The sequence below is a fragment of the Neobacillus sp. NRS-1170 genome (assembly GCF_050468025.1).
Window position 1 is genome coordinate 57,672 of sequence record NZ_JBITPF010000003.1, and the last position, 57,671, is coordinate 115,342.

Sequence of the window (57,671 nt, forward strand, 5' to 3'; positions counted from 1 at the left end):
ATATATTGATGAAGAATTGAGACAAAGAAAGGCCAATGATAACAGCACGATTTTTCAAATTCCACTGGGAACGATAGAGGATCAACAGTGCCGAATATATTTAAATGCCTTGACTACCTTAAATGGTGCACCGACAATCGGCTTGAAAGAGGATATTTTAGGATTCCCTGTCATCGGGGTACGATCGAATGGCCGATGGTACACAAGGGCAGGTTTAAATACGGCATTGGCATTACGTTATTCATTACAACAGGCGCTGTTGGATGCGCAGAACGACTTGAATGGTAACGAGAGGGAAATGGAGTCAGCTGTTTTTCTGAAAGAAAAGAAATTTAAGCTCGATATCCCCTCATATGCAGAAATAACACAATTGGAGTTATTGCAATCTTCTTTACAGGTGTTGAACAGAAAGAACAAACAGCTATTCATCTATGATCTTGCGTTCGAGTCTTTTTTAAAACAAGAATTGGCAGGAGTGTATGGTGTACAGGTCCGAGAGGGGGAATCCTGATGGCTGCCCAGATTCTTATTGAGGGACAGGGATTATTAGCGGATTTTGTCTCTGATCGATTGTCCGTCAGCTATCTCGTTAAGCGTCAAAGCCTATTAGAAGAAATCCCCGAAGACACAGAATTCGCCCTTGTACTAAACGATGCCTGGAATCCATTGGATCATAAAAATGCAGAAGAAAGATTCAGGGAAACAGGAATACCCTGGCTTCGAGGATTCATTTCCTTTGGGGAGGGAATTATCGGTCCAATCGTTCGTCCCGAAAGACCAGGATGTTCTCGTTGTGCTGACATCCGGCGTATATTAGCTGGACCTGACCGCCGTGAGATGTGGGGATTTCAGATGAGCAGGGTTAGCGGAGAAGGTGGAATGCAGGATGCTTGGGCATCAAGAACGGGTCTATCGCATATCGCCGCGTTGATATGTAACCAAGTACAAAAGGTTTTTCAAGGGGAACCCAGCCATTTGGAAGAAAGAGTTTTCATTATGAATCTGAGGACGTTAACAAACTCTCTTCATCCATTCTTGCCAGATCCATTATGCCCCATCTGCAGTCCATTACCTGATGACACACCGGAATTGGCTCAAATCAAGTTGGAATCTAGTCCTAAAATAAATAGTAGGGGTTATCGCACACGTTCGATGGAGGAATTGAAACCGTTCCTCGTCAAGGATTACCTCGATTATCGCAGTGGGGTGATGAATGGTAAAATGCAGGATTTCTCCCTGCCGTTCGCGGATGTATTGATAAACCTGCCGCTGTTTGAAGGGGATGAGGGAGTAGCGGGAAGGTCTAATTCTTATGAAATGAGCGAGCAGACTGCTATTTTGGAAGGCTTGGAACGATATTGCGGGCTTGAGCCGCGAGGAAAAAGAAAGATCGTTCGCGACAGCTATCACAATCTAGAAAAAATAGCATTAAATCCAGCAAGGGTAGGTTTACATGAAAAAGAACAATATAGAAAGCCTCATTTTCCGTTTAAAGCATTTCATCCTGATACCCCGATGAATTGGGTTTGGGGCTATTCGTTCTTACAAGAGCGACCTATTTTGGTACCGGAGTTACTAGCCTATTACAGTTTGGGTTATGGGGAGTGTTTCGTTTATGAAACCTCCAACGGATGTGCATTAGGGGGGAGTTTAGAGGAAGCGATTTTCCATGGGATCATGGAAGTCGTTGAGCGGGATTCCTTCTTGTTAACCTGGTATGCCAAACTTCCTCTTCCGCGCATTGACCTTCTTTCTGCCAACGATAAGGAATTACGGCTGATGGTCGACCGAGTACATGAAGTGACAGGATATGAACTTCATTTTTACAATTCAACAATGGAGCATGGAATTCCAAGCGTATGGGCACTAGCAAAAAACAGAAAATCCAAAGGGCTAAACCTGATTTGTGCAGCCGGAGCGAACCCTGATCCTGTAAGCGCCGTAAAAAGCACGATTTACGAGCTTGCAGGAATGATGGGTAAACATGACGAAAAATTGGAACAAGATCGACCGAAATATAAAGATATGCTGCAAAATCCGTTCGCAGTACGTACGATGGAGGACCATGGTCTGCTGTACGGTCTTCCTGAAGCTGAAGAACGGCTGGATTTTCTATTAGATGATAAGCGTCCATTCCGCACGTTTGCTGAAGAATTCAAGCAGCCTCCGGCCAATTCTGATTTGAAGGATGATCTATTGGATATTTTAAACAGATTCCGCCGCTTAAACCTCGAAGTCATTGTGGTTAATCAAACAACTCCAGTGATAGAACGGAACGGATTATTCTGTGTCAAGGTTTTAATTCCAGGAATGTTACCAATGACGTTTGGTCATCACCTTACCCGTGTGAAAGGGCTGGAGAGGGTACTCAAGGTACCGAAGGAGCTAGGATTTAAGAAGACACCGTTATCATACGAACAACTAAATCCATATCCCCATCCATTTCCGTAATTGAAGAGTAGGAGGTTTAAGTTTGGAGCTCGATACATTTCTACACAATTTGCATTTTGACCAGGAAAAAATCTTTCCGCCTGATTGGCAGGTGGACTGGGAAGATGGACCCCTGCCTTATAAACTGTATCGCGGCTTACCGGTGATTCCTCTCAACACTGAAAAACCTTTATCCCTCAAGCGAGGAGATACCCATCAAAAACCAAGTCTGGAGGAGCTTGGCCATTTCTTATGGTATGTATATGGCCTAACACAATATTCACAAACCGCAATAAACCTTGGAACGGATGAAAATGATGTAATGGTTGCCCAATCAAAAAGGAGATATGTTCCCTCCGGAGGAGCGTTGTATCCGAGTGAATTATATGTTTATGTAAATCTGGAGGGAGCTCCAAATGGAGTTTACCATTACGATGCGGCCCATCACCGTCTTGTTTTGCTGCGAGAAGGAAACTACGATTCCTACTTATCTAGAAGTCTTGGTAACGGTTATGATATATCAAGCAGTTTTTGCACCGTTTTTGTCTCGACGATGTTTTGGAAGAATTTCTATAAATACAATAACTTTTCTTATAGACTCCAAGGGTTAGATGCAGGAGTGTTAATAGGTCAAACGCTGGAAGTGGCAGAACAGATTGGGTTTTCCTCTCGCGTATGCTATCAATTTCTTGATCTGGCCATCAATCATTTACTTGGATTATCTGAACAGGAAGAAAGTGTATATGCGGTTATTCCATTAGCCCTACATCAACCTATCCATTATGTTGACCATGAGAATAATAGAGACATTGTTTTTGCGACTGAATTATGCAGGGAAATTCCCATGTTGAAACATGTTTATTTTAACAAATCAAAGCGAGTCCTTGATTATCCAATGCTGAGAAAACTTACTGAGGCATCGAGGATGGAAACGACTGAGTCATTTGTGAAAATCATGAAAAATAAAAGTGAAAAGCTTTCCTTAAGTGCTGAGATGTTATTTTTGCCCTTAACAGACCACTTATCGTACGATTTCGCATCCGTTTGCAGGGAGCGCCATTCACTTGATAGCGATTTTGTTTTGGGAAATGTAAGTCAAATTCAACTTTCGACTTTGTTAAAAGAGACATTTTCCTTCTCGTATCAAAATGACCTCGATGAAACAGAAGGACAGATTGAGACTCGTTTTTCACTGTATGGCAGTTTTTATAACGTCGAGGGCGTACCAAATGGTACCTACTCCTATGACAATAGTTCTCATGCCCTTCGGAGAATTAATCAGGGTGATTACCGGCAACTTTTACATTTTGGATTAACAATGCCCAATGTGAATCTGTTTCAAGTTCCTTTATGTATGCATGTCGTAGGAGACAAGGATTACAACAAAGAGAAGTTAGGGTATAGAGGATATCGTATTCAACAGTTGGAGGCGGGCATTCTTGTGCAGCGGCTGCTCTTGGTGTCGGGTGCCTTAGGGATGGGGGGCCATCCATTGCTGGGTTTCGATGTGAACCAATGTGATGAACTTTACAGGATCAATTCGAAAGGAAAAACCAGCTTGATTAAAATCCCTGTTGGAACCTACCGTCCCCGCGCCTGGTTAAAGGGAAGTTTGCGAAGCTAGGTTTTATTGCAAATATAAACTATTTTGAAACCATCCAATTTTGGATGGTTTTAGTTTTGTTTCAATACCTGAATGGATATTTTTTAAGAAAAAACCATTTACCAACAATAACGCAACTAGTTTATAATATAAGGATGTCCAAATTGGATAGTAGGAGTCTATTTCTATGAAACTAAGAAGATTTAAGCAGGTGAATACCATCGATATCATTGAAACACGGGTGAGAGGTTTTATTGGAGACATTCAGCATCCTAAACAAAAAAAGAAAATAAATATTAACGATTTAGAACTTCAGTTGCGCAAGCTTTTAGATGATTATTATGAGATGGATGGTTATACATTGTTTTATCGTGCCATTGAAATAATGCAAATGGAAGGACAACTTATCCCTATTCAAAATAATCAATACAATGGAAGAACCCCAGCACTTGCCTTATATTACTGGGTTAATATAAAAGTTCAGGAAAACAAATGGGATCGTCTTGAGATGATGAAATTAGGTGATCAGTTTGATTTTTCCTTTTATGAACGGCATCCCGAATGGCAAACGATAGATGAATGGGTACGAATCCAGAATGTATATGCATTTCTCCAATCCAGTCAGGAACGGGAAATCGTGTCAGTCGAAGAAAGAAGCCTGGAGCTCTTTGGCCATGAAAAATTCTTACTCGACGGTGATAGTTTTCCTGATGGAAAAGGACTTTTAGATAGAATTGGAATATCAGAAGAGCAGCTTAAAATGGTAAACTACGGGGAGCCTTTTGTATTTTGGATGAAACAAGGGAAGGAAATAAAAGATATTCAGCGAGTACTGATTGTCGAGAATCTATCTTTCTTTCATACTTCCATTAAGTTATTGGAAGCGGGTCAACTAGATTATGAACCTGAACTGATTATTTATGGTGAAGGGACTAAAATTGAACGGAGCTTTTCCTTTTTCTTTCGAATGTTTCCGCCAAAATCCTATCTTTTCTATTACGCAGGAGATCTTGATGCCGCGGGATACGGGATCATCATTCGGCTTATCGAAATATACCCGGACTGCTGTATTCAGCCAGCCTTAAAAATTTATCGCAAAATGCTTGAATGTCTAGAACAAAGGAATGACCAAAAACAAGGCCAAACACAAAACATCCAATACCGTGATTTATTCTTTCAATGGTTTACGGAAGAGGAGCAAGAGCTATTAGGGCAATTATGGCAGGAAAATAAGCGGATCCCACAAGAGGTGTTAACAATAGAAACATGGAGGAGATGGACGTGAACGAATCATGGGAAGGCTTCGGCAAGCGTTTGCAACGATTAAATCCTCTGTTTGAGCTGGGGAGGGGAATGGAAGTGGGTGAGCTGAAACCTCATATCCAAACCATTCTCATGCAAGTGCTCCTCACAATTTTTTATAGAGAATTAAATGATGATGATAATAGACGTAAATCAGACATCAAATATATCGTTGAAGACTCGATTAAGCAAATGAAGCTTTTAGCAGACGATAAGCAAATTGAACGGATTACAAGCGGGCTTTTATATCAGGGAAAAGAAGAGTATAGTAAACCCTTTGAAGCCTTATATTATGATGAAATAAAACAATCCTGGGAGACGCAAACATTTCGGTATGTCACAATGGATGAATTATATACGAATTTAGAAATTGGCGGATCCATTGTTTATAAACTCACAGATGTCGCTCAGGAAATGATTTTTATGAGCAGGGAAATGGCTGAGGAATTCTCAATCACGATTGAACAACTCTATAGTATGCAGCTGATTAAAAATGGTAATTTTAGAAAAGCTACTCGAAACCTCGATCACCTCATTTCACGCGTAAACCGCTTAATGGCAAATGAATTCACGTTTCAAAAGGAAATGATCAACAATCCCAAAATCTTATTGATAGAAGAGGAATGGCAAAGGGCTGACAATCGTGTTGAAATTGAAAAACAATTTGAAGAGGAAAAAAATCACTTCCGTACCATTACTAGTATGATAGAAAAGACAAAACGAAGAAACGAAGAAGATGATTATATTCAGAAAGAATTGATTCTTCTGCAAGAAAAAATAGGCCATACAAGGCAATTGCATGATCGTTTTGCAAAGCTAGTCATTCAAAATATTTCATTTGAGATGAAATTAAAAGCGGAAAACCCTTCATTGTTTTGGGAAAACAGCCTGGTTTCATTTCGAGAACATTTTTATGAAAATTGGTTCATGAAGGAAGGCGTTCATAGTTTTGAAACTATAGAAACAGTACTTTCTCCTTTATTTTCACCGAAGAATGAATTTATTTTGCCATTGGATTGGATTTGGGGTGAACAAGAATTCGATGAAAAACAACTAACGGATGCAGTAATGGAAGATGAGGCAGAAGAAAGCATTACTCGTCTGCGAGTGACAAACTGGGATTCTGTTATTAAAGCATGGAGTTATGTTTTTCAATTTTTACAAACAAACGGAGAGTTTTCGTTAGCTGATCTAGCAGAGTTGCCATTAGAAGTGCAGGATTTATGGTTTGAAGAATCTGAAACAATTGATTTGTGGATGATGTTCGATAAAAAGCCACTGAAGGTTCAAGTGCTGCATCGAAAGGAAGAAACCTTAAGCGATGAAAGGGAAATTCTTCTTTATAAACTAATGAAGGAATATCCGCAATTTCAAGTGTTTGAAGGCTCGAAGATCTATACAGTGTTTGATCATCGGGCGGAGCCCTTCCTATGGTATCAAATGAAAATGACTCCTTTTAAAATATATGTACAGGAGGAGAAACAATGAATGCAGAAAGTATCAAAAGAGCATCAGCTGTCTATTTTTCACTATTAAAAGATAAAGTCATCGACGAAGACAGTGAACACTTCCAGACCTATTTTGATCCAGAAGTAAGACAGACAGTTCTTTTATTAGCCGACGAATCAGGTACATATATCATTGAATCGCCTAAACGCATTCACTTAGTTGTCCAGCCAACCGGATCCGTCTTTGCTACGAATTTTACCCATTTGAAAGAAAAGCATCGGCAAGTGGAAACGAAAAAACACTTCCATCTTATTAGTGTTGTCATTATGTCTTTTTTAGCAGCCATAGACCGAAACCAGGCTGCAAAAATCCGTACGCAGCGGGAAGGGATTAGCTATTACACATTAGAACGGCAAGTCAACGACTTAATGATGAAATGGGAGAGCATTCTTAAAGCTATACCTTCCTTCGGAGAAGAAGAACGAATTGATATGAAAGAAGTTGTGACCACATGGAAATACATGGAGGTTGACACGGACGATTATGGGATTAAAAAAGGCAATAGACGAACCCGAATCGGTTTAATTGCCGGCGCTATGCGCTTACTAGAGACAGAGGGGTTGATCGTCATTCTGGATCGGGACGATATAGCTAAGGTGATTCCAAAACAAGAGCTGTTTGAGCGAATTGAATACCTGTATCACGATTATGATCGGTATGAACTATTAAAAAAATTGATGACGGCGGAGGAGGATATGCATGCCGAAAATCCATCGAATTAGAATTGTCGGCCTGAAGTATGATGGCATGCAAAAGTCATACAAAGATACCACTTTTAATTTCCATAATGATGAGACATCAACAAATGGCCTCATTGCGATGATGAATGGGGGTGGAAAAGGTGTGTTCCTTCAGACCATCTTCCAAATCCTCAAACCTGGAACTTCATGGGGAAAACAGAACAATCGTTATTATCAGCAGTTTTTCTTTAACAATAAAGAGCAATTTATTCCATATACCTTTCATGTTCTTATTCAATGGGAATTGGACGGTGCTGACCAGCGGCATCTAGTAACGGGAGGAATGTTCTCAGCTGAGCAGCGGGTCTCATTGAGTGAAGAAAGTGGAAATGAAAGTAAAACATTGGAACAGGAAGCAAAAATCCTCCCTAATATTACATTTTATACAAGAGAATTTGAACGGAAAGAAGAGGCAGCTCTTGAACATATTCCACTCTATGAAAATGATGAGGTTGCTGAAACCGAAAGCTTGAAGGACTATTTAAAATGGAATGGATATGACGTTTACCGAGACACGAAGAAGCACTATCGCATCCTAGATACATATGGAATTAATCGTAAAGACTGGGATATTATGAAGGACATTAACAAGGATGAAGGCGGAGTTGGCAAATACTTCGAGGGAGCTGAGGATGATCATTCTCTTTTCCAAAAACGAATCATACCTACTGTTAGTCAAGTCTTACATCGGACCGAACATCAAAAGAACGATCTTGTTGAGATTTTTAAGAGCCAGGCAAGTATTGCTAAGGATCTGCCAGTTCTCTTAAAAAGGGAGCAAGCCCATAAAGAGTTTTTAGAAGACATTGTCCCATTTGAAGAGCACTTAGCTAAAGGAGCGGAACATAAAGAAATTGTTCATGCCAGTATACAGGCAGGCAGGCAACTGCTTGGTGCCTTAGAGCATTTGAAGCAATCGGAAGAGGAAACGCTGCTTACCTTAGAGAAAGACATGGAGAAATTAACTGTAAGACAAGCGGATTTACGTTACCAAAATGATAATTTAGAGTTTGCAAAAGCTCACAGAGAGGTCATGAATTGGGATAAGAAATTAGTGGAAGAAAGGGAGAAACATACCTCCATCCAAGCGATCGTTAAAGAGAAACAGGAACGAAAAGAACAATTGGTCTTTCAGTTATTATTAAAAGAGTGGAGTGAAAATGAACAAACGATTCGCTCCCTTTCTCAGCAGATAGCGACATTGGAACAAAATAGCGGCTTAGAGCAAGTAAATCAAAGAATGGATGAAATCAAGCAAGAAGCTAAAAAGCAATGGGAGCAATCCTATCTATCGATACAAGAAGCTGTTAAGCAGTATTTGGGGTTTCAAAAGTTCTTAAAGAAAAAAGGAACAGAGTTAGCTCAACAGGATAAACAAAAGACAAAAGAGATTGCTCAGCTAAGTACGGAAATTGATTTTCTGTATACACAAATGCATACTTTTGAGTCTAAGGAAGTGGCACTTATCCAAGAATTTGGCGACCGCTTAACCTATGACTTAAGGGGATTGATCGAGAGTCTTTTTAAACAAATTGAAGACAAAAAGGCTAGATTAGTAGAGTTGCAAGCAAAAGATAAAGAATCTAGTGAGAAGCAAAATCAGCTTGCCACTTCGCATGGTACGCTCGTCCAATCCATTCAGTTTTCAGAAGAAAAATGTGAAGATTTAAACAAAGCAAATGAAGAGCAAAAGCAAAAAGAGGCAAAACTATTAGAAAAGCTTCTTGGTTTAATAGATGATGTCACAGCGCGGTTTACTCACTCGCTCTTATCGAAATATGCAATACAAATAGAAGAAATACTAGGTAATAACCGAGGACAAGCTGAACAGATTAAAAAAGAATTATGGGTAACACAACTCGACCATTCCTTAAACGATGAGCCCTTCTGGATCGCAAATAAAGACGTGAAAGAATTAAAGGAATGGATAGATGAGAAGACTGGAATTGATGTGTTTTATGGAACCCAATTTCTCCAATCCTTACGTCCAGAGGAAATGGCGCATACCCTTCATACGTATCCGCTCCTTCCATACGGGTTGGTCGTAAGCGGGCAGCAATGGCAAAAGATTAATCAGCAGGTTCTTACCGGTAGGATGTTTAAAAGTCCTGTTCCGATTTTCTTGCGTGAGGAAATGAACAGCGAACATCACCAGCCATCGTTTGTGATTATTAATGGAACCGAGAAAGAGCTATTAAGTGATAAAAATCAATTCACTAGCTGGAAAATAAAGATTGCTAAACAAATAGAAGAAAAGAAAGATGCTCTCGATGAAATTGAAAAAACAGAAGCCTCCTTACGTCGTATTTTAAAAGAAATCGATCGTTTTTTATCAAGTGATCTTTCAATTGATATCGAAAAAGCTCTATATCAGGAACAAAACTCACTTCTGTCTCTGAAAACGAAATTACAGGAAATCAAAGCGCAAGAAGAAAAAGAAAAGGAATTACAGCTGGGGTTAAAAGAACAGCTTGAAAAGACAAAAGGCAGGATAGAAAAGCTTACAAGAAATGTAGAAACCTTGGAGGAGTTTGATCAAGACAAGACTCTTTATCAAGAAAATAAACGGGTAAAACTAGAAAAAGAGAAACAACAGGAAGCCTTGACCATTCAGCAGCAAGAAATAGGAAAAGAGCACCAAAAGACAGTTGAACTGCAAAACCAGTGGAATCAAACGTATGTAGAATGGAAGCTTACAACCGAACAAAATATAAAGGAGATTAAGTTCTTTATTGAAGAAGCGGTTTATCCTGCTGATGAAAAAGCAGACCAATGCGAAGATGTCCCTCGGTTATCACCACATTTTTTACAAGAGATAAATGGTAGTATCGAAGAGCTAAAACAGCTCCAAAAATCAAAAGAAGAACAGGCCAGAGAATTACTTGTTCTTCAAGCAAAAAAAGAAACCGAACAAAAGCAGCAAAAGAAATTAGAGAAAAAACTCAATGCTTATAATCAGGATTGGAATAAAGCTCCAGAACCAGATGAACCCATGAGTATATTAGAAAATATGCTGCAAACAGCACAGAAGGAAGTAAAGACAGCAGAAAAAGAAGAACGGGAACAAGGAACAGCTGTAACAGTGGCGGAAACATCCTTAAAGCACGCGATTGAACAGCGTGATAAGTCAGGAAAGAAAGTCGAAAAGCATGGAAAACAACCTGAACAATGGGCAGATATTGATTTAGAAGTAAAGGAAGTAGAAATTAAAGACCAAACGAAATTAACGAAAGAGGAAGTAAAGCAGGCAGAGAAACATCATAAAGAAACGGAAACCAATATTGCAGGCTTCGAAGGTGATTTGTTAACCTTATCCGTTATCCTAAAAGAGGAAGCCGCAGCATTTACGAATAATGATTTAGAACAAATTAAGAGTCTAGGTAAAGCATGTATCATATCCTGGTGCGAAGACCATCAAGCTATTCAGGAAAAAGGTCAAGAGAAGCATGCGAAAATCGATCAATCATTGCGTAATTTAAAGCTCACGATTGAAGGCAAAGATTGGGAGATTCGTTTTAAAAATGAAGTTTTAACAACACTAGACCATATGGATACAAGGCATTATGCGCATATCCAGACCATCGTTAAAAACATGAAACGTTTTTCACAAAGTGGATTGGAACAATTAGAACGCGACAAGGAAAGAGCGGAAAAGGCTCAAAACTTCTGGGCCAGCCGTGCCAGCATGAAAGTGATGAGCATATCAGAGGCCATTCGTTCCATGATTGCGAAGATGAAGCTGAAAAATGAACGAGGTTCTTTTCCGCTCGTCCAGCTCAAAGAAGACATTTTACCTAAAAAGGCTGAAGATATCGAACCACTGCTGAAGCAGCACTTTGTAGCTGCCATTAATAAAATTACCAAACAATTTGATATGATTGATGATCATAATCGAGCACTAGATGAAGAAATTAAACAACTGATTAGTGATGAGCAAATATTATTTGTATCACTTCGAAATCGATATCCAGAGCTGCTCGTCTATAATATGCGGACAGATAATGCCTTTATGTACGGGAAACCGCAAAAAGAGCATTATTCAACCTGGCAGACAATTAATCAAGGTTCTAAGACGAAATCCGATGGAAGTGGAGGACAGAAGTTATCAGCCCGAATGGTTATGATGATGATGTTATTATCGGTTAAAAGCGAAACAGATCAAAGCTGGGTTCCTTTAGTCTGTGATAATCCGTTCGGACAAGCTGCATCGGCACATGTCCTTGACCCGATCTTCGCAGTTGCCGAAAAACTGAAGTTCCAATTCATCGTCGTCACTCCGCCCGAACTTGTGAAAACGGAAATCAGTCAAAGATTTGATGCCTATTATAAATTGGACTTTATTCGTGAAAAAGGAAAAGAAATTGTTTCAGACACGATTGTTCCAGCATTTCGGATTTACCAGGGAGAGGGAGTAGCACAATAAAATAACACAATGAAATCGACTTTGGGATCCCCAATTAAGCAAATAAAGGGTTCCGTTTTCGGGTGCATTCTTGCCTTTTTGGCTTTTTTTATAGAAGTAAGAGGCAGATTTGTTCAACAAACTCATTATTAAGTGCATTTAAATAAAAATAAAAAAACCCATTCCTTGGTGATTCGTTAAGAATGGTTTAACACCGCCAAATCTATTGTCAGTTGTTTTAAGTTTACTTTAAAAACTCTATGATTTTTTGGAAATTCTTTGTGTTTTCAGTGATAAATTCCTTTAATGTATCTAAATTAAATGTCAGTAGATGATTTTGCTTTAATATATAAACGGAAAAATCAAGGGAAAGTCACTGACTTTCCCTTGATCATTCATTTTATCCTTCATCCCAGACGGGATTAGGACTATTATTAAACTAATATACTTTCTTGAATTTCAATTGAGCTGTTCATGAACATTTCCATATCGTCTTTTGTATTTGAAATGCCGCCTACACCAAAATTCTCAATTAAGAAGTTCGTCACGTTTGGTGATAAGAAAGCTGGTAATGTTGGTCCAACGTGAATATTTTTCACACCTAAGTAAAGTAAAGATAAGAAAACGATAACCGCTTTTTGCTCATACCATGCGATATTGTAAGATAACGGTAATTCATTTACACTTTCTAATCCGAATGCATCTTTCAGCTTCAATGCAGTCATGACTAGAGAGTAGGAATCGTTACATTGACCGGCATCAAGTACCCTTGGAATTCCGTTGATATCACCTAAATCTAGCTTATTGTATCGATATTTTGCACAACCGGCTGTTAAAATGATAGTATCTTTTGGAAGCTCTTCGGCAAACTCTTTATAATAGGTTCTGCTCTTATGGCGACCATCACAGCCAGCCATTACAAAGAATCGTTTTATATCACCCTTTTTCACAGCTTCTACAACTTGATCAGCTACTTGAGCCACTTGATTATGCGCAAATCCTCCAACAATTTCACCGTTTTCAATTTCTACTGGTGGTTGGCATTTCTTTGCATGCTCAATAATAACGGAGAAATCTTTTGTACCATCTTCATTTTTAGGAATATAGGTTACACCCGGGGCAGCAGTTGACCCAGTTGTATACATTCTTCCTTTATAAGATTCCTTTGGTGGAACAATACAGTTTGTTGTCATAAAAATAGGACCGTTAAAGCTCTCGAATTCACGAGTTTGTTCCCACCACGCATTTCCATAGTTACCGACAAAGTTATCATATTTTTTGAATGCTGGATAATAGTGTGCTGGAAGCATTTCACTATGTGTATACACATCTACTCCCGTGCCTTCCGTTTGTTTTAATAACTCTTCCATATCTTTCAGGTCATGACCGCTAACTAAAATTCCCGGATTTTGACGTACACCAATGTTTACTTTCGTCATTTCAGGATGACCATACGTTGATGTATTTGCTGTATCTAAAAGCTCCATGGCATGAACGCCGTACTTTCCACATTCCATTGAAAGTTCAATCAATTGTTCCATACTTACTGAATCATCTGTGATCTTTGCAAGTGCTTTTTGCATAAAGGCATCTAGCTCTTCATTTTCATAGTTAAGATTTGCTGCATGCTCTAAATATGCAGCCATTCCTTTCAAACCGTAGGTCACTAACTCTCTTAATGAACGAATATCTTCATCACTTGTAGCTAAAATACTAACTTCATGAGAAGCAGATTTCATTTCAAGCTGATTATTTGTTTCACCATACCAAGTGACAAAATCGCTATTGTTGTCTAAAGTGCACCCTGCATTTCTGATTGCCGCTTTAATTTCTTCCCGGAGTTTTAATCCTTCTCTTACAGTATTAAAAAATTCATTTTTATCCCAATTTGCATTTGTAATTGTCATAAAAAGACCATTTATGATAAACTGATCTGTTTTCTTTTGATTAATCCCGACTTCACGAGCCATTGTATTCACAATCGCGACTCCCTTAATCGTGTAAATCAATAAATCTTGCATATTTGCTAAATCATCTTTTTTTCCACATACTCCAACAACTGTACAACCTGTTCCTTTTGAGGTTTCTTGACATTGGAAACAAAACATACTCATTTATAATTTCCTCCAGTGAATGATTTTCGATTTCTAATTTTTCTTCTATAAACACTTTCTCTTATTTAGTGTGAATTATTGAATAAGTATCATAAGCGATTAAAAATATAATCAACTTGTTTACGTTGTTATTATAAATTCCTTAATTTTAAATTTGGAGTTCTTTATGAATCTGTTCACAAACAAGTCAAAAAGATTTGAATACTTCATGACAAAAAGGACAAGTGGATGGGGTTTGAAATAAAAACCTAGTTGAATACAATATTTGGTTTAAATTGAACTATCAGTAAGATTTAGGACCTTATTTAAAAAAAATTTGAGCTTGTGAAAATTTTTCTTCTTGTACTAACGGAGCAGGCTAGTTGAAGAAAGGAAAATTTAGGATAATTGTCGAATAAGGATTTTAAGAAAGATATATTGCTTTTGGGGGATAAATTTATGACAATCCCATTTTTGTACATAGGTTGGTTTTTAATGCCAATTCTGTCGGTTGTATTTTGTCTTAACCTAGTTTCTGTAATTAAGAAAGTTAAAAAAGATGAGAAAACGACTACTAATACTTTATGGATGACAATATCATTTACATTTATCGTATGGAGTATTGCGATTGTAGCTTCTGAAGGTATTTATTAGACAAACGGTTCGTCGCTATAGATGGGATGGCTGCGGTAATCCTGTTTTTTTATTGAGCTACTATGAAAATAAACTTCTCTAACTCCGAAAAAAGACAAAGCTAAAGAAGACCCTGCTTAATTGTTAAAAAAAAGAGAAGAGCGTTAATTAGTAAGTCTATGGATTAGAGTTGACTGGATTAAGGTCAGTATCAGTATTGACATTTCCTAACCATTTTCATTCTCTGTGGTGCAGCACTGATTTTGTGCTGCATGGATGGCTAACGGGTGCTTGAGTTTAAGAAAGGGTTGCTGCGGCGATCCTTTTTTCTTGTTGCACTAACGATGCAGATTAATTTAAGAAATACACCTATGATATTATTAAGTAAATATCGTTTAATGCAGGTGATACTATGTTTTGGATTTGGGCAATTCCTGATAAATACCCTAACAAAAGAATTGGTGAATACATTAAGGGTTCTAGTACAGATAGATTCGTTTTTAGACAAGGTAAAGTGATTAGCGAAGCTGTCATTTCACCAAAAATCGTTTTTGAATGTTCGGAAAAATATTTATCAGATGTACTACCTAACAGTGGTCAATTAATAGTCGTTTCAACAAAGGTTTTAGATATATTGCAGGATGTTTGCCCTCAAGATATACAGGTATTTGATGCAAATGTTTTTGTAGGAGAAAAGAAAATTCCTAATTATTATTTAATAAATATTGTTAATGCTGTAGAGGTGATTAACAAAGAGGCATCAGAATTTACAACTATTAAAGGAACCAATGCAATACTTGGTTTCGAAAAAATAGTTTATAAAGTAGACGGTTTGGGACAATTTAATTTAGTTAGAAATGCTGACTATCATTCTCATATTTTAGTTTCAGATTATATAAAGAAAAGATTTGAAAAGGAAAAAATAAAGGGGGTGCAATTCAACTAACGGGTGCAAGAGTTGAAGAATGGGATGGCTGCGGCGATCCCATTTTCTTTTTGTGCTAACGAAGCAGGTTAGCTGAAGAAGGATTATTATAAATAAAACAGCATATATATATTGTGGCATCAAATGTCAATACGAAAAACAAGTGGAAATGGAGGGAATTTAATATGACACACCCAGCATTAAAAATGTACAACTACCACGTATGGGCAAATGGAGTTATAATTGATCGTTTAAAAGAACTTCCAAAGGAAGTTTATTATAAGGAAATTCAAAGTGGTTTTTCTTCGGTATCAAAGGTATTGTCTCACATTTATCTCACAGATTATGCATGGTTTGACATTATCTCAGGTAAAAGTATGAATGATGCAATGGCGGTCACGAATCAATTAAGAGAACAGGTGGAAACGAAAAGTATTGAGGAAATGAAAAAAATATTTCAAGACTTATCCGAACGAAACAAAGCACTTCTGAACAGTCAAGAAGATATTGAAAAGTTGATTGTGGTGGATAATCCATATGCTGGGTTGCTTGAAACTTCTATTTCTGAATCGGTACTACACGTTGTCACTCACGGATCATATCACCGTGGCAATATAGCTACTATGTTGCGACAAATGGGGCACACCTCCGTTATGCAAGATTTTGGACTTTACCTATATTCAAAATAGAAGAGAGTAACTCAAGCACCATCCACTTTAAATGGACCAGTTCTTCAACTAACGGGTGCAAGAGTTAAACAAGGTGTTGCAGTGGCAGCATCTTTTTTCTAATTAAGCAAAAGAAGCAGGTTAGCGAGTATCCGTCAGATAATCGTATTAAACTGAGGGAGTAGAAGAAATGATAAGATACAGTAAATGTGTTTATTTCTGAAAGAGAGTACCTATAAAGAAAACTTTGATGTTTGGCATCAAAGTTTTCATCTAAAAATTATTTTTTACTAATGTTTGTTTCATATATTAGCATAGAGGATTGATCATCATCAGGAACAGCGTACATTTTCATTCCTTGTGCTGTATTTTCAAGGAATACTGGATTGCGCGTGACAACATGTCCCTGAGGAGAAAACAGAGAAATTGGCAGTTCATGAACCATATCCATTGTTTTCATATCCAGTAGGGCTAGTCCGCCCAATTCATATTTGGCAGTTGATGATCCTGGTTGTGGCAATTCCGTAATACCACTGCATATCAGATTGTCTTTGCCTGCATTCTCGCAGTCCTGATAATCGATAAAGTGGCTGGGATTATTTGTTTTTTGAACAACATTTCCTTTTTCATTAAACTCATAAAAGGTTCTTGAACCCCAACTCACAGCTTTTAAAGTTCCGTTTTTTTCATCGCGAACGATTCCTCCAATGTGGTCATTCGCACGAAATACTTCTTGGGACTCCATCGTTTCCGGATTCACTTTATAAATGATAGACTTGCTATTTGGGCGATATTCTGCAACAGGAACCCAGATTGATTTACCATCAAAAGCAATTCCTCCAGGATGATACACATCCCCTTCACCAAGCTTTAAATCTTTTAGGAGTTTTCCTTCTTTGTTAAAAAGAAATAGGTGTCCGACTCCTTTACCTGGTGTACGATCATAACCATCTTTCGGCTGGTCGTATTTAACAGGTTTTTCAAGAATTTCTACAGAAGACATGTAGTACAAGTCTCCGACTTTCGTCATTCCTTGTGGATGATAGGTGTTAAATTTCAGATCAACTTTTTCTTTCTGTTCCCAAATATTATTGCGAGTAAGTTGTTGGAATTTTTCTGTGAGTTGTTTTCCTTCTGAACCAGAAAAAAACGTGTTAGGATTTGCAAAAACTGTTGTTCCGGTTCCAATAACAAGCGTGGTAGCCAGTGCAAGAATTACTTTTTTCATCATTTCATCCTCCTGATTTTTAAGGGATAAAATAATTTAAAATTATTCAGGCAGTAAAAAAATTGATTAATCAACTGGATGTTAACCTTTATTTAAAAGATATGTTTATCAGTTAAACAATTGAAGGCTAAAGTTACCTCTATCAAACAATAGGTTATACTGTTGCACTTTAAAGTTAGATCATAACAAATCCAGTTGATGTCCTTGCCCAAAGTCATCTTAAATTTCCCCTTTTTTATGATGCTTTATGTATCTTACTATAGTAATGTTAAGTGAGAGTAATTGGTGTGTTAGGTATTTGTAAAGATTCCTATACTAACGAGGATTTATTGCTGCGGGAGCCTTTTTCTTCTTCGACTACTATGAAAATAAACTTCTCTAACTCCGAAAAAAGACAAAGCTAAAGAAGACCCTGCTCAATTGTTAAAAAAAAGAGAAGAGCGTTAATTAGTAAGTCTATGGATTAGAGTTGACTGGATTAAGGTCAGTATCAGTATTGACACTTCCTAACCATTTTCATTCTCTGTGGTGCAGCACTGATTTTGTGCTGCATGGATGGCTAACGGGGCTGGTTAGTTTAAGAAATTTTGGGGGATTGTGGTATTTATAAAATTCTGAAAATGTATAATTAATAAAACGAATTGGAAATTAAAGTAAAAACACCAAAAGGATGTGATATTTATCAAGAAATTAATTATAGGACTTAATATCGTGGTGGTTGCTCTTTTTATTTCATTAATTTCAAACGATTTCACATTATTGTATAAAATAACTGGGGCTATCGGAATAATCTCACTGATATTAAGTGCCTTGTTATCTGGAGCATTCGTGGATGGGGATAGGTTGGGTAGAAATCTAAAATCTGAATTAAAAGAGGATAGAAATCAAAGATTTTCATTAACTAATTCTATATTATTAATAGGTTTACCGAATTTATTAATTTCGGTGGTTTCCTATTTTCTAATGAAATAAATCAAAAATAGTAATCAAATCGTTAAACTAACATGTGCTTGAGTTGAATATGAATAGAGGAAAATTCTTTAATTTTTTGTATTACCAAGGAAGGAGTAACGTTCAATGGGAATGTCATACGAAGATTGTAAAAACGTTATTAGAAATATGGAAGAAAGACTTAATTATCACAAGATGATATCCAAGTACACGAAACAAACAGTAAAGTTAAAAAAACAACAAGATTACATAAAGTACTGGGAATCATCTATACAACAAGCAAAAAAAGACTATAGTTCTGTATATGATAATATTTGAAATATTTGAAAAGTTCTTCAACTAACGGGTGCAATAGTTGCAGATCAAACTGTCATTTGGAAGGTTTTCTTATTGCATTAAGGGCAGGTAGTTTCGGAAAGAAAACGTTTAGTTATAAAGATAATAGTAGATTATTAAACTCCTATGTGGTGAAGTTGTTGGCTATAAAACAAGGAGAAATAAATCTGTTACAATGAGGTGTATATTGAAAACTTATCGATTACCCATTTTCATTTTACTTATGGGCCTTATATACCTATTTGCCATTCCCAGCAAGCCAGAAGCAATCAAAATGCTATTTAAATTAATTCCAATGTGGCTAATTCTTTTCTATGCGTATAAACAAATACCTGATAAAAAATCACGCCCTCATTGGATTATATGGAGCGGATTATTTATCTGTATGCTAGGTGATGGGTTAATTAGATGGTTCGTTATCGGCTTAACAGCCTTCCTAGTGGGTCATCTGTTTTATACAGCAGGGTTTTCCCGTTATTGGCGTTTTACAAAGCTTTCACTTTTTATGATTCTACCTATTGGATTATACGGCTTTGTTATGGGATATCACGTAATCGCTGCATTGCTTCGGAATCATAATGATACCTTAGTAGTTCCCGTACTTATGTATATTGTGATTATATCCCTGATGAGTTGGAGTGGATTTTTGTCCCATAATATATGGGCAATAATAGGAAGTATTTTATTTGTCCTCTCAGACTCAATTCTGTCATGGAATATGTTTGTTTCAGAGATTCCCCATTCTGATATCCTGATTATGACAACCTATTATACTGCGCAATTTTTAATTGCACACGCTTGCGTTTCTTTCCTGGTTTTGTCAGCTATTCTTCGGATAAAAAATAGGCGAGGTCTATTGACTCGCCTTTTGTATTTTATAATGGAGTTAATTTATTATTCTTTTAATGCTTCGATTTGGATGGAAATGGTAATTTTATCTCCTATTAGAAAACCAAATGGATTTATAGTTGAAGTTAAAGATAAACCGTAATCGTTTCTATAAATTTGTCCCTTACTACTAAATATCACCTTTTCATTTTCACAAGAATTCTTTCCAGATCTATTAATAGAAATATTGAAAGTTTCAAAACGTGAAAGTCCTCGAACAGTTAATAAACCATAAACATCATACTTATCTGTATCCTTTTTCACAATATTTTTTGATTTAAATGTGATTGTAGGAAATTGCTCATAATCAAATAAATTCGTCCTAAGGTGAGCATCTAGAATAGTATTATGAGTTTTAATACTAGACACATCTATATTGAAATGAATAGTTGCTGTTGTTAAATCAACTAGGTCAGCCTCAATTGAAGCATTAAATTTACGAAATGCTCCGTAAACCGTAGAAACTATCATTTTGTTTACTGAAAAATTAACATTACTATTGGCAGGGTTAACGTTCCAATTTGCTTTTGTCATTTTATTCCTCTAATTTCATCTGAGAATTGATAAAAATAAATAAAACATGGTAATAATTACAAGAATATCATATCCCATTTTGATGTGCATTACTTTAATTCTAAGGAGTAATATTCTCATTGAATTAATTAGTAGTTTAGAGAACGAAAATGAGGGACGCTCTTTATTAAAAAAGGCAAGCCAGTTTATGGAGGCTTACCGGGACGGGATGGGCATCATCACCCAGAAGGGATTTGACTCAAAAATGAATGATGGAAATTTCTGGTGATTCAAAAATTGGAAACGATTGGATCGGATTGATAATCATTATGGTAGCTTTTCTTTTTGTACAACGTGAAGGATAGCGAAAGTTGCAAAGTATTAATGACAGATTTACGCGAAGTGTAAATCTGACCATATAGGGCAATATATGTTAGGGGATTGTGCTGGAAAGCACTTGCCTATTCTAAATAAGGAGTGAAATAAGTGGCTGATAAAAACGGACGTAATCGTGTCGATAATGATGCTGGCGAAGCGGTAGGAACTGGTGTCGGTGCTGTTGCGGGTGCTGCTTTGGGTTCTGTTCTTGGTCCAATTGGGACCGTTGCGGGAGCTGTTGCAGGAGGAGCGATGGGTAACAAGGTCGGCGAGGGTGCCGATGAGACTAATGACAGTGGTGCGAACCGAGAAGATTAGTCTTTAACCAAAGAGGCACTGAATGAATTGGATTCCCAAAAAGGGAGTCCTTTTTTTATTGTACTAACGGAACAGGTTAATTCAACAAGTGGACCATCAACAACTCATGTGGAATACATGAGTTTTCCAGCTACAGCGGGGTATTATAAAAGGTGAGGTGAAGAATTCGAGTCGGGTTCTGATTTTTTATTTAATTTGACAGGTATTGCCCAAGCTGTATTACTTGAAGCCAATCATGTCTTTATATATAAAATTAGAATAGGAAATAAATTAGAAAAGGTGAGAACATGAGTCAATTATCCGAGTTGTTATCCAAACAACATAATCAAAATATCGAGGAATTAAAAGAATGGCTTCGGATTCCAAGCATCAGTTCCTTATCGGAGCATAAAGAGGACATTCAAAAAGCAGCTTCATGGATTGCCAATGAATTAGAAAGCATTGGAATGGAACATGTTGAAATTGTCCAGACAAAAGGTCATCCGATTATCTATGGAGACTGGCTTCATCAGGAAAACGCCCCAACAGTCTTAGTGTACGGCCATTATGACGTACAACCCGTTGACCCTGTTCATTTATGGGAAACGCCTCCGTTTGAACCAACGATCCGTGATGAAAAGATTTATGCCAGAGGGGCAACCGATGACAAAGGTCAGACATTCTTACATATCAAAGCAGTCGAAACACTATTGAAATTAGAAGGTAAATTACCGGTAAACGTGAAATTTTGCATCGAAGGAGAAGAAGAAATCGGAAGTCCTCATCTTCCGCCGTATTTATCCGAAAATAAAGAGAAATTATCCTGTGATGTAGTCGTTATTTCTGACTCTGATATGTGGGACAGAGGCGTCCCTGCCATCACCTATTCTTTAAGAGGTCTTTGTGCACTGGAATTTTCCCTTCATACCGCTAATTCTGATTTGCACTCGGGCATGTTCGGCGGGGGAGTTCAGAATGCCAACCATTTATTGGTACAGCTGCTTTCAACCCTTCATGATGCAAACGGAAAAGTAAATGTTGATCATTTCTATGATGATGTCGTGGAACTCACCGATTTTGAAAAGGAACAGATTAAAGCCTTAGGATTTGATGAAGAAAAATTGAAAAAATCTTTAGGATTAACAGATTTAACGGGAGGGGAAAACAATTTTCCTTACCCTGAAAAAATCAGTTCCCGGCCAACGTTAGAAATAAACGGATTATGGGGCGGATTTCAGGGAGAAGGAACAAAAACCGTCATCCCGAACGAAGCTCATGCCAAAATCACCTGCCGTCTAGTTCACAATCAAAACCCTGAAAAAATTCAGGAATTGATTAAAAAGCATCTTGAGGAACATGCACCAAAGGGATGTACGGTGAAAGTGTCTCTTGGCGATACGGGGAATCCATTCTTAACGCCAATCGACAGTCCGATGATTCAAACAGCGGCTGAAGCTTATGAAACCGTTTATGGGAAATCGCCGGTTTACAAAAGAGAAGGTGGTTCGATTCCGATTGTATCGGATTTTAACCTATCCCTAAATGCTCCTGTTGTCTTAATGGGATTCGGTTTGCCAGATGAAAATCTTCATGCTCCAAACGAACATTTTAATTTGGAAAACTTTGATAAAGGGATCTTAACTATTTGTACCTTTTTAGAACTTCTTAAAAAGTAAAATAGTGCCTATCACAACTACAATATTCAGGTAGTGACAGGCACTTGTATTTAGCTTCCAAACATCCGGTAAATCAAATAGAAACTAGCCAACCAGTGGATGTAACTAGAAATGGAGAATATGAATAAGTTAAATTTGTAAGGGTGCGCCGTTTTTGGTGCACCCTTTTTTATATAATTCATTTTGTAAGGAAAAATCATAAATAAATGAGGGGGATAATTTATGAAGAGATATACCTATATACTATTTGTGCTAATGATCGCTTTTGTTGCTGGGTGTTCATCTGAAAAACCATCAAACAAAACCAAGGAAAAAGAAGAAAAGCCGAACGAACAAGTAGACGTGGACAAAGGTCTTTTGAGTGTAAAAATTACCTTGCCAGTTTCCATGTTTGAAGGTCAAGATATAGACCAAGTAATCGCAGATGCTAAAAAAGAAGGGATAGAAGTAACAAAAAATCAAGATGGTTCCCTAACTTATAAAATGTCAAAAGCCCAACATAAGAAAATGATGAAAGAAATGAAAGAAAACATCACCAAAACTGTTGAAGAAACAAAAAACAGTAAAGACTACGCCTCTATAAAAGATATAACATATAACGATGATATCTCGGAGTTTACTGTTGAAGTGGATAAAGAAGCTTATGAAAACAGTATGGATGGTTTTGTAGCTTTGGGATTGGGGATGTCCGGCATGATGTATCAGCTATTCAATGGTGTGGACCCAAATCATTATAAAGTAACGATTTATATAAAAGACCAAGCTTCTCAAAAAGTGTTTGATCAAATCGTTTACCCTGATGCCTTAAAAGAAAAAAGTGACCAACAATAATATTTTTTAAAATTATTTTGAATTAATAATCGAATTATAGGGAGTGGAAACCATGAAAAAAAAGGGAAAAAGAATATTAGGCTTACTATTAACAACATTATTAACCATTATGGTTCTTGGAGCGTGTGGACAGGATACGAAAGATATCACAGTAAAAGACGATGCAGGAAAAAATGAAACAGCCCAAAAACAGGATGAAACGCAGAAAGAGGAAAAAGCACCCTCTAAATTAGGCTCTCGTACCAATCCAGTACCATTTCAGAAAACGGCCACGATCGATGATGAATTATACAATGATCAAGGTGATGCTTTCCCAATTAAATTTGATTTAACGATTGAAGAAGTTATCCGTGGAGATGCTGCCTATCAAAAACTAAAAGCTATGAATGAATTCAATGAACCTGCACCACAAGGCTATGAATGGATGTTAGTGAAAGCAAAAGTAAAGTTTGTTAAATCTGAAACCCAAGACTTATCATTTAACATTGATGGTATTATGAATTTTGAAATGGTAAGTGAAAGTGGAGATATTTATAGTGGTGATATTTATGGAACTACCGAACCGGCATTTAGTTTCGAAATGTATGTCGGAAATGAAAAAGAAGGATATATTGCCAATTTAGTGAAAACAGGCGAAAAAGCACAACTTCGTTATGAAGAAATGATTGGAGGTCAAGTTTTCTTTAATTTACAATAACAATCCTATAATAAAAATGACTCAGTAACCTAAAGCAGATGGAGATCACTTTAAATATTGGGGGTTTACCAGAGAATTAGCTCAGTTCACCGTGAACTGAGTTTTTTCTATAAAGCTAAATACGTAGTATGTAGTTTATTATTCTATCATTTCCATTTTATCATCTGGTTCTATGTAGTTCTGCTAACTAGAATGATAGTGTAGTTACTTATTTATTAATCCATAGATTACCAATGATGTATAATGTAGTATAATTTTAGTGAATATTATACCTTTTTGAAGGTGTTTTTTGATGTGTGTCTTCTCTAGATAAACGAAAAATGGAGATAATGAATATTGAAATCACTGAAACGAATGCTCTATGAATTAACAATGGATAAAGACTTTGTCGCTTTAAAATGCCTGATTGACCGTCCGAATGTCTTCCATGTCGTTGGGGTTAACTGAGCGGACAATTGGAAGTTTTGCGCGTGATAAGACCCGACTAGAGTAGTAAGAGAGTTGGGAGGGGTTTTTTCATCCATTTCTGAGGACCCTGAAGTAATTGTAGTGATTAGAGTAAATTCTTTTCTGAAGGGCCAAGTGCATATAAAGAGTAACACGTTCCTACATTTAAGGTAAGTAAGAGGGGAGAATCTATGTTTATGAAAACTGTCAACCATTTAATTGATCATGAACATATAAATTGGGTTCGATTGGAAATGTTATTGCGTGAAACGATTCAAGGAATCCCAAATGATACATTGAAGATCAGGAAATTTTCCGAAGGATATTCAAATCATACCTACTTGCTGACATTTGGGGACTGGGAAGCTGTGTTAAGGAGGCCGCCATTCGGTGAACTTCCAGCGAAGGCCCATGATATCAAGAGAGAATATACGATTCTATCCAGATTGCATGGAGTCTACCCTCTCGCTCCAAAACCATATTTTTATAAAGAGGACCCTTCCATTATGGAGAGACATTTTTATCTAATGGAAAAAAAGCAAGGGGTAGTAATCAATCAAAGTATTCCTGAGATCTATGGTTCCTCTGAGCTGATTGGCCCTTCCATTTCAAACAGTATTATTAATAGCCTAGTAGAGCTTCAACAGGTGGATTATAAAAAAGTGAATTTAATGGATATCGGGAAGCCGGAAGGATTTTTAGAAAGGCAGGTTCATAGCTGGATCAAACGCTACAGTCTCGTCAAGACGGATGAAATGGCAGGAGTAGCTGAATTGGAGGCCTGGCTGATCAAGCAGCGGCCGGAAACGGTCGATTCGACGATTGTTCATAACGACTTTAAACTCAACAACCTTGTCTTGGATCCGCATGACCCAGGTGTGATCAAAGGAGTTCTTGACTGGGAAATGGCCACCATTGGCGACCCGATGAGTGATTTCGGTGCCCTGTTAACATACTGGGGGGAAGCAAGCGATCCCGACATGGGCATTTCAGTGGTTACAAACCAGCCAGGCTTTTTCTCAAGAAGGGAAATGGCCGAACGATATGCGCAGGTGAGCGGTCGTGATATCACAGATATTCAATATTATGTGGCATTTAGCTTTTACAAGCTTGCCATTATCCTGCAACAGCTTTACTACCGCTGGAAAAAAGGTGAGACAGACGACGTTCGGTTTTCGAAGATGAATATACCCATTGCCAATTTATTTGATTTGGCCAATTTAACAAGGACAAATAAAATATTGTGAAAATGCCATAGGGACGGTTCTCATGGTTCAAAGGGTTTTGGTGAAATCAGAACATAACCGTCCCTTTGGTGTACTTATTTAGGCTTAGCTAACAATACATCAATACATAGCTGTCCTCTGTTCGGATTGTGGCGGAACGATGGTTATAGAGAAATAAATTCAAACTGAAATTTACTAGAATTTTTATATTAGGGGGTGGGTCATTGGAATCAATTCAGCTATTAAAACAAAAAATCGAAGATTGGGAAGATATGGAGGGAATAGATGATGATGAAGCAGAGCAGGAGTGGATTCAAGCCGGGATAAGACTTTTTGAAAGGTGTATTGCAGTGGACAGGGAGAATGAAAGTGAGTATTTACAGTCACTTTCTAGGTTGTGTTTAAACTATGGAAGAAATGAAAAAATGAAATTTTCTAATTTTCAACGAGCGGTCCGCTATTTAAAACAAGTTGTCTATTTAGCACCTAAAGATCCAAGACCATGCTATCATCTCTCATTCTTATTAGAAAAGGAAAACAATTTTGAAGGAGCGTTGTTTTACGCAGAACGTGCCATTAAATTAGGATTGGAAGAAAAACTCCTGCATAAGCTCTTTTGCAATATGGCATTTTGTTATTATAAGCTTTTGCTTGTCTCGGATGCCTATAAATACCTATATATCGTTGAAGAAAAATCCAAATCTAACAATGCGTTAGCAGCATTTTTAAAACCTTATCAAGCGAAAATAAAAGCATCAAAAAAGAAGGGCTATGTAGCACTTTCGGAGCAATATGGAACATTAATAGAAACGGAGGCAGATATAGAAAATAGTGTAGATAATGGCGAACGAGTAGTGCTGATTGTACATCCGTATAATACCGTGTTGAATGGAAAATTAGAAAGTGTTCGCTTCTCATCTGTTAAAGCGCAAATCTTAGAAACAATTATTCTAAGTGAGGAGCCTGTTTCGATTCGGCAGGTTTCAGAGGTTCTATGGGGCTACGACTCTGAAAATATGTCAGAATCCTATGTCCCAAGAATGATTAAGGATATTCGGACAGATATAAAAACAGCAACGGGGATTGATGGCAAAGAGCTTTTAAAAACAGTAGCAGGAAAATATATCTGGGACCATCAACTTTTGAGGGGAAGCATCCATTACAAAAAAATGATGAATAGACGTTCCAGTTCTAATGAGGGGATTACAATTTTGTAATCCCCTTTATTTTATACTTAGGGTAACAAATGAGGAGGCGATGTAGGATGAAATCAAACTTATTTACACTCGAACTAATGGATGGCCAGGAAAGATTATTTGAGGCATTGGAAATGAGAGGGTTTTTAGTTGAGAAAAAGGGAGCATTCCTTACATTATCTAATGGAAGTGCAGCATTAGACTACCCAGCATTAAAAGCACTTTTAAATAGTTACAATATTCCTGTGTTTTGGCACGGCAATCACTTTCAACTACTTGTAAATCGATTCCCAGTAGCCATGATGAAGAAGATTACAACGAAGCCAGGACGCGAGTTCCCGGTAAACATGAATGAATACCATTTTAGATGGAGAGCCTTTGTGAATCGAAGAAATGGGTTAAAGGTCAACACACTTGAATTAGACCCATATATCGCTTGCTTTGTGAAAGCAGTGAATCAAGCAGGAGTTTCTTGCTTAGCGGGATGTGAAGGACATTTAAAACATGCACCAAATTTACAATTTTCAGGAGTGTATAACGGAGCATGGTTTCACATCATCCAGAAGCAATATCTGAATGAATTGAAATTGAACTATACATGGGAAGTGTCATTTAAAGGTGGATCGGGTTCGAGTCTGGTTGCGGTAAAAGCAGAAACAGAAAACTGGGATATGAAAAAAATCTATGAGGATACATTAAACATGGCCTATGTATTAAAAGAAAACGCAGAAGAAATAAAAGAAAAAAAGATTTCTGTTTTTAAACGAAATAAACAAATGAAGCAAATGGCAGAATCCTATAGAGAAAGTGGTGATTATACAGGATTAATCGAATGGATGGAATCGGTAAGTGCAGCAGAAGGTAAATAGACGATTACAGTATTTCATCTGAACATGTGATACCATAAATAATAGAGCCTTGGTAACCGTTGTGTTATCAAGTTTTTTTCTATATTTTCAGATGTGGCCCCCTTATTTGTCATATGGTGGGCATATGCCGTGAAGAATGGTTTCCGGCTAACTTTAGTCCTTGAGCTAGAGTTAGCCGGGTTTAAAGTTTAAAAGATTACGCTTATTGGCAGTATAAGCCTAATCTCTCTTTTAAACCTTCTAAGATTTCTTCTGGCATTTCCTTGATCTTAATATCCCCACCTAGGAAAAGCAGCCAATTTGTTATTTCGGTCAATTCTTCGGGCTTATTAACATTGATAAAAGTCTTTAGAATGGCTGTGGCTTGGTATGGATTCGTATAGGAAATGGAAACTTTTAAAGGATGGTATTTTCTGAACTGGGCAATCGCTTTTGGACCAAGTTCTAGGACAAGGTTGATTACTTCTTCCTGCTTACTTAGTTTGTCTAAAATTCTTTTCTTACTTAATTTTTTTTTCGTCGGGTAGGGATTGACATTGGTGAGATCGTCCACAGGAAAAATCTGCTTCTTTTCTTCCTTTAAGTCAAACCCTTCAATCATCCAAAGGCTTTTCTCACGATATAGGTGCAAAAGATAAATTGGATAAGACTTTATTACATTCTCTTCATTGATGGTAATCAATAAGTAACGATCCAAAAGCAGGATTTGGATGAGTTTTTCTAACATGGGATGGGGGAGGTCTGACAGATCAAGCAGGTCGGGATTATGGGGGTTGGTGCCTTCAAATAGCAAGATTTGATTTAAAAGAACAAGGTCATCTTGCTGGTTTTTTGAGATGAGGCCCAGTAATTTTTCAGCTAAAGACTGACGACTCTTAAGATAGGGGAGTTGTTGATTTCTTGTGGCCATAAAGGCAATAAATAGAGCTTTGACTTCATTATCAGTAAAGCGAACATCGGGCAGGACAGAGTTGTGCATGACAAAGTAGCCCCCATCCCTCCCAACTTCAGCGACAAGCGGCATCCCCATGGACTCAATTTCTCTGATATCTCTAATGGCTGTGGAACGAGAGATGTGAAATTCTTGCATGATTTCAGAAATGGTAAAGTGGGCGCGGTTGTTGATATACCGCATAATGATATTAATCCGTTCAACTTTTTTCATCGGGACTCCTAAACAGTATCATTTTTTGACATGATTTAAGGCTATGATATAGCTATCAAGTGAAGAACGCAAGTCATTTGATAAATTTAAAAAAGAGGAAGGTTTTGAATATGGCAGATTTTAAATTAGAGGAAAAAGTCAGCTTTACCGTTTTAGGATTTGGAACTGAGCTTAAGAGCCATTACACAGACTTTGCTGGCTTAAATAAGGAAAAGTCAGACTTTTGGCAGGCCGTCAGCCAAGATGGAAGGCTTGAAACTTTAAAAGCCATGGCTACAAATGACTACGTTTTTGCCGTGAACGAAGCGGTGAATAACAAGATGATGCATTATGCTGGCGTCATGTCAGAGGCATCGGCACCAGAAGTAGACAGAGTTATCCAATTTCCTAAGGGGGAATACCTGGTTGTAAAAGGGGAAGGGAAGACGGCTGATGAATTGAATAATAAGCTTGCTGGCATTGCCTTTGGTCAAGTCTTGCCGGAAGCAAAGAATTTTGCCTATGTTGGTGCGCCAAATGCAACGGTTGAGATGGGGCAGCGAAACGGCTTAGTTTTTGGTGAAATGTGGATTCCTGTTGTTAGGAAATAAAGGGATAAAAGGAGGGGTGATAATGTCATATATCGTTGATTTTAAAAATGTGTCTCCGGTTGGTTTAGAGTCATCACCTGTAGTAGAAGCACTTACTGGTTTACGTGCTCATGAAGCCCGTTACTTTATGAACAAATACAAGCATGAATTTACCGTTGTACCAGCTAGCGAGTCCTGCGAGACCCTTGATTATGTGAACCGAATTTTGAAAGAACGTGATATTGAGTTTGCGGCCAAACCTTTAGAAACGTCGCGTTTTCAAGTGGAAAATATCAAAATGGCCTATGTCTTTTATGAGGATGGTCTTTCGGTCAACGTCATGTATACGGTTGATGACCCTAAGAAGCGGGCCGTTGGTTTTAAGCTTTCTGAGGGGATGGAGGTACCAAAGGAGTTAGAAGCGAAGTTTAAGTTTGCTAGGCAGAAGTCAAAACTTGCTGGAACAATTCGGGGCTCGTTTTTTGTAATTAAAGGTGAATATTAAAGTAAGCAAAAGCGCATACGATAAAACCCTCACAAATAATGATATATCAATATTTGTGAGGGTTTTTTGTTTAAGGAAATGGGTACATCATCCATTTCTTTTTATTGCTTATTAGGGATAATTTTAGACTGATCTAAATTGTGGTTTTTTTTATTTCAACTTTTATGTCCTTTAATTACAAATTTTTGCATTTTGTAAATATTTCCAAATTCCAACGGATTTCGTCACAACAATAGTGTATGATACATAGTATAAATCAAATACTGTATGACATATAGTAATGAAAAATGAGGTGGGTGGATGAGTAATTTATTGGATTCATTAACGACAGAACTTAGGAGAGGAACGTTGACATTAGCGGTTTTAAGTCAATTACGGACCCCCCAGTATGGATATTCACTTGTTCAATTATTGGAGGGATCAGGAATTGCCATTGATCAAAGTACCCTATATCCTTTGCTTCGCCGATTAGAAAAACAGGAGCTGGTATCGAGTAGTTGGGATACATCTGAGAGTAGACCCCGTAAGTACTATGTTTTAAGTGAATATGGGTTAGAGATATTTTTACAAGTAAAAAAGGAATGGATTAAGAATTCAAAAGAGCTTTATAACTTATTAAAGGGAGAGGAAGAGGATGAATCTAATTGAGATTTATATTCAGGAAGTTACTCGAAGGCTGCCTGAAAAAAATCGTGAGGATATTGCACTTGAATTACGGTCAACCATAGAGGATATGCTGCCTGATGATTACAGTGAAAAAGATATAAAGGCTGTTCTTGAACAATTAGGGAGTCCAGTGACTTTGGCTAGTGGTTATCGAGATCGGCCCATGTATCTTATTGGTCCTCGCTATTTTGATGTATATGTGACGCTGTTGAAAATGATTTTACCGATTGCCGCTGTTATTTCTTTAATCTCGATGATGGCCGAATACTTTATCGGATATGGCGGGGAAGAAGCGGTAATAAATGTTGTTTTAAGACTTTTTGGTGAAGGAATTTGGAGAATCATTGAAGTAGGGATCCAAGTATTCTTTTGGCTAACAATTGTGTTTGCGATTCTAGAAAGAACAGATAAAGGAAAAGATGAGCAGCCACTAACAGCAAGCCTTAAAAAATGGACTCCAGATGATTTGAAAAATATCCCGTATATCCCTAAGAAAAAAGCTATTTCCAAGTTCGAAGTATTTGGAGGATTAATGTGGACTGCGATTTGGGCGACATTTTATTTTTACGCGAGTCATCTTGTAGGTGTATACGAAGGAGGTAAAGACGGTCTTATATTTGTGACTTCAACTTTCAATCAAGAGGTTTTGCTTCAGTATTGGCCAATCGTTGTTATGATGATCGCATTCGAAATAGCATTATTCCTTTATAAATTGATAAAGGGACAATGGACGAAACGGATGGCAATATCCAATGCTGTCCTTCAGATAATTCAAACTATTGTATTTATAATAATAGTATTAAACCCGAATCTACTAAGCAAAGATTTTATTACGTATATGATGGATTTATTTTCCATTACGGCTACTCAATTTAAGACCTGGATCGTTGGCGGTGGAATTTTCATCTTTATAGTATCGACAGCTATCAATGTAGTTGATGGCTTTCGCAAGGCTAGAATTCGTTAATAAGTCTTTCCTATTAAAATATCAGATATAAGAAATGAAAATTGGGGTTGCAGCGGCACCCCCTCTTTAGCGTGGAGTATAGTGGTTGATGACTTTATTTAACAATTAATACCGGGCAAGATGAACCATTTTTTAAAAAAACAGAAGATTGACACTATGATAAATGATATATAAAATATTTTTATATATTTAAAGATAAAAGATTGGGGCTATGACATGATTAAAACTGAGATGAACACCGTAGTAACTTTATGTCAGCTTCACACAGACCTATCGGGACAAGACATACAAAAGATCCAAGAAGTGGTTCAAAACCTGCAATTAATTGCCGATTTAAATCAAGCAAATGTGTTTGTCGATTGTCAAACAAGAGAAAAAAAGCATGCTATTGTGGTGGCAGAAGCAGCACCTGCAACGGCCAGTTCTGTCTATAAAAATCCGGTGGTCGGGAAGTTTGCCTACGAAACGTTTGAGCCTGCTGTTTTTTATGCGTTTCGGACAGGTAAGCCGCTTTTTCTCAATCATGCCTTAACCCAGGAAGGAAAAAAAGTCGAACAAAGCGTTGTTCCGATTGTTGGAATCCATAACCAGGTGATTGGCGCATTGATCATGGAGAAAGACAACAGTGATAAGCTCCAAAATCAAAACAAACTGAAAGCGCTAACAGAAGCGAATGAGACGCTTAGCGAACTCTTATTAGGAATGGCTGAAAATCGTACTTTTATCCCAGAAGTGATGGAGGAAGCTCTATTCATCATTGACGAGGATTTACGGATTCAATATTCAAATCCTGCTGCGATGAATCTTGTTTTAGAAATGTGTTCGGAGGAATGTAAAAACGGCAATCTTTTTACTTCCTATTTTCCTAACCTTGCAGAAATATGCAGGCTGCCGGATGAACTTGTGGTCCAAGAAATCATCATTCCAAATAAAGTCTTTCAAATGAAAAAAATTGCTCTTGTGCAGCATGAGAAAAATAGCGGATCATTTATCATTTTTCGTGACTTAACAGAGCTGCGCGAAAAGGAGAGGGAGCTTACCGTAAAGACCGTGGCCATCCGGGAAATCCATCATCGTGTAAAAAATAACTTGCAAACGGTAGCGAGTCTTCTTCGGCTGCAGATGAGAAGAGGAGTCCCCGAAGAAAGCAAGTTTCATTTTATCAAGAGCCTTAACCGAATTTTAAGTATTGCTTCTGTCTATGAAATCATCTTATCCAATTCTGAAAATCAGGATGATGTAGAACTTGTTAGTTTAATAGAAAAAATCGGGAATATGCTGGTCTTTAGTGAAGATCATGAAGGAAAAATGATTTCAATCGATTATTCGGGCCCAAAGATCTTTATTAAATCGAATCTAGCTGTTTCCGTTGCTCTAGTAATAAATGAATTAATACAAAATTGTGTGAAGCATGCATTTGCGGAGATGACAGAGGGCCAAATTGATGTAGTCATCCAGGAAGAGGCTTCAACAGTAAGAGTCCTCGTAAAAGATAACGGAATTGGCTATACTCCTTCCATGAAGCCGTCATTAGGACTAGATATCGTTAAAATGATGATTGAACACGATTTAACGGGCCATTTTTCCATGGAAGGAACAAGGGAAGGAACGGAAGCAATCGTCGAATTTCCTTTTGCGAGGGAGGTTTAAGGAATGAAAAAGCGAATTATCGTAGTGGAAGATGAGTCCATCGTCCGATTGGATGTTTCCCTCATGTTAAAGGATGCGGGCTATGATGTTGTAGCGGAAGCCGCTGATGGCGAAAAAGCCATTGAATTGGCCTACAGCCTTAAGCCCGACTTAATGATCATGGATATTAAAATGCCGAAGCTAAACGGTTTAAAGGCCAGTGAGATTATTTCCAACAAATTCAATATACCGATTTTGCTGTTAACGGCCTATAGTCAAAAGGAATATATAGAAAAAGCGAAGAAGGCCAATATTTTAGGGTATCTTGTAAAGCCGATTTCGGAGGCCAACTTGATTCCGGCGGTTGAAATTGCTTTGAAGCAGGCTGAAAATGCTATCCTTTACAAAGAAAAAGTAGAAGAAATGAATCGGGAACTAAAAAACCGAAAGCTCGTGGAAAAAGCAAAAGGAATTTTAATGAAACAATTGAATTTACCGGAAGAAACAGCTTACAATAAGATTAGGGACCTCAGCATGAAAAAACAAATGCCAATGGAAAAAGTGGCAAAGTACATTATTTTGAAGTACCCAAGTTAGTTTACAAGTGAATAGATGAAGCAATGGTGCTTAGTAGGTTTTATTTTTTATAAAAATAAAGTCTATTAGGCATTTTTTTATTAATTTGAGAGGCGGGTTTGTCGTGAACGAAGAGAAACAGCGGTTTATACAGGAGTTTGTCCCAGGGAAACAGGTTACTTTAAGCCATATAATTGCCAATCCGGATCCGGATATGTTTGAAAAACTGGGGATCCTGGAGGCTGGGGCATTAGGGATTTTGACGCTGACCCCAAGTGAGACGGTGATTATTGCCGGAGATTTAGCCACCAAATCGGCTAATGTCAAGTTAGGATTTTTGGATCGGTTTACCGGAAGTCTTGTGATTGTCGGCAATGTTTCAGAGGTGGAAATGGCGATGCGGGAAATTAACCGTTTTTTGCAGTTTACATTGAAATATACCCCGGCCGAGATCACCAAGTCATAGAATCATAAAATAGATTTTTTCGGGGAAAGGAGGAAATCTGATGATGAAAAAGAAACGAGCCATGCTGATTGGTTCCATTGGGGCGGGAAAATCGACGTTAACGAATGTATTGCTTGGCCGGGAAGTGCCTGCTGTCAAAACGCAGTCCTTAATTTACTATGATTGGATTGTGGATACTCCAGGAGAATATTGTGAAAACCCATTCTTCTATAAAAATATCATGGCAACGGCATTAGAAGTGAGCCATGTCCTGTTTTTACAGGATGCGACCAAGAAGAAAATGATTTTCCCGCCAGGATTTAGCAGCGGAATCAATAAAATTCCCATAGGGGTCGTCACAAAAAGTGATTCAGACCAGGCTGACGTTGAACTAGCCGTTTCTTTGTTAAAAAAGGTAATCGTAACCAAAGGTCCGATTGTCATTACCTCTTCCCTAAAAAATGAAGGAATAGAGGAGATCCGGAATCTGGTAAACTTCCGTTCGACAAAGGAAATGAAGCAGTATCTGGAAGGAAATCCATCCCCATTTGTTATTTTTTAAATGAAAACCTTTACAATATCCAGAAAATAATTTATATTATGAATACAAATGAATTTAATGGCAATGGCGCCTCTTTTAAACTATCTAATTTTGGATAGTTTACAAGGGGCGCTTTTTGTATTTTTGGGGGAGTTGAGATGAATTTCAAAGGCCCGCAAAAAGAAGAAATGATCAGTGCGGGAATCGATATTGGCACAAGTACTACAAAACTAGTAATCAGCCGGTTCACGTTAATGAATATGGCTGGCGGGGCACATGTTCCGCGAATTGAAATTATTGACAAACAGGTCATCCATCGCAGCCCGATTTACCGGACACCGCTGCTTTCACCAACCACGATTGATATTGAAAAAATTGAAGACCTTGTCAGAAAGGAATATCAGAAAGCAGGTATTGAGCCGAAGGATATTCAAACGGGGGCAGTAATTATTACGGGTGAAACAGCCACAAAGTCAAATGCAGAAGTCATGCTGCATCAGTTGTCTGACCAGGCTGGGGAGTTTCTAGTTGCAACAGCTGGTCCTGACTTAGAAGGAATTATTGCCGCTAAGGGATCTGGTGCCTTCGAATATTCGAAAGATACGGGGAAGGTTATCGCCAATATCGATATCGGCGGGGGTACCGCCAATGTGGCCGTTTATAAATCTGGCAGACTTTGTGGAACCTGTACGCTACATGTAGGCGGCAGATTAATTGAATTGAACGATAATAAAATCCAGAGTATTTCTCCGCCTGTTAAGAATTTACTGCGAAAATGGGATTCAAGGATGGTGGAGGGGCAGGACAAAAATCCAGCAGCGATTAAACTAGTAACCGATTTTATGGCAGATGTCATTGCGCGGATGTTAAAAAAGGCACTCACAAACGAGGATCTAACGCTGCTGCTAGGGCATGAACCTAACTGGGTAGAAGATATTGAGGAGATTATGTTCTCAGGCGGGATAAGTGAATGCATTTATCAGCATGAGACTGGATCCGTACAGTCGGCCAAATACGATGATATCGGGTTGATGTTAGCGGCCTCCTTAAAGGAAAGCGCAAGTCTTGCTTGGTGGACTTGGGTAAAGCCGCAGGAAACGGTTCGGGCCACAGTGCTGGGCGCCGGAATGCAAACGACTGAAATCAGCGGTGCAACTATTGAAACTGATCAACGTAAATTGCCGATGAAAAACTTGCCGGTATACCGGATTCGATTTGAGGGTGATTTTAAAACGGTAATAAACCAATTATCCAAGCGGATTGAGGAAGCACTCGATCTCTATGACCCGCAGCGCGAGGGACAGAATTTTGCAGTTTATTTTTCAGAACTGCCTTACTTAAGATTCCGTGAAATCGAGGAATTTGCCGAATCAATCCTCAAAGCAATGAAACAAAAACCGAATCAAAATCAGCCATTGGTCGTTGTGCTTGACCGGGATTATGCAAAAGTTCTCGGGCAAACACTCAAGCGGAAGTCACCGGTCAAATCCGTCATTTGTATTGATCAAATTAAAGTTGAAAATGGGGACTATTTGGATATAGGCCAAGTGCTCGAAACCGATGTTGTTCCTGTCATCATAAAAACATTAACATTCCAGAAATGACGAAAGGGGGCATTCTTATGAGATTAAAGTCCACCTATTTAGGTACCGTCTATCAATTTTCCTCACTAAAGGATTTATTTGCGAAAGCAAATGAAGAAAAATCCGGCGACCGCTTAGCAGGGATCGCTGCTGAGACGGTTCAGGAAAGAATTGCAGCCAAACAAGTGTTGAGCTATTTAACACTACAAGATATTAGGGAAAATCCATTGCTATCCCCTGAAGAGGATGAGGTTTCAAGGATTATCGAGAGTCAGATCAACGAACCCATCTATCAATCGATTAAAAATTGGTCTGTTTCCGAGCTTCGCGAGTACATCCTGAACGATACAACTACCGGAGAAGACTTGAAACGTCTCAGCCGAGGTCTGAATAGTGAAATGATTGCTGCGGTGGCAAAGATCATGTCCAACCTCGATTTAGTCCATGCCGCCAATAAAATTGAAGTGTTAACCAAATGCAATATTACGATTGGTCAAAAAGGAGTGTTAGCCTCAAGGCTGCAGCCGAACCATCCGACGGATAACGTCGAAGGGATGATGGCCTCCATGAAAGAGGGCCTTGCCTATGGGATTGGAGATGCCGTTATTGGAATAAACCCGGTAGATGACTCCGTTGAAAGTGTAAAACGGTTATTGCATGCGACACATGACTTTATTCAAAAATGGGAAATTCCAACGCAAAACTGTGTGCTTGCCCATGTGACAGCTCAAATGAAAGCGGTCCAGCAGGGGGCGCCGGCAGATATGATTTTCCAGAGTATTGCCGGAACCGAAGCGGCGAATCGTTCTTTCGGAATTACCGCTTCTCTCTTGGAGGAAGCCAATGAAATGGCGAAAGTATACGGTACAGGAACGGGTCCCCAACGTTTGTATTTTGAGACAGGTCAAGGCTCGGAATTATCTGCCGAAGCTCATTATGATATCGACCAATTGACATTGGAATCCCGGAATTATGGCTTTGCCCGCTACTATGACCCGTATATTGTCAATACAGTAGTCGGCTTTATCGGACCAGAGTACTTGTACAACAACAAACAAGTAATTCGAGCCGGTCTTGAAGATCATTTTATGGGAAAAATGCATGACATTCCAATGGGCGTTGATATTTGCTATACGAACCATATTAAAGCAGATCAGAATGACATTGAAGATCTGAGTGTACTGCTTTCGGCGGCCGGGGTGAATTTTATTATTGCTGCGCCAATGGGTGATGATTGTATGCTCAATTACCAGAGCTTAAGTTATCACGATGTTGCAACATTAAGGCAGACCTTGAATAAACGGCCGGCACCATCATTTGAAGCATGGCTGGAGAAAATGGGGATTTTTGAAAACGGGAAATTAAGTAAATATGCAGGAGACCCTACGATTTTTTCACGATAGGAGGTGGAAGGAGTGAATCCTGAGTTAGTGGAGCAAATCACGAAAATGGTAGTTGAAAAATTGAAGACAAAGACCGCTGCTGGCAATGCGGCGGTGGAAGAAATTAAGCAACAGGCGAATCATGATACATCGGCAAAAGTGGAAGTGAAATTTTGGAACCACCGGACGAATCATGTTGAATCAGAGTGCAATCAAAGTCCGGGCTGTACGGAATCAGTCGATGAAAAAGAAATACTTCTTGAACCAAAGCCGCCTGTCGGACTTGAAAATCCGATTAATAAGGAAGAGCTGGACCTTTTAATTAGCAAAACACCGGCAAGAATTGGCGTCGGCCGTGCGGGATTAAGGCCCAAAACGGACACTTGGCTGAAGTTTCGCTTTGACCATGCGGCGGCAGTCGATGCCGTTTATGGTGATGTCGACCCGAAAATTCTAGAAAGCTTATCCTTATTAAAAGTTAATACAAGGGTTTCCGACAAAGAGGTTTATATCCGCCGCCCTGACTTCGGCCGAAAGCTTTCTGATGAGGCAATGCAATTAATTGATCAAAAATGTAAAAAGTCTCCAACGGTTCAAATTATTGTTTCTGACGGCTTAAGTTCGAAAGCGGTCGAGGAAAATTTAGAGGATGTTTATTTATCTCTTAATCAATCGCTTCAAAGCTTAGGGCTCGATGTCGGAACACCATTTTTTATCGAAAAAGGCCGGGTGGCGGCAATGGACGATGTTGGGGAGCTTCTGAAACCGAAAGTGATCGTTTATTTGATTGGTGAACGTCCAGGTCTCGTGAGTGCGGAATCATTAAGTGCGTATCTCTGTTACGAACCACGCCACGGCACCATTGAGGCCGACCGGATGGTCATCTCCAATATCCATAAGGGAGGCATTCCACCGGTGGAGGCAGGCGCCTATATCGGAACGGTCGTGCAAAAAATATTAAAATATGAAGCCAGCGGTGTTTCGCTGGTACAAAAAGAGCAATAAGGGGAGGGTTAAAAAATGGCATTAGAACGAATTCATGCAGAAATCTTGGCTGTTCGGATTATTCCAAACGTTGACCCTGCCTTAGCAGCTCAGTTTCAGTTAAAACCCCATCAACGGAGTTTAGCGATTTTTACCTCAACGATTGACGATGTCGGCTATACAGCTCTTGATGAAGCAACGAAACGCGCAGATGTTGATGTTGTCTATGCAAAGTCCTTCTACGCAGGTTCCGCGCATGCCTCAGGGCCATTGTCGGGGGAGATGATCGGCGTGTTGGCCGGCCCGAGTCCAGATGAAGTGAAAAGTGGGATTGATGCGGTGATTCAAACCGCAGAAAATGAAGCGTATTTTGAGGCAATTAATGAGGAAAAAAGCCATGCAATGTATGCCCATGTGGTGGCGAGAACTGGTTCCTATTTATCGGCAGAGGCCGGCATTAATCAAGGTGAGGCGCTTGCCTATTTGATTGCCCCGCCGCTAGAAGCAGTTTATGGAATCGATGCCGCTTTGAAGGCAGCGGATGTTGAACTCGTTAAGTTTTTTGGTCCGCCTTCGGAAACAAACTTTGGCGGCGGGCTTTTAACCGGTTCGCAATCGGCTTGTCAGGCTGCGGCTGATGCCTTTCGTGATGTGATTATCGAGATTGCGAGAAATCCACGGCAGTATTAGTAATTGGAGATTTGTCTAGTTTCCAAATAATATCCAGCATATGTCGTAAGATTCGAAAAATAGGTAGTAAGTGACTGGAAATAGGTAGTAAATGAGCAGAAATTTGTCGTAAGTTTATGGAGATTGGGATAGTTTCCAAATAATATCCAGCAAATGTCGAAAGTTTCGAAAAATAGGTAGTAAGTGGTAAAAATACAAGAAAGAAAGGAGTGTCCCTGTTGCCATTTGATTTAGATCTACAATCCATTCAAGAAATGCGGGATGCAGTTCAGAAAGCGAAAGAAGCGCAGCAAAAGTACTTGGCGTTTTCCCAAGAACAAGTCGACATGATTGTGAAACGCGCTGCCGAAGCGGCGGCTGCCAAATCACTTGTATTAGCCCAGATGGCGGTCGAAGAAACCGGGATGGGTGTGGTCGAACATAAAAAAATGAAAAATGACGTCGGTTCACTTGCTGTCTATGAATCTATTAAAAACGAAAAGACAGTTGGAATCATTAACGAGGACCGAACAAAGAAAATCGTCGAAGTCGCCACACCTTTTGGGGTGATTGCCGGGATCATTCCCACGACAAATCCAACTTCGAGTGCGATTTTTAAAGCATTAATCGCACTAAAAACAAGAAATGGAATCGTTTTTAGTCCGCATCCACGGGCAGTGAAATGTTCAGTCGCCGCTTTAAAGATTTGTTTGGAGGCAGCGGTTGATGCGGGAGCGCCGGACGGAATTATCGGCTGGATCTCAAAACCAACAATGGCAGCAACCACTGAATTAATGCGCCATCGTGATATAGATTTGATTTTAGCAACTGGCGGAAAAGATTTAGTCCGTGCTGCCTACAGTTCAGGTAAGCCTGCCTATGGGGTCGGTCCTGGAAACGTGCCCGTCTATATCGAAAAAACGGCCAATGTCGAAAAAGCGGTCAAAATGATTGTTCAAAGCAAAACGTTTGATAACGGCACGATTTGTGCAACGGAACAAGCCATTGTGGTTGACCAGAATGTCAAAGAAATGGCCGTAAGGGAGCTTAAAAAGAATGGTGCCTATTTCTTAAATGAGCAGGAGAAATCACTTTTAGAAAAGGTGATTTCACCATCGCCAGGAAAGCTGAATCCGGCAATTGTTGGTCAAAGTGCTGTCAAGATTGCGGAATTATCGGGTATTTCCGTTCCAGCCGACACAACGATATTAATTGCGGAAGAAACGCGGATAGGGAAGGACGTTCCTTTTTCCATTGAAAAACTGTCGCCGATCTTTCCGATTTATACAGCTGAAACCTATGAACGTGCAAAAGAGCTATGCGTAAAAATCTTACATTTAGGCGGGATGGGACATAGCTTATCGCTTCACACCGATGATGACAAGGTTGCCCGTGAATTTGCGCTATTCATGCCAGTATCACGACTGATGGTGAATACTCTTTCATCCATTGGTGCGGTTGGAGCCACAACAGAATTGATGCCCTCGCTGACACTTGGCTGTGGATCATTTGGCGGTAATATTACTTCAGACAATCTAACGGCCCGCCATTTAATCAATATCAAAAGAATGGCCTATGGAACAAAAGAGGTAGACGTTCCAAAACCATCCAGCAAAAGTACTTCTCCACATTGGGGTGCCAGCAACCATGTAGATGAGATTGTGAATCAGGTATTAAGCAATGTGAATGGAGCGGGCCAGCTAGATCCGCAGGTAATTTCTGAATTGGTCAATCAAGTATTAAAAAAATATCAAATGAATTAATAGGAGGAATTTACAATGGCTAGAGAATTAACTGCATTAGGAATGGTGGAAACAAAAGGTTTGGTAGCATCCGTGGAAGCGGCAGATGCAATGGTAAAGGCAGCAAACGTACATTTAGTCGGTAAAGTACATGTTGGCGGCGGGCTTGTAACGGTTCTTGTCCGCGGAGATGTAGGTGCGGTTAAAGCGGCAACTGAAGCAGGTGCGGCAGCAGCAGAACGTGTTGGAGAACTATTATCAGTTCATGTCATCCCACGTCCACACAACGAATTGGAGAGCATTTTACCAAAATTAGAAGTAGAAGTGTAAGAAGTAAGGAGCCAATTCGATGAATGAACAAGCCATTCGAACAGTTGTTGAAGAAGTGATTCAGCAATTGTTAACAAAGAACTCCAGAGAAAGTACAATCCCGATGGCTGTCTCTGCCCGCCATTGCCACTTAAGTCAAACTGACTTAGAAACGCTATTTGGAAAAGGGTATGAGTTAACGAAAAAAGCGGACTTGTCTCAGCCCGGTCAATTTGCGGCCAATGAAACGGTGGTCATTGTCGGACCAAGAGGAAGCATTGAAAAAGTGCGAATCCTTGGTCCGGCCCGCTCTTTAACACAGGTGGAAGTCAGCAGAACGGACGCAGTAAAGCTTGGGGTGAATCCACCCGTAAGGGAATCGGGCAATATTGCTGGTTCTGCACCGATTACTCTCGTAGGGCCCAAAGGAAGTATTTTTAAAAATGAAGGACTGATCATTGCCCAGGCTCATATTCATATGCACCCAGAGGATGCCGCATATTTTGCCGTAGAAAACGGCGAGTATGTACGAATCCGAACAGAAGGGGAACGCCCGGTTTCGTTTGAAAAAGTACTAATTAGGGTTTCACCGAGATATCGGCTTGAGATGCATATCGATACTGATGAAGCTAATGCCGGCTTCATTACAAGCGGTCAGGCAGGTTTCCTTGTCAAGGATGGGGAGCCTTTCGTAAAACCCCAGCCTGTGACCAATCAGGAATTACCTGAACAAAAAGAACCAAAAGCAGTAAATTTTCAAAAAAATCTCTTAACCAAAAGAGATGTGCAGGCATGGCAGTACGAAATGATTTCGGTTCGAAAAGGTACAATTGTGACTCCAATGGCACGGGATGCCGCAAGAGAGTTGAAAAAAACCATCCAGGTTATGGATTAGTTTAAGGGGATGATTTTTTGATAGTAGGAACGGTGATTGGAAATGTGTGGGCGACAAGGAAGGAAGAGAATCTAACAGGATTTAAATATTTATTTGTCCAGCCGGAGCTTCCTTCCGGGGCGCCAATCCTTTCACCGTTTATTGCGGTGGATCGGATTGGTGCCGGAGTCGGAGATAAAGTGATGGTCACAACGGGAAGTGCGGCGGCAAATATTATCGGTGACCAAAGAATGCCGATTGATGCTGTCATTATCGGAATTATCGATTCGATTGATGTAGAAGGAGGTGCGTAAACGATGTCAAAAGCCTTAGGAATGATTGAAACAAGAGGGCTGATTGCCTCGATCGTTGCGGCAGATGCAATGGTCAAAGCAGCGGATGTACGTTTAGTTAAAAAAGAAAAAGTAGATGCCGGACTCGTTTCGATTTTAGTAGAAGGAGATGTCGGGGCTGTTCAGGCAGCGGTCGATGCCGGCAAGTATGCAGCTCAAAGTGTAGGGGTGCTGGTAACCGCGCATGTGATCCCGCGTCCGGATGAGGGAGTAGGGCAAATGTTGGCACAGGCGCCGAAAAAGGGCGAGGAGAAACCAAAACCTGCAAAAAGAGGTCAAAGAGCAAAACAAGAAGAGCCACCAGCACAAACGGAATAATTTTTAAAAGATTGGAGGATGAAACATGGCTTTCAAACGTAAAAAAATTGCCGTGATTGGTGCAGGGTTTACTGGTGCAACAGCAGCACTGATGGTTGCGCAAAAAGAATTAGGAGATGTCGTTCTACTTGATATCCCGTCTCAAAACGATCCGACCAAAGGGAAGGCACTGGATATGCTGGAAGCAAGCCCTGTCCAAGGCTTTAATGCAAATATAACGGGTACCTCAGATTATGCGGATATACAGGATGCTGATTTGGTGTTAATCACGGCAGGGCTGCCGCGGAAACCGGGGATGAGCAGGGATGATTTGGTTTCTACCAATGCAAAAATTATCGAGCAAGTCTCGGAAAATATTAAAAAATACGCGCCTAATAGTTACATTATCGTCTTAAGTAATCCCGTTGATGCGATGACCTATGTTTGCTTTAAAACAACAGGGTTTCCTAAAAATAGGGTGATCGGTCAGTCCGGTGTCTTAGATACTGCGCGTTTCAACACTTTTGTTGCACAGGAATTGAATGTGTCAGTGGAAGATATTTCGGGATTTGTCCTTGGCGGGCATGGGGACGATATGGTCCCATTGGTTCGATTCTCTTATGCCGGCGGAATCCCGCTTGATAAAATTCTCCCGCCTCAGCGAATTGAAGCGATTGTGGAAAGAACGCGTAAAGGCGGCGGCGAGATTGTCAGTTTGCTAGGTCAAGGCAGTGCCTACTACGCACCGGCAGCTTCGATGGTCCAAATGGCTGAAGCCATATTAAAGGACAAAAAACGAATCTTGCCATGTATTGCCTATCTGGAAGGGGAATATGGCTATCAGGATTTATATCTAGGTGTTCCAACGATCCTTGGCGGCGATGGGATTGAAACGGTCATTGAAATTGCGTTAACCCCTGAAGAAAAAACAGCCCTGGATCAATCAGCCCAATCTGTTCGCAATGTCATGTCGATATTGAAGACACTATAATATTTGGATAATATAACCTGTGAGTCCTTCTACAATTCTATATTAAACTAGTAACTACTAGTTTTGGAAATAGTCTTGTAGGGGGATATTGTTTTCGTTTAATATTTCCAGAAGATTTACTATGAAAGGGGAAGGGTTTATGGAGCAGGGAAACAACCATTTACAGAAAGCGCTTAAACCAATCCATCTCTGGGGTATTGCCGTAGGGATGGTTATATCCGGCCAATATTTTGGCTGGAACTATGGTTTTGAATCAGGCGGCACCATCGGCCTCGGCATTGCCGCACTGATTATTATTGTCTTTTATACGACCTTTATCTTTAGTTATTCAGAGCTTTCAACTTCCATCCCTCATGCCGGCGGGCCGTCTGCCTATGCCCGAAAGGCAATGGGGCCGTTTATGGGCTTTATAACCGGTTTAGCCTGTTTACTGGAATTCGTTTTTGCCCCTCCAGCGATTGCGGTTTCTGTTGGAGCGTATATCAATTTCTTAATCCCAAGTATTAATGCCGTTTATGCAACGGTCGGAATGTTTATTTTATTTATTTTGGTCAACCTTATCGGTGTAAAAGGTGCCGCTGTCATTGAGTTAGTGGCAACGGTATTGGCACTAATCGGTCTCGCGATTTATTATGTGGCCGGTTTACCTCATGTTCAATCATCCAATATCTTTAATGATATGGCTTTTAGTCATGGCTGGACCGGTGTTTTGGCAGCGATTCCATTTGCCATTTGGTTCTTCCTTGCGATTGAGGGGGGAGCGATGGCAGCAGAAGAGGTGCGCGATCCGAAGAAGGATATTCCAAAAGGCTTTATTTCCGGGATTTTAACGCTTGGTGTGGCAACGATTTTAACCTTAGTCGTAACGGCAGGACTTGGCGGAGGTACCGGTAAACCGGCGGATTATCCACTTCCACAGGCATTGGCAAGTATTTATGGAGAGGGCAGCTTTATTCCAAAATCAGTTGCCATTATCGGTTTATTTGGTTTAATTGCCAGCTTACATGGTATTATTATTGGTTATTCCCGTCAAACGTTTGCCCTAGCTCGTGCAGGATACCTGCCTAAGTTTTTGTCTAACCTTTCAAAACGCGGAGTGCCGCATTGGGGCTTGATTGTTCCTGGAGCGATTGGAGTAATCGCAGCAGGCTCAGCAAACTTTGCAAATGCGTTGATTATCCTATCCGTTTTTGGTGCGATTACGATGTACTGCTTAAGTATGGTTTCATTGTTTGTGCTGCGGAAAAAAGAGCCGAATTTGGAAAGACCATTTAAGGTGACCTATCCTGTGGTACCGGCTATTGCATTAGTATTGGGCGTTTTCTCTTTCTTCTGCGTGGTAAAATACAGCGTGTTAACGACAACTCTTCCATTGTTTGGAGTGCAGCTGCCTTTGGCGGGTGTGATTCTGACTATTTTTGGTGTGGCGATTGTCTACTATTTCTTAGTAGGATCCAAGAAACTTCGTCCAATGTCGGAGGAGTTTGTTTCCATTGAGGATGTGACTTCAGAAATAGGGACAGAGGAGCAAATAGGATAACGTTCAATAGAAAAAGATGTTCCATTGAGGTGGAGTCCTACCCCCGTCAAGCAGTAAGTATATAAAAAGGTGCACTATTTAAGCTACCTTAGCCCTGAACTCTATAGGGCTAAGGTTATTTTAGCTTTTATATAAAATAGGGTTTAGAGAAATTTTTCATTCTATCATCGCAGGATGGTTTTTTCAGAATATAAATTTCTTTTACCTATTTTCCCATTTGCCACCATTGTACCCAAGACATCCAAAACAGCTCGGGCTGCCAGCAGTGAGGTTTTGTCACTGACATCATATGGAGGTGATACTTCAACAACTTCCATCGCGCACACGCCTTCCTTAGCGACAAGCTGTAAAAATTTCAATGCTTCGCGTGGCAGGAAACCGCCTGGTTCAGGTGTACCCGTTCCAGGAGCAAAACCAGGATCGAGACTATCGATATCGAAACTTAAATACACGGCTTTTGCATTCTTCCAGGCCGTTTCCAAAGCAATTTCAGCTGCTTTCTCAATACCCATCGTTTCCACATCTGTCATGGTTAAAATAGTAGTATTTCTTTTTCCAGCATTGGAATAGCCTTCACGTGGGCTAATCCATCCACCTTGACCCACTTGTACGAGATTTGATGCCGGAGCATTCGGAATATTAGTGGCATGGAACCAAGGTGTACCATGCATTCTTTCATCCATATCCTTTTCACCCATGTCGACATGGCGATCTAAATGGATGATTCCAACGTTCCCATCAACATTTTCGGCAATGGCACGCAAACACGGATAACCGATAGCGTGATCTCCACCAAAAATGATGGGCATGGTTCCCGAAGAAAATACATGTGATACGGCTTTTGTAATTTGATCAAAGCTTTTTTCAATATTGGCGATGGTAAATACATCACCGATATCCACCATATCTAGTGACTCTTTTAAATCAACACCTAATTCAAAAGAGAAGGAAGTAAATAAACTAGAAATGCGGCGAATCGCCTGCGGGCCAAATCTGGTTCCAGAGCGGTAAGTGGTTCCAATATCGAAAGGAACTCCCATAAAGGCCACGTCATATTTTCCAACTTCACGAACATCTTCTAAATAAGGGACTTTGAGAAAAGTATTAATGCCGGAATAGGGTGGTAAAGATCCTCTAGAAAAACATGAAATCGTTCTATCTCCAATGGATTCAGCAGCTTCCAATCCAAATTCTAGTCCTCGTTTGATTTCTTCCTCTGCTTTCACTCTTGGAACTTCCTTTTCTTTTTGGGCGGCAATGACACCTAAAAGATCGTTTTTGGTTTCAGAGTCCAATCCTGTGCTCGGTTTGTATTTAAGTCCATGATTATCAAAAAATCCCATTTTATATTCCTCCTAGTAAAGTATTAAATTATTTACATCCGGTTAAAAAATAGCCGGAAGAAATGAAGATTCACCAAAGACATAGAGGATTCCCATGCCCAAACTGTAAATCGCTGTAGCAAACGCGAAGGTTCGAAAGGCTATTTTATTCTTGAAAATGCGTGTAAACCCGAAAAAACAAGCCAGGGCCAACAGGGTATGAGAAGTCAACAAACCGACGACAAACGCTAGAACAACGATGATCCCATGATCCAAATGACCGACGCTCGAAGCAGCGGTAAACAGCATCAATTGGGTAGGAGTTTCAGCGCCAATACCGTGAGCGATTCCAATGGCGAAAGAACCGGTACGGGAAACATTGATATTGATGCTGGAATCAAAACCTCGGTATTTCTTGAAATAACGACCAGTAAGTAGGGCAAACAAATTATAAAAACCTGTAAATAGGATTCTCCATCTACTAACCATGATGATTTCTTGGCTGTTTTTATAAAGAGAAAGCAATAAAAAAGAGGCCAAAATAATAAGTGTTACTCCAACAACCGGTTCCATCACGTTATCAACCCAAGAGGGGAGTGTGCTTCCGAACAGTACCGCCATTCCGCCAAGCACAATAATGACGACTTCATGACCCATTGCGTACCAAAAGGCCAAAATAAATCCCTTCTTCTGTTCTTTCTCACCACCTACCAAATCTGTGATGGCCGCGATGTGGTCCCAATCAATCCCATGCCGTAATCCCAAGAATACGGAAAGTAATATAAGGCCAAAGATTGCATTATCCACTTTAAAACCTCCCTGTAAAATGTTCATTTTGGGCAAATTCTCTAAGTATTGTTATAGCTTCATCGACTGTTCGAGGTATTGTACGAAATTTGTGTCTAGGAAGGTTTATAAAGGGAAGTGACAGCATCGGCAATCGTAAGCGCGCTTTTTCCATTAGTTTTTCATCAAGAACCAAAGAGGGTGACCCTTCCGCTAACAGACGGCCTTCACTTAGTACAAACAGATGATCCGCCCAGTTAGCTGCAAAATCGACATCATGAGTCAGAACGATAACAGTTTTTCCAATAATGTGTAATCCTTCTAAAAGAGCGTATATGCTCCGATAACCTTCAGGGTCCAAGCCGCTAATCGGTTCATCTAAAACCAAAACATCAGCTTGAGTAACAAGTGCTCTAGCAATACCTATTCTTTTTTTTTGACTCTTGTTTAAATAACTTATGGTTTGATACTTCGACTCAAGCATGCCAACCATTCCTAGAGCCGTCTCTGCCAATTTAATTTTCTCTGCTTTAGGCAGTGATTTATTGTCGATTCCAGCGGTTACATACTCCCAGACAGTTCGAATAAAAAGGGATGAGCGTAAATCTTGTTCTACAAATCCGATACGTTCTCGGATGTATTTTTTTGGCTTTGATAGAGTTTCTTCACCAAATATTCGAATGGAACCGCTCTTAAGGAGTAATACACCACTTAATTGATTAGCAAGTGTTGTTTTTCCAGAGCCGCTACTACCAAGAACCACTACTTTACTATTAAATGGCACTGCTCCGGAAATATCCGAAAGGCCTCTGTCGCCATTGGGAAAAACATAGGATAGATTATGAAACTCCAATGCATACATTCTAGGTAACACCATCCTATATAGGAAAAGATCCTTTACTTATTTGTAATACTAAATGTCTCATTAACTACTAAACCCCAAACTATGAATCAGCAGAAATACTTTTCTCCTGACTTTCTATTAACAGGTACTCATCGTTCACATCATCAAAATGTAACTTTCGAAGCCGCTGACGGAAGAATTTTGTCAAGAAAAGCAGATAGATAAATCCGATTGCCATCCAGCTGATTCCTAAAATGAGTGCATGAATATTCAAATAGGACCATAGCCACATGATGAATCCTGCACCAATAAGCGGAAAAATAAGATAATGAATGGTTTCAGCGAAAGAACGCTTATGATTCCTTACATAATAGTGGGCAATGACTGAAAGATTTACAAAGGTGAACGCAATCAGGGCTCCGAAATTAATAAACGTAATCGCTGTATCTAGGCTTAGTACAATTCCTAATAAGGAAATGAAACTAACAACTATAATACTAGTGGAGGGCGTTCTAAATCGTGGATGAATATAGCCGAATATTTTTTTCGGTAAAACCGAATCACGGCCCATTACATACAACACGCGTGAAACACTCGTAACGGACGAAACACCCGAAGTAAAGTTCCCGATAATCATGACAGTAATGAATAAAGAGCTAAATAAGTTTCCACCGATCATTTTGACAAGTTCGAGTGCTGCAGAATCAGTGTTTTTGAAATGAAATCCTGGAAAGACAATCTGTGCCAAATAGGATGAACCGATGTAAATAATACCCATGATAAGCATCATCAAAAAGATTGCTTTTGGAATCGTTTTCTCCGGATTAATGGTTTCTTCCGACAATGTTGTGACGGAATCGAAACCTAGAAAACTAAAGCAGAGAAGTGATGCCCCGGCAAAGATGACAGAGACTGAAACATTTGAGTTAACGAAGGGATGATCGGATACAAGTGTACCTGCACCCATGCCACCCAAGACGCTTTTGATCGTTAAGATGGCAAAAACAACAATAAAAAGGACTTGAGCGATAACAAAAATTTTGCTTGTATTTGCGGAGAAGTTGATCCCGATTAAACTGATGATGGTTATACCGATATTTAGGATAATAATCCAAAAAGAAAACGGAATGCTTGGAAATTCTGCGCTTAAAAAAACAGCGGACATCAGGCAGGTAATCATCGGCGTCAACAGATAATCCAACAAAATGGTCCACCCAACCATGAAACCGGTTTCAGAATTCATCGACCTTTGAGTATAGGTGTACGCCGAGCCAGCGATTGGATGTGCCTTTGCCATCTTTCCATAACTAACTGCTGTAAAGAGAATGGCCATAAACGCAATAACATACGCACCCGCAAGTACGCCCTTTGAAGTTTCAGCTGCAATTCCATAAGTATTAAAAAATACCATTGGGTTATTCCAGGCTAAACCTAAAAAAACAACTTGTAACAATGTAAGGGATCTTCTAAGAGTTGCTTTTTCAGTCAAATTCATTCCTCCCTCGCTATACTCGCTTAATTCTGTTTGGGCGTTTGCCCGTAATCATGTTTCTTCTCTTCTTTCCTTGGTTGGATGAACATAATATCTTTTCGATAGGATTCGTATTCTAATAGGAAAACAAATCTACCAAATTTCACCTCCTTTAAATTTACTATTCAGATAAATCTGAACTTAATGTATCATTATGGTAAAGCTTTGTGTTACACAAAGGTCAATAGGTTTTGTTATGGCATTTTTTATATCTTTTTTTTCTTTAAGGGGTGGGGTTTTTTGAAAGAAAGGTTAACAATCAGTGAAATGGCCAAGTTACGAGGGGTGACGACAGAGACCTTGCGTCATTACGATCGGATTGATTTATTTAAACCTAAATATGTTGATTCTCAAACTGGTTACAGATATTATTCTATTTTTCAGTACGAGATACTCGGGACGATCAAAGAGCTTCGTCAAATCGGAATGAGTACCGAGGAAATTAAACAGTATTTCAATCAGCGAAATTTTAAAAAATCGAGGGACATTCTGAAAGCTAAACATATCGAACTTGTTTCGAAACTAAAAGAATTATCTGAGCTTGAGGAAAATATTCAAGAAAAAATAGCGTATTTGGACAGTGTTTTAAGTGAAGAGTCTTTTCAAGAGATTACCGTTCGTGAAATAAAAAGCCGAAAGTTATTTACGTTAAATGAACATATCAATACGAATTTGGAACTTTGTTACAGTATTATAAGGTTAGAGACCTTGCTTACCGAGAAGGCTCCAATACTTGCTAGTAATCGCTTGGGCATCATTATTAAGGAAGCTGACATTAATGACCGACGATTTAAGGATCCCTCTGTTATTTTTGTCGTAGCCAAAAACAATGAACAAATTCCAGAAAAGTACCTGAAAATAATTCCCGAAGGGTTATTTGCATGTATCCGTTATAATGGGGAGTTGTTAAGGAATCGGAGTAAAAGTTTGAATAAAATATGTGCATATCTGGACGAAAAGGGTTACCGGATCACGGGTGATGCACTTCAAATCATGCATGTGGATATTACGGTAACGGATAATCCAAATGAAGTCATGTTTGAAATACAAGTCCCGATTCAAAAAGCTTGAAATTTCTGTGTCTATGAAAGTTATATAATTATTTAGATTAGAGTGTTTTGGCGCAAACGTTGCTGGAATGACAACTTTATTATTTAACAATCTTGGCGCCTTGATCTAATAGATCAAGCGTCTTTTTTTTGTGCCAGATTGTGTAATTCTAACGGACTGTTCTGGAGAGAATATATGAAAACGTTAATTAAACGAATTTCATATTCATGAAAATATTTCATAATATATTGCATGTTACGCTGATGTAAAATATAATATTCACAATTATGAAATTGGGTGGGTGAGTTTTTGAATATAGGAATAGAAATAAAGAAATTGAGGACTGAAAAAGGAATTACTTTGAAAGAGTTAAGTGAAAAAAGCGAACTATCTGTTGGCTTTCTGTCTCAATTAGAAAGGGGGCTTACTACTATAGCAGTTGATTCACTTGAAAAACTAGCTGATATTTTGGAAGTACATTTAACACATTTTTTTGATTTTCCACGTAAAAGAAAAGATATGGTTTTAAGAAGTTATGAACAAGAAATAATGGATTCCGTAGAAGGTGGTTTTATTAAGTATAGTTTAAGTACAAATCTGGAAAATAAACAACTTGTTCCAAGACTTATAGAAATTCTTCCTCAAAAGAAAGATGAAGAAATATTATCCTATAAGCATGGGGGAGAAGAGTTTATTTATGTTTTAGAGGGTATATTAACAGTTTACATAAATGGCGAGAGGCATGAAGTGTATCCTGGTGACAGTGTTCATTATGACTCAAATATTGCCCACAATTGGGCTAATTACACTAACAAAAAGGTCAAGCTCATAACTGTTAATACTCCTAATTATATCTACAATAGGGAGTTTTATACGACAGATACTGTTTAGTAAAGATATTAAATAAAGTTAATAGAAAGAGATAATAACAATGGATAAATTTGTATTATATCTAATAGGTTCTTTTTTTGTAATCGGAGCTATTGATTATATTACCGGAAATCATTTGAAACTTGGTGAGAAATTTGAGGAAGGCATAAAGACCATGGGGGCTTTAGGGCTTGGCATGATAGGAATACTTTCTTTAGCCCCTATATTTACAAATTTTTTATCCGCTGAGATTATTCCAATCTGTAGAGTTTTTCATCTAGATCCTTCTATCGTTCCTGCAGCATTTTTAGCTGTAGATATGGGGGGCTATCAAATGGCTGATAAGCTAGCTTTGACAAAGGAAATGGGGGCATTCTCAGGAATTATCATCGCATCTACTTTAGGAGCCACAATTAGTTTTTCAATACCCGTCGCGTTAGGGATGCTTTCTAAAGAGGATGAAAAATATTTTTCTAAGGGTGTGCTAGTTGGAATTATTACTATACCTATAGGATGTCTTGCAGCAGGCTTATGGCAAAAAATAAATATCGGCATATTAGTATGGAATCTGGTACCTATATTTGTTTTTGCCATTATTTTAGGGGCAGGATTATTAAAAGCTCCTCATGTTTTTATAAAAGTTTTTAATGTATTTGGAAAGATTATAATCAGTTTGAGTACTGTTGGATTACTTTTACAAGGTATAGATGTGATATTTGGTGTAACGCTTGTCTCAGGATTAGCACCACTATCTGAATCTACTGTTATAGTAGGCAAGATCGCATTTGTATTAGGTGGAGCCTATCCTATGCTCGCACTTATTAATCGAATTTTTCAAAATAGTTTTAAAGAAATAGGGGAGAAATTTGGAATTAATTCAGTTTCAGTAGCGGGGATTCTAGGAAATTTGGCTAGTAATCTGTTGATATTTGGAACATATAAGGAAATGAATCCTAAAGGAAAAGTGGTATGTACTGCCTTTGGAGTAAGTGGAGCATTTGTATTTGGTGGTCAATTTGGATTTGTGTCAGGAGTAGCTCCAGAAATGTTAGGAGCGTTTATCATATCAAAGCTTACAGCCGGAATAATTAGTATAGTACTAGCCGTATGGCTGTATGATCGTGAAAGTAAACAATCTAGTCATAAGGAAAATGGAGGTAATTGTAATGAATATCAGGGATAGGGTCGAAAAGTTAAGGCAGCTAATGAAAGAAAATCAAATGGATGCTTATATAATTCCCAGTTTTGATGCACATCAGAGTGAATATGTAGCAGACCATTGGAAAGGTAGACAATGGATATCGGGTTTTACAGGGTCTGCAGGTACTGTAGTTATTACATTAGAGGATGCTGGGTTATGGACAGATGGCAGATACTATATTCAAGCTGAAAAGCAGCTTGAGAACTCAGGAACCAGATTATTTAGAATGGTGGATCCAGGGGTACCATTTTATACAGAATGGCTCGCAGATGTTCTTAAAGAAGGAAGCATTGTGGGCTTTGATGGAAATGTTTTTTCAATTAATATGGTTAAAAAAATGGAAAAAGATCTAAAAGCAAAGAGAATCGCATTAAAAATGAATCAAGATTTAATTGGTGATCTGTGGAAAGATAGACCGGAGATTCCTAAAGGACCCATTTTTACTCATGACGTAAAATATGCATGCAAATCACGAGTAAAAAAATTAAATGAAGTAAGAGAAGAAATGAAAAATAATGGAGCAAATTATTATATTTTAACTTCCCTTGATGACATTGCATGGCTTTTGAATATAAGAGGGGCTGATGTGCCTAACAATCCAGTTGTAATCGCTAATGTCATCGTAGGTGAACATAAATGTTATTTATTTATTGATTCTAGCAAGGTTACCTCTTTGGCTAAATTAGAACTTGAGGCGGACGGAATCGAGTTACATGCGGATCATGAAATACAAACATTCTTGGAAAATCTTTCAATCGAAGATGCCATTATTTTAGATGCGGATAAAACAAATATCAGATTATATAATGCTATTAACAGTAGTACAAAGAAAATTGAAAGCCCTAACATCACGACTAATTTAAAAGCTATTAAAAATGAAGTTGAGACAAAAAATTTAAAATGGTGTGCAATAAAAGATGGTTTGGCCATGGTGAAATTTATAAAAATGCTAAAAAACTTTGTAGATAAAGAAGAAATTACAGAGATTGCTGCAGAAGAAAGATTAGAAGATTTCAGAAGAGAGCAGGAAGGATTTGTTGGACCCAGCTTTGATACGATAGCAGGTTATAAAGAACATGCTGCTATGATGCATTATAAAGCCAATAAAGAAACGCAATATACTCTTAAGAATGAAGGTCTCTTTTTAATTGATTCAGGCGGACAGTATTTTGATGGAACAACAGATATTACACGAACGATTGTATTAGGAAAACTTACCGATGAACAAAAAAGAGATTTTACATTGGTGTTAAAAGGATTTATTGCATTAAGCTCAGTAAAATATTTATACGGAGCAACAGGCTCTAACTTAGATGTTTTAGCAAGACAACCAATTTGGCAGTATGGTTTAGACTATAAATGCGGGACAGGACATGGGGTAGGTTTTTTCTTGAATGTTCATGAAGGACCACAAAGCATAAGGAATAATAATCATGTTGTATTAGAAAAAGGCATGATTATTACGAATGAACCAGGAATATACCTTGAAGGTAAATATGGAATTAGAATTGAAAATATGATGGTAGTAGTTGAAGACGAGAAAACCGAGTTTGGTCAATTTATGAAGTTTGAAGCAATCACGTATTGCCCTATCGATTTAGCCGGTATCAATAAAGATATGTTAACAGAGAGTGAAAAGCAATGGTTAAACAGTTATCATCAAGAGGTATACACAAAGCTAGCTCCTTATTTAAATGAAGAAGAGAAAGTGTGGCTAAGGGAAGAGACTCGGGAAATATAAATAGGTTTGCAGAATACAAGTAATATTTTGCGCCTTAAAAAACAGTGAAATTCACCAACCTTTATGCAGATCTAATCATTGATTTCAGAGAAAAAGAAGCGATTCGAAAATAGAAAAAATTCTAGGCACGCATATAAAAAGGCGTGTCTTTTTTTATGGGCCATTTAATTGAATAAAATTCTGAAAATCACTGGATATATATTATTAAAACTGGGATATGAAAATAAACCCCATACTTCTAAAAATATCACAAAAAAAAATAAAAATTACACAATCAAAATATGTCCGAATTTTCCTATAATTTATTTATCCTGTTGTGTAACCGTTTGCATGGTATGGATAATTTTTTTGATAGAGGAGGGCTAAAAAACCTAGATAGTTTTTGTTAAGAGAAAAAACATCAAAAATTTCAAGGAGGGAATAAGGTTGTTAAAGAGACCAAGATATTTTAGAAAGATTGTTATGTCTTCTCTGGTTTCAAGTGTTGCAGCTGCAGCCATCGCCGGAGGTGCTTTTGCTGCGTCTCCTAGTAACTCCAGTTCGGGCGGCAACCCACCGGCCCATTCAAATGCGGGCGGTAAAAAGGCACCATCTGTTGAGGCCCATGTTAAGCCTATTATTAAAATTGGTCAGCGCCTGTTTAAAGATCTTAATGCCAACGGCAAACTCGATCCTTACGAAGACTGGCGTTTATCAACAGAGAAGCGGGTTGCAGACCTCCTTCCCCGCATGAGCATGGAAGAGAAGGCTGGAATCATGCAAATCACATCACTAAGTACTACTAACATCAACGATTACATTAATAACCGCCACATTCGTTACCTAATCATCCGAGATAACCCTACAGCAGCAGATCTTGCTACACGGGCGAATCAATACCAGGAAATCGCTGAAAAAACGCCGCTTGGGATCCCGCTCGTATTCACCTCCAACCCTAGAAATCACATTAATGAACAGAATGAGTTCGGAATCAGTGAGGCTTCCGGTAAATTCTCGACTTGGCCTGGCACCCTCGGTCTTTCGGCTACACGGGACCTTGACCTGATTCGCGATTTTGCCGAGATTGCTCGTGATGAGTGGCGCTCTGCTGGCATTCATAAGGACTATGGATACCAAATTGAAACGGCGACTGAACCGAGGTGGCGCCGTATCTCAGGCACCTTCGGCGAAGACCCGGCATGGAATGCGAAAATTGCCAAAGAACTAGTGCTTGGCTTCCAGGGAGAGGAGCTTAGCAGCCAGTCTGTCGCACAAACCGTTAAGCATTTCCCTGGGGACGGTGCTGTAGTCAAAGGCCTCGATCCGCACAATGAACCGGGACAGTATGCTACTTACCCAACGCCAGGCAGCCTATACAAATACCAGCTGCCTCCGTTCCAAGCTGCCATTGATGCCGGTGTAAGCTCAGTCATGTCCTACTATAATGTACCGAAAAATGAGGGCAGTGCCGAACAGCTTCCTCGTGAGCTTTGGCAATCTGAGAACCAGCAATTTGAAGAGGTGGCCGGCGCTTACAACAAAACCATCCTCACTGACCTTCTCCGTGATCGGATGGGCTTCAAAGGCTATGTTAACAGCGATAGCGGCGTGCTGACCAACCGAGACTGGGGCGTTCATGACCTGACCATTGAGGAGAAATTTGCGAAGGCAATCGATGCAGGGACAAACATTTTCTCTGACAACAATGACCCAAGCGGACTAATCTCTGCTGTAAATAAAGGCTTAATAAAAGAGAAGGACCTTAATCCTTCCGTGTCCCAGCTGCTTACTGAAATGTTCAACCTTGGACTTTTCGAGGACCCATATACGGACCCGGCACAAGCACAGGAGATCGCCAGCTCAGAAAAAGCACAGGCCAGAGCGGACGAAGCGCACCTTAAGTCCATTACACTTCTGCGCAACAACAAAGGTATGCTGCCGCTTACTGATGAAAAAATCGCACATACAAAGCTCTATGTTGAAGTTTTTAGCGGGAATAATAGTGCCGCGCGAACAGAAGCACTGAAGAAACAAATTGCGAAGGAAGACCCAACAGTGACCATTGTAAATACGCTTAGTGAGGCAAATGCCGCTCTTGTTTGGCTGCGTCCAAGCCCATTCGAGTTCCCTGATAACTCTACTGTTGACATTAAACTAGGAACAAACACCGGCATTGACGTTGCAAAGGTGAAACAAATCGAAGCAGCCGTCCCAACAACCCTAGTCATCAATATGACCAATCCATGGGTCATAGATGAGGTAGAGCCTGCAGCTGCTGCAGTCGTAGCTACTTACAGCGTCAAATCTGAAGCACTGCTGGACGTTCTGCGCGGACGCTTCAATCCAACAGGTAAGCTTCCAATCACAATCCCAGCCAATCAGGAAGCTGTCGAAAAGAACGCGTCAGATGTCCCTGGATACGCGGAAAAATTCGACTACACCTACACAAATGCTGCTGGCGACGACTACACCTTTGGATTTGGTCTAAGTTATAAATAAAATGGTAGAAAGAAGATAACTAGCAAGAAAAAATAAATACAGAGAATTGCTCAGTTCATATTGAACTGGGCATTTCATTTCTGGAATGGAGAATGAACTTTTGAAGCAAGTTAGGCTGAAAATTAGAATGAGATGATGATGGTAGTAGGTTTGATTTCATTAGATTTTATATTGAAAGAAAACAATAAAAATGCTAATTTTAAAATATATTTTATTAGTTTAA

Annotated in this window: 51 protein-coding genes (1 of these 51 only partly in view); 43 read left to right on the top strand and 8 right to left on the bottom strand. The window is 39.1% G+C overall.

Annotated elements, in window-relative coordinates; genetic code table 11:
* The 7 genes from ACIFOT_RS00240 to ACIFOT_RS00270 form a co-directional block, all read left to right on the top strand.
* Nucleotides 1–511, top strand: partial view of a putative thiazole-containing bacteriocin maturation protein gene (locus ACIFOT_RS00240; protein WP_430060421.1) — the 3' end only. Its footprint begins 1,427 nt before the window's first position; only the last 511 of its 1,938 coding nucleotides appear in the window; its start codon lies off the left edge, out of view; it ends in the stop codon at nt 509–511.
* Nucleotides 511–2,451, top strand: coding sequence for a TOMM precursor leader peptide-binding protein (locus ACIFOT_RS00245; RefSeq protein ID WP_430060424.1), 1,941 nt, complete (start codon nt 511–513; stop codon nt 2,449–2,451). The genes ACIFOT_RS00240 and ACIFOT_RS00245 overlap by 1 nt, the downstream gene beginning before the upstream one ends.
* A gap of 22 nt (nt 2,452–2,473) precedes the next feature.
* A complete protein-coding gene (locus tag ACIFOT_RS00250) occupies nt 2,474–4,054 on the top strand; it encodes a SagB family peptide dehydrogenase (RefSeq protein ID WP_430060427.1) in 1,581 nt (526 codons plus the stop codon).
* 166 nt (nt 4,055–4,220) lie between these two features.
* Nucleotides 4,221–5,318, top strand: a complete 1,098-nt coding sequence (locus tag ACIFOT_RS00255) for a Wadjet anti-phage system protein JetD domain-containing protein (protein WP_430060430.1) — start codon at nt 4,221–4,223, stop codon at nt 5,316–5,318.
* Nucleotides 5,309–6,823, top strand: a complete 1,515-nt coding sequence (locus ACIFOT_RS00260; RefSeq protein ID WP_430060433.1) for a hypothetical protein — start codon at nt 5,309–5,311, stop codon at nt 6,821–6,823. Before ACIFOT_RS00255 ends, ACIFOT_RS00260 begins: the two co-directional genes overlap by 10 nt.
* Nucleotides 6,820–7,566, top strand: coding sequence for a DUF6063 family protein (locus tag ACIFOT_RS00265; protein WP_430060436.1), 747 nt, complete (start codon nt 6,820–6,822; stop codon nt 7,564–7,566). Before ACIFOT_RS00260 ends, ACIFOT_RS00265 begins: the two co-directional genes overlap by 4 nt.
* The gene (locus ACIFOT_RS00270) at nt 7,544–12,007 is read left to right on the top strand and encodes a hypothetical protein (RefSeq protein ID WP_430060439.1); all 4,464 of its coding nucleotides are present in this window, start codon (nt 7,544–7,546) and stop codon (nt 12,005–12,007) included. The genes ACIFOT_RS00265 and ACIFOT_RS00270 overlap by 23 nt, the downstream gene beginning before the upstream one ends.
* 413 nt (nt 12,008–12,420) lie before the next feature.
* Here ACIFOT_RS00270 and hcp read toward each other — a convergent pair whose 3' ends face one another.
* Entirely contained in the window at nt 12,421–14,094 is a 1,674-nt protein-coding gene (gene hcp, locus ACIFOT_RS00275) for a hydroxylamine reductase (protein WP_430060810.1), read from the bottom strand.
* Between the two features lie 444 nt (nt 14,095–14,538).
* On the opposite strand from hcp, the gene ACIFOT_RS00280 reads away from it, so the two are divergent.
* From ACIFOT_RS00280 to ACIFOT_RS00290, 3 genes are all read left to right on the top strand, one after another.
* Nucleotides 14,539–14,733 carry a hypothetical protein gene (locus ACIFOT_RS00280; protein WP_430060441.1) on the top strand — a complete coding sequence of 65 codons (195 nt, stop codon included), beginning with the start codon at nt 14,539–14,541 and terminating at the stop codon, nt 14,731–14,733.
* A 391-nt stretch (nt 14,734–15,124) separates the two neighbouring features.
* Nucleotides 15,125–15,658 carry an imm11 family protein gene (locus ACIFOT_RS00285; protein WP_430060444.1) on the top strand — a complete coding sequence of 178 codons (534 nt, stop codon included), beginning with the start codon at nt 15,125–15,127 and terminating at the stop codon, nt 15,656–15,658.
* A 164-nt stretch (nt 15,659–15,822) separates the two neighbouring features.
* Nucleotides 15,823–16,326 (top strand): DinB family protein, encoded by a 504-nt coding sequence (locus tag ACIFOT_RS00290; protein ID WP_430060447.1) that lies wholly within the window; start codon nt 15,823–15,825, stop codon nt 16,324–16,326.
* Between the two features lie 259 nt (nt 16,327–16,585).
* Here ACIFOT_RS00290 and ACIFOT_RS00295 read toward each other — a convergent pair whose 3' ends face one another.
* Nucleotides 16,586–17,536, bottom strand: coding sequence for a DUF6454 family protein (locus tag ACIFOT_RS00295; RefSeq protein ID WP_430060450.1), 951 nt, complete (start codon nt 17,534–17,536; stop codon nt 16,586–16,588).
* A 711-nt stretch (nt 17,537–18,247) separates the two neighbouring features.
* Between ACIFOT_RS00295 and ACIFOT_RS00300 the strand changes: the two genes are divergently transcribed.
* Together ACIFOT_RS00300 and ACIFOT_RS00305 are read left to right on the top strand one after the other, a co-directional pair.
* Entirely contained in the window at nt 18,248–18,505 is a 258-nt protein-coding gene (locus tag ACIFOT_RS00300; RefSeq protein WP_430060812.1) for a DUF5316 domain-containing protein, read from the top strand.
* 610 nt (nt 18,506–19,115) lie between these two features.
* A complete protein-coding gene (locus ACIFOT_RS00305) occupies nt 19,116–19,811 on the top strand; it encodes a lysoplasmalogenase (RefSeq protein ID WP_430060813.1) in 696 nt (231 codons plus the stop codon).
* On the opposite strand, the gene ACIFOT_RS00310 is transcribed toward ACIFOT_RS00305, so the two are convergent.
* Nucleotides 19,715–20,242, bottom strand: a complete 528-nt coding sequence (locus ACIFOT_RS00310) for a YceI family protein (RefSeq protein ID WP_430060453.1) — start codon at nt 20,240–20,242, stop codon at nt 19,715–19,717. The genes ACIFOT_RS00305 and ACIFOT_RS00310 overlap by 97 nt on opposite strands.
* Before the next feature lie 465 nt (nt 20,243–20,707).
* Between ACIFOT_RS00310 and ACIFOT_RS00315 the strand changes: the two genes are divergently transcribed.
* The 7 genes from ACIFOT_RS00315 to ACIFOT_RS00345 all read left to right on the top strand — a co-directional run bounded on the left by ACIFOT_RS00315 (nt 20,708) and on the right by ACIFOT_RS00345 (nt 27,838).
* The gene (locus ACIFOT_RS00315) at nt 20,708–20,917 is read left to right on the top strand and encodes a glycine zipper domain-containing protein (RefSeq protein ID WP_430060456.1); all 210 of its coding nucleotides are present in this window, start codon (nt 20,708–20,710) and stop codon (nt 20,915–20,917) included.
* 287 nt (nt 20,918–21,204) lie between these two features.
* On the top strand, nt 21,205–22,572 hold the full coding sequence (locus ACIFOT_RS00320; RefSeq protein WP_430060459.1) for a dipeptidase: 1,368 nt from the start codon (nt 21,205–21,207) through the stop codon (nt 22,570–22,572).
* A 222-nt stretch (nt 22,573–22,794) separates the two neighbouring features.
* Entirely contained in the window at nt 22,795–23,403 is a 609-nt protein-coding gene (locus ACIFOT_RS00325) for a hypothetical protein (protein ID WP_430060462.1), read from the top strand.
* Nucleotides 23,404–23,455: 52 nt separating this feature from the next.
* Nucleotides 23,456–24,100 (top strand): hypothetical protein, encoded by a 645-nt coding sequence (locus tag ACIFOT_RS00330; protein WP_430060465.1) that lies wholly within the window; start codon nt 23,456–23,458, stop codon nt 24,098–24,100.
* Nucleotides 24,101–24,738: 638 nt separating this feature from the next.
* Nucleotides 24,739–25,794, top strand: a complete 1,056-nt coding sequence (locus ACIFOT_RS00335) for a phosphotransferase family protein (RefSeq protein ID WP_430060468.1) — start codon at nt 24,739–24,741, stop codon at nt 25,792–25,794.
* 203 nt (nt 25,795–25,997) lie between these two features.
* A complete protein-coding gene (locus tag ACIFOT_RS00340; RefSeq protein ID WP_430060471.1) occupies nt 25,998–26,990 on the top strand; it encodes a hypothetical protein in 993 nt (330 codons plus the stop codon).
* Between the two features lie 47 nt (nt 26,991–27,037).
* Nucleotides 27,038–27,838, top strand: a complete 801-nt coding sequence (locus ACIFOT_RS00345) for a hypothetical protein (protein ID WP_430060473.1) — start codon at nt 27,038–27,040, stop codon at nt 27,836–27,838.
* Nucleotides 27,839–28,040: 202 nt separating this feature from the next.
* On the opposite strand, the gene ACIFOT_RS00350 is transcribed toward ACIFOT_RS00345, so the two are convergent.
* Nucleotides 28,041–29,003 carry a helix-turn-helix transcriptional regulator gene (locus ACIFOT_RS00350; RefSeq protein ID WP_430060476.1) on the bottom strand — a complete coding sequence of 321 codons (963 nt, stop codon included), beginning with the start codon at nt 29,001–29,003 and terminating at the stop codon, nt 28,041–28,043.
* 110 nt (nt 29,004–29,113) lie between these two features.
* Here ACIFOT_RS00350 and ACIFOT_RS00355 point away from each other — a divergent pair, with 110 nt between their 5' ends.
* From ACIFOT_RS00355 to eat, 19 genes are all read left to right on the top strand, one after another.
* Nucleotides 29,114–29,593 (top strand): GyrI-like domain-containing protein, encoded by a 480-nt coding sequence (locus ACIFOT_RS00355; protein WP_430060478.1) that lies wholly within the window; start codon nt 29,114–29,116, stop codon nt 29,591–29,593.
* 22 nt (nt 29,594–29,615) lie between these two features.
* A complete protein-coding gene (locus ACIFOT_RS00360; RefSeq protein WP_430060480.1) occupies nt 29,616–30,077 on the top strand; it encodes a phage tail protein in 462 nt (153 codons plus the stop codon).
* Between the two features lie 300 nt (nt 30,078–30,377).
* Nucleotides 30,378–30,725: a PadR family transcriptional regulator gene (locus ACIFOT_RS00365; protein WP_430060483.1), complete on the top strand. Its 348-nt coding sequence runs from the start codon at nt 30,378–30,380 to the stop codon at nt 30,723–30,725.
* Entirely contained in the window at nt 30,712–31,710 is a 999-nt protein-coding gene (locus tag ACIFOT_RS00370; RefSeq protein WP_430060486.1) for an HAAS signaling domain-containing protein, read from the top strand. The genes ACIFOT_RS00365 and ACIFOT_RS00370 overlap by 14 nt, the downstream gene beginning before the upstream one ends.
* Before the next feature lie 216 nt (nt 31,711–31,926).
* Nucleotides 31,927–33,360 (top strand): histidine kinase N-terminal domain-containing protein, encoded by a 1,434-nt coding sequence (locus tag ACIFOT_RS00375; protein WP_430060489.1) that lies wholly within the window; start codon nt 31,927–31,929, stop codon nt 33,358–33,360.
* Nucleotides 33,361–33,363: 3 nt separating this feature from the next.
* A complete protein-coding gene (locus ACIFOT_RS00380; protein ID WP_430060492.1) occupies nt 33,364–33,936 on the top strand; it encodes an ANTAR domain-containing response regulator in 573 nt (190 codons plus the stop codon).
* Between the two features lie 103 nt (nt 33,937–34,039).
* Nucleotides 34,040–34,381: an ethanolamine utilization microcompartment protein EutS gene (eutS, locus tag ACIFOT_RS00385; protein WP_430060495.1), complete on the top strand. Its 342-nt coding sequence runs from the start codon at nt 34,040–34,042 to the stop codon at nt 34,379–34,381.
* A gap of 40 nt (nt 34,382–34,421) precedes the next feature.
* Complete coding sequence (locus ACIFOT_RS00390; RefSeq protein WP_430060498.1) at nt 34,422–34,922, top strand: EutP/PduV family microcompartment system protein; 501 nt, start codon at nt 34,422–34,424, stop codon at nt 34,920–34,922.
* Between the two features lie 137 nt (nt 34,923–35,059).
* Nucleotides 35,060–36,505, top strand: coding sequence for an ethanolamine ammonia-lyase reactivating factor EutA (locus ACIFOT_RS00395; RefSeq protein WP_430060501.1), 1,446 nt, complete (start codon nt 35,060–35,062; stop codon nt 36,503–36,505).
* A gap of 17 nt (nt 36,506–36,522) precedes the next feature.
* Complete coding sequence (locus ACIFOT_RS00400) at nt 36,523–37,887, top strand: ethanolamine ammonia-lyase subunit EutB (protein ID WP_430060503.1); 1,365 nt, start codon at nt 36,523–36,525, stop codon at nt 37,885–37,887.
* Between the two features lie 12 nt (nt 37,888–37,899).
* Nucleotides 37,900–38,871 (top strand): ethanolamine ammonia-lyase subunit EutC, encoded by a 972-nt coding sequence (gene eutC / locus ACIFOT_RS00405; protein WP_430060506.1) that lies wholly within the window; start codon nt 37,900–37,902, stop codon nt 38,869–38,871.
* Between the two features lie 15 nt (nt 38,872–38,886).
* Nucleotides 38,887–39,540 (top strand): ethanolamine utilization microcompartment protein EutL, encoded by a 654-nt coding sequence (eutL, locus tag ACIFOT_RS00410; protein ID WP_430060509.1) that lies wholly within the window; start codon nt 38,887–38,889, stop codon nt 39,538–39,540.
* Between the two features lie 218 nt (nt 39,541–39,758).
* Entirely contained in the window at nt 39,759–41,282 is a 1,524-nt protein-coding gene (locus tag ACIFOT_RS00415; protein WP_430060512.1) for an aldehyde dehydrogenase family protein, read from the top strand.
* A gap of 15 nt (nt 41,283–41,297) precedes the next feature.
* Nucleotides 41,298–41,591 carry a BMC domain-containing protein gene (locus ACIFOT_RS00420; protein ID WP_144555092.1) on the top strand — a complete coding sequence of 98 codons (294 nt, stop codon included), beginning with the start codon at nt 41,298–41,300 and terminating at the stop codon, nt 41,589–41,591.
* Nucleotides 41,592–41,610: 19 nt separating this feature from the next.
* Nucleotides 41,611–42,465, top strand: a complete 855-nt coding sequence (locus tag ACIFOT_RS00425) for a phosphate propanoyltransferase (protein ID WP_430060515.1) — start codon at nt 41,611–41,613, stop codon at nt 42,463–42,465.
* Nucleotides 42,466–42,482: 17 nt separating this feature from the next.
* Nucleotides 42,483–42,758 (top strand): EutN/CcmL family microcompartment protein, encoded by a 276-nt coding sequence (locus ACIFOT_RS00430; protein ID WP_430060517.1) that lies wholly within the window; start codon nt 42,483–42,485, stop codon nt 42,756–42,758.
* A 3-nt stretch (nt 42,759–42,761) separates the two neighbouring features.
* On the top strand, nt 42,762–43,115 hold the full coding sequence (locus ACIFOT_RS00435; RefSeq protein WP_430060520.1) for a BMC domain-containing protein: 354 nt from the start codon (nt 42,762–42,764) through the stop codon (nt 43,113–43,115).
* Between the two features lie 25 nt (nt 43,116–43,140).
* Nucleotides 43,141–44,085, top strand: coding sequence for a malate dehydrogenase (mdh, locus tag ACIFOT_RS00440; protein ID WP_430060523.1), 945 nt, complete (start codon nt 43,141–43,143; stop codon nt 44,083–44,085).
* Nucleotides 44,086–44,224: 139 nt separating this feature from the next.
* The gene (gene eat / locus ACIFOT_RS00445; RefSeq protein ID WP_430060526.1) at nt 44,225–45,625 is read left to right on the top strand and encodes an ethanolamine permease; all 1,401 of its coding nucleotides are present in this window, start codon (nt 44,225–44,227) and stop codon (nt 45,623–45,625) included.
* 164 nt (nt 45,626–45,789) lie between these two features.
* Here eat and ACIFOT_RS00450 read toward each other — a convergent pair whose 3' ends face one another.
* The 4 genes from ACIFOT_RS00450 to ACIFOT_RS00465 form a co-directional block, all read right to left on the bottom strand.
* On the bottom strand, nt 45,790–46,968 hold the full coding sequence (locus tag ACIFOT_RS00450; protein ID WP_430060529.1) for an agmatinase family protein: 1,179 nt from the start codon (nt 46,966–46,968) through the stop codon (nt 45,790–45,792).
* 42 nt (nt 46,969–47,010) lie between these two features.
* Complete coding sequence (locus tag ACIFOT_RS00455) at nt 47,011–47,754, bottom strand: hypothetical protein (protein ID WP_430060532.1); 744 nt, start codon at nt 47,752–47,754, stop codon at nt 47,011–47,013.
* A gap of 1 nt (nt 47,755) precedes the next feature.
* On the bottom strand, nt 47,756–48,595 hold the full coding sequence (locus ACIFOT_RS00460) for an ATP-binding cassette domain-containing protein (RefSeq protein WP_430060535.1): 840 nt from the start codon (nt 48,593–48,595) through the stop codon (nt 47,756–47,758).
* A gap of 82 nt (nt 48,596–48,677) precedes the next feature.
* Nucleotides 48,678–50,066, bottom strand: coding sequence for an APC family permease (locus ACIFOT_RS00465; RefSeq protein WP_430060538.1), 1,389 nt, complete (start codon nt 50,064–50,066; stop codon nt 48,678–48,680).
* Between the two features lie 282 nt (nt 50,067–50,348).
* Between ACIFOT_RS00465 and ACIFOT_RS00470 the strand changes: the two genes are divergently transcribed.
* From ACIFOT_RS00470 to ACIFOT_RS00490, 5 genes are all read left to right on the top strand, one after another.
* A complete protein-coding gene (locus ACIFOT_RS00470) occupies nt 50,349–51,179 on the top strand; it encodes a MerR family transcriptional regulator (RefSeq protein WP_430060541.1) in 831 nt (276 codons plus the stop codon).
* Between the two features lie 288 nt (nt 51,180–51,467).
* Nucleotides 51,468–52,049 carry a helix-turn-helix domain-containing protein gene (locus tag ACIFOT_RS00475; RefSeq protein ID WP_430060544.1) on the top strand — a complete coding sequence of 194 codons (582 nt, stop codon included), beginning with the start codon at nt 51,468–51,470 and terminating at the stop codon, nt 52,047–52,049.
* 40 nt (nt 52,050–52,089) lie between these two features.
* The gene (eutH, locus tag ACIFOT_RS00480; protein ID WP_430060546.1) at nt 52,090–53,211 is read left to right on the top strand and encodes an ethanolamine utilization protein EutH; all 1,122 of its coding nucleotides are present in this window, start codon (nt 52,090–52,092) and stop codon (nt 53,209–53,211) included.
* Nucleotides 53,195–54,970, top strand: coding sequence for an aminopeptidase P family protein (locus tag ACIFOT_RS00485; RefSeq protein ID WP_430060549.1), 1,776 nt, complete (start codon nt 53,195–53,197; stop codon nt 54,968–54,970). Before eutH ends, ACIFOT_RS00485 begins: the two co-directional genes overlap by 17 nt.
* Before the next feature lie 756 nt (nt 54,971–55,726).
* Nucleotides 55,727–57,448, top strand: coding sequence for a glycoside hydrolase family 3 protein (locus ACIFOT_RS00490; RefSeq protein WP_430060552.1), 1,722 nt, complete (start codon nt 55,727–55,729; stop codon nt 57,446–57,448).
* Nucleotides 57,449–57,671 lie beyond the last annotated feature (223 nt).

Excerpts from the sequence above, each read along its gene's own strand:
- ACIFOT_RS00245 (WP_430060424.1), top strand. The coding sequence starts at position 511 with ATGGCTGCCCAGATTCTTATTGAGGGACAGGGATTATTAGCGGATTTT.
- ACIFOT_RS00255 (WP_430060430.1), top strand. The coding sequence starts at position 4,221 with ATGAAACTAAGAAGATTTAAGCAGGTGAATACCATCGATATCATTGAA.
- ACIFOT_RS00260 (WP_430060433.1), top strand. The coding sequence starts at position 5,309 with ATGGACGTGAACGAATCATGGGAAGGCTTCGGCAAGCGTTTGCAACGA.
- ACIFOT_RS00265 (WP_430060436.1), top strand. The coding sequence starts at position 6,820 with ATGAATGCAGAAAGTATCAAAAGAGCATCAGCTGTCTATTTTTCACTA.
- ACIFOT_RS00270 (WP_430060439.1), top strand. The coding sequence starts at position 7,544 with ATGCCGAAAATCCATCGAATTAGAATTGTCGGCCTGAAGTATGATGGC.
- hcp (WP_430060810.1), bottom strand. The coding sequence starts at position 14,094 with ATGTTTTGTTTCCAATGTCAAGAAACCTCAAAAGGAACAGGTTGTACA.
- ACIFOT_RS00280 (WP_430060441.1), top strand. The coding sequence starts at position 14,539 with ATGACAATCCCATTTTTGTACATAGGTTGGTTTTTAATGCCAATTCTG.
- ACIFOT_RS00285 (WP_430060444.1), top strand. The coding sequence starts at position 15,125 with ATGTTTTGGATTTGGGCAATTCCTGATAAATACCCTAACAAAAGAATT.
- ACIFOT_RS00290 (WP_430060447.1), top strand. The coding sequence starts at position 15,823 with ATGACACACCCAGCATTAAAAATGTACAACTACCACGTATGGGCAAAT.
- ACIFOT_RS00295 (WP_430060450.1), bottom strand. The coding sequence starts at position 17,536 with ATGATGAAAAAAGTAATTCTTGCACTGGCTACCACGCTTGTTATTGGA.
- ACIFOT_RS00305 (WP_430060813.1), top strand. The coding sequence starts at position 19,116 with ATGTGGCTAATTCTTTTCTATGCGTATAAACAAATACCTGATAAAAAA.
- ACIFOT_RS00310 (WP_430060453.1), bottom strand. The coding sequence starts at position 20,242 with ATGACAAAAGCAAATTGGAACGTTAACCCTGCCAATAGTAATGTTAAT.
- ACIFOT_RS00320 (WP_430060459.1), top strand. The coding sequence starts at position 21,205 with ATGAGTCAATTATCCGAGTTGTTATCCAAACAACATAATCAAAATATC.
- ACIFOT_RS00325 (WP_430060462.1), top strand. The coding sequence starts at position 22,795 with ATGAAGAGATATACCTATATACTATTTGTGCTAATGATCGCTTTTGTT.
- ACIFOT_RS00330 (WP_430060465.1), top strand. The coding sequence starts at position 23,456 with ATGAAAAAAAAGGGAAAAAGAATATTAGGCTTACTATTAACAACATTA.
- ACIFOT_RS00335 (WP_430060468.1), top strand. The coding sequence starts at position 24,739 with ATGTTTATGAAAACTGTCAACCATTTAATTGATCATGAACATATAAAT.
- ACIFOT_RS00345 (WP_430060473.1), top strand. The coding sequence starts at position 27,038 with ATGAAATCAAACTTATTTACACTCGAACTAATGGATGGCCAGGAAAGA.
- ACIFOT_RS00350 (WP_430060476.1), bottom strand. The coding sequence starts at position 29,003 with ATGAAAAAAGTTGAACGGATTAATATCATTATGCGGTATATCAACAAC.
- ACIFOT_RS00355 (WP_430060478.1), top strand. The coding sequence starts at position 29,114 with ATGGCAGATTTTAAATTAGAGGAAAAAGTCAGCTTTACCGTTTTAGGA.
- ACIFOT_RS00360 (WP_430060480.1), top strand. The coding sequence starts at position 29,616 with ATGTCATATATCGTTGATTTTAAAAATGTGTCTCCGGTTGGTTTAGAG.
- ACIFOT_RS00365 (WP_430060483.1), top strand. The coding sequence starts at position 30,378 with ATGAGTAATTTATTGGATTCATTAACGACAGAACTTAGGAGAGGAACG.
- ACIFOT_RS00370 (WP_430060486.1), top strand. The coding sequence starts at position 30,712 with ATGAATCTAATTGAGATTTATATTCAGGAAGTTACTCGAAGGCTGCCT.
- ACIFOT_RS00375 (WP_430060489.1), top strand. The coding sequence starts at position 31,927 with ATGATTAAAACTGAGATGAACACCGTAGTAACTTTATGTCAGCTTCAC.
- ACIFOT_RS00380 (WP_430060492.1), top strand. The coding sequence starts at position 33,364 with ATGAAAAAGCGAATTATCGTAGTGGAAGATGAGTCCATCGTCCGATTG.
- ACIFOT_RS00390 (WP_430060498.1), top strand. The coding sequence starts at position 34,422 with ATGATGAAAAAGAAACGAGCCATGCTGATTGGTTCCATTGGGGCGGGA.
- ACIFOT_RS00395 (WP_430060501.1), top strand. The coding sequence starts at position 35,060 with ATGAATTTCAAAGGCCCGCAAAAAGAAGAAATGATCAGTGCGGGAATC.
- ACIFOT_RS00400 (WP_430060503.1), top strand. The coding sequence starts at position 36,523 with ATGAGATTAAAGTCCACCTATTTAGGTACCGTCTATCAATTTTCCTCA.
- eutL (WP_430060509.1), top strand. The coding sequence starts at position 38,887 with ATGGCATTAGAACGAATTCATGCAGAAATCTTGGCTGTTCGGATTATT.
- ACIFOT_RS00420 (WP_144555092.1), top strand. The coding sequence starts at position 41,298 with ATGGCTAGAGAATTAACTGCATTAGGAATGGTGGAAACAAAAGGTTTG.
- ACIFOT_RS00425 (WP_430060515.1), top strand. The coding sequence starts at position 41,611 with ATGAATGAACAAGCCATTCGAACAGTTGTTGAAGAAGTGATTCAGCAA.
- ACIFOT_RS00435 (WP_430060520.1), top strand. The coding sequence starts at position 42,762 with ATGTCAAAAGCCTTAGGAATGATTGAAACAAGAGGGCTGATTGCCTCG.
- mdh (WP_430060523.1), top strand. The coding sequence starts at position 43,141 with ATGGCTTTCAAACGTAAAAAAATTGCCGTGATTGGTGCAGGGTTTACT.
- eat (WP_430060526.1), top strand. The coding sequence starts at position 44,225 with ATGGAGCAGGGAAACAACCATTTACAGAAAGCGCTTAAACCAATCCAT.
- ACIFOT_RS00450 (WP_430060529.1), bottom strand. The coding sequence starts at position 46,968 with ATGGGATTTTTTGATAATCATGGACTTAAATACAAACCGAGCACAGGA.
- ACIFOT_RS00460 (WP_430060535.1), bottom strand. The coding sequence starts at position 48,595 with ATGTATGCATTGGAGTTTCATAATCTATCCTATGTTTTTCCCAATGGC.
- eutH (WP_430060546.1), top strand. The coding sequence starts at position 52,090 with ATGGATAAATTTGTATTATATCTAATAGGTTCTTTTTTTGTAATCGGA.
- ACIFOT_RS00485 (WP_430060549.1), top strand. The coding sequence starts at position 53,195 with ATGAATATCAGGGATAGGGTCGAAAAGTTAAGGCAGCTAATGAAAGAA.
- ACIFOT_RS00490 (WP_430060552.1), top strand. The coding sequence starts at position 55,727 with ATGCAAATCACATCACTAAGTACTACTAACATCAACGATTACATTAAT.